52 protein-coding genes and 1 pseudogene (1 of these 53 only partly in view) are annotated in these 56,626 nt (G+C 62.8%); 17 read left to right on the top strand and 36 right to left on the bottom strand.

Features of this window, described 5'->3' with window-relative positions; genetic code table 11:
- The 5 genes and pseudogenes from gatA to BLR80_RS01615 all read right to left on the bottom strand — a co-directional run.
- Positions 1-150, bottom strand: partial view of an Asp-tRNA(Asn)/Glu-tRNA(Gln) amidotransferase subunit GatA gene (gatA, locus tag BLR80_RS01635; protein WP_092075582.1) — the 5' portion only. 1,308 nt of this gene lie to the left of the window's left edge; only the first 150 of its 1,458 coding nucleotides appear in the window; its start codon is at positions 148-150; its stop codon lies beyond the left edge, outside the window.
- A 51-nt stretch (positions 151-201) separates the two neighbouring features.
- Positions 202-489 carry an Asp-tRNA(Asn)/Glu-tRNA(Gln) amidotransferase subunit GatC gene (gene gatC / locus BLR80_RS01630; RefSeq protein ID WP_092075580.1) on the bottom strand — a complete coding sequence of 96 codons (288 nt, stop codon included), beginning with the start codon at positions 487-489 and terminating at the stop codon, positions 202-204.
- Positions 490-676: 187 nt separating this feature from the next.
- Entirely contained in the window at positions 677-1,372 is a 696-nt protein-coding gene (locus tag BLR80_RS01625; protein ID WP_092075578.1) for an anaerobic ribonucleoside-triphosphate reductase activating protein, read from the bottom strand.
- A gap of 8 nt (positions 1,373-1,380) precedes the next feature.
- A pseudogene (locus BLR80_RS01620) lies at positions 1,381-3,546 on the bottom strand (ribonucleoside triphosphate reductase).
- Positions 3,547-3,864: 318 nt separating this feature from the next.
- Entirely contained in the window at positions 3,865-4,080 is a 216-nt protein-coding gene (locus tag BLR80_RS01615; protein WP_092075576.1) for a hypothetical protein, read from the bottom strand.
- 556 nt (positions 4,081-4,636) lie between these two features.
- Here BLR80_RS01615 and BLR80_RS01610 point away from each other — a divergent pair.
- Positions 4,637-4,963: a hypothetical protein gene (locus BLR80_RS01610; RefSeq protein ID WP_092075574.1), complete on the top strand. Its 327-nt coding sequence runs from the start codon at positions 4,637-4,639 to the stop codon at positions 4,961-4,963.
- A gap of 99 nt (positions 4,964-5,062) precedes the next feature.
- Here the strand turns inward: BLR80_RS01610 and BLR80_RS01605 are convergent, their stop codons facing one another.
- The 4 genes from BLR80_RS01605 to BLR80_RS01590 form a co-directional block, all read right to left on the bottom strand.
- Complete coding sequence (locus tag BLR80_RS01605) at positions 5,063-5,626, bottom strand: hypothetical protein (protein WP_092075572.1); 564 nt, start codon at positions 5,624-5,626, stop codon at positions 5,063-5,065.
- A gap of 44 nt (positions 5,627-5,670) precedes the next feature.
- Positions 5,671-6,474, bottom strand: a complete 804-nt coding sequence (locus BLR80_RS01600; protein WP_092075570.1) for a PDC sensor domain-containing protein — start codon at positions 6,472-6,474, stop codon at positions 5,671-5,673.
- 186 nt (positions 6,475-6,660) lie between these two features.
- Positions 6,661-7,302, bottom strand: coding sequence for a cytochrome b/b6 domain-containing protein (locus BLR80_RS01595; RefSeq protein ID WP_092075568.1), 642 nt, complete (start codon positions 7,300-7,302; stop codon positions 6,661-6,663).
- A gap of 2 nt (positions 7,303-7,304) precedes the next feature.
- Positions 7,305-8,342, bottom strand: coding sequence for a cytochrome c3 family protein (locus tag BLR80_RS01590; protein WP_092075566.1), 1,038 nt, complete (start codon positions 8,340-8,342; stop codon positions 7,305-7,307).
- A 469-nt stretch (positions 8,343-8,811) separates the two neighbouring features.
- On the opposite strand from BLR80_RS01590, the gene BLR80_RS01585 reads away from it, so the two are divergent.
- Positions 8,812-10,212, top strand: a complete 1,401-nt coding sequence (locus BLR80_RS01585; RefSeq protein ID WP_092075564.1) for a sigma-54-dependent transcriptional regulator — start codon at positions 8,812-8,814, stop codon at positions 10,210-10,212.
- Between the two features lie 54 nt (positions 10,213-10,266).
- Here the strand turns inward: BLR80_RS01585 and BLR80_RS01580 are convergent, their stop codons facing one another.
- From BLR80_RS01580 to BLR80_RS01535, 10 genes are all read right to left on the bottom strand, one after another.
- Entirely contained in the window at positions 10,267-11,832 is a 1,566-nt protein-coding gene (locus BLR80_RS01580; protein ID WP_245691290.1) for a sensor histidine kinase, read from the bottom strand.
- Between the two features lie 3 nt (positions 11,833-11,835).
- Complete coding sequence (locus tag BLR80_RS01575; RefSeq protein WP_092075562.1) at positions 11,836-12,075, bottom strand: hypothetical protein; 240 nt, start codon at positions 12,073-12,075, stop codon at positions 11,836-11,838.
- Positions 12,076-12,193: 118 nt separating this feature from the next.
- Complete coding sequence (locus BLR80_RS01570; RefSeq protein WP_092075560.1) at positions 12,194-14,038, bottom strand: cytochrome C; 1,845 nt, start codon at positions 14,036-14,038, stop codon at positions 12,194-12,196.
- Between the two features lie 298 nt (positions 14,039-14,336).
- Positions 14,337-14,672 (bottom strand): PilZ domain-containing protein, encoded by a 336-nt coding sequence (locus BLR80_RS01565; RefSeq protein ID WP_092075558.1) that lies wholly within the window; start codon positions 14,670-14,672, stop codon positions 14,337-14,339.
- Between the two features lie 91 nt (positions 14,673-14,763).
- Entirely contained in the window at positions 14,764-15,987 is a 1,224-nt protein-coding gene (gene cbiE / locus BLR80_RS01560) for a precorrin-6y C5,15-methyltransferase (decarboxylating) subunit CbiE (protein WP_245691288.1), read from the bottom strand.
- An 80-nt stretch (positions 15,988-16,067) separates the two neighbouring features.
- Complete coding sequence (yihA, locus tag BLR80_RS01555) at positions 16,068-16,733, bottom strand: ribosome biogenesis GTP-binding protein YihA/YsxC (protein WP_092075554.1); 666 nt, start codon at positions 16,731-16,733, stop codon at positions 16,068-16,070.
- Positions 16,724-17,794 (bottom strand): GGDEF domain-containing protein, encoded by a 1,071-nt coding sequence (locus BLR80_RS01550; protein WP_092075552.1) that lies wholly within the window; start codon positions 17,792-17,794, stop codon positions 16,724-16,726. Before BLR80_RS01550 ends, yihA begins: the two co-directional genes overlap by 10 nt.
- A gap of 19 nt (positions 17,795-17,813) precedes the next feature.
- Positions 17,814-20,510, bottom strand: coding sequence for an aminopeptidase N (pepN, locus tag BLR80_RS01545; protein ID WP_092075550.1), 2,697 nt, complete (start codon positions 20,508-20,510; stop codon positions 17,814-17,816).
- Between the two features lie 96 nt (positions 20,511-20,606).
- Positions 20,607-21,419, bottom strand: a complete 813-nt coding sequence (locus BLR80_RS01540) for a hypothetical protein (RefSeq protein ID WP_092075548.1) — start codon at positions 21,417-21,419, stop codon at positions 20,607-20,609.
- 132 nt (positions 21,420-21,551) lie between these two features.
- Positions 21,552-22,832 (bottom strand): O-acetylhomoserine aminocarboxypropyltransferase/cysteine synthase family protein, encoded by a 1,281-nt coding sequence (locus tag BLR80_RS01535; protein WP_281241566.1) that lies wholly within the window; start codon positions 22,830-22,832, stop codon positions 21,552-21,554.
- 389 nt (positions 22,833-23,221) lie between these two features.
- On the opposite strand from BLR80_RS01535, the gene BLR80_RS01530 reads away from it, so the two are divergent.
- The 4 genes from BLR80_RS01530 (at position 23,222) to BLR80_RS01515 (ending at position 27,386) form a co-directional block, all read left to right on the top strand.
- A complete protein-coding gene (locus BLR80_RS01530; protein ID WP_092075546.1) occupies positions 23,222-24,004 on the top strand; it encodes a hypothetical protein in 783 nt (260 codons plus the stop codon).
- Positions 24,005-24,136: 132 nt separating this feature from the next.
- The gene (locus BLR80_RS01525) at positions 24,137-25,429 is read left to right on the top strand and encodes a cytochrome c3 family protein (RefSeq protein ID WP_092075544.1); all 1,293 of its coding nucleotides are present in this window, start codon (positions 24,137-24,139) and stop codon (positions 25,427-25,429) included.
- 29 nt (positions 25,430-25,458) lie between these two features.
- A complete protein-coding gene (locus tag BLR80_RS01520) occupies positions 25,459-26,277 on the top strand; it encodes a hypothetical protein (protein ID WP_092075542.1) in 819 nt (272 codons plus the stop codon).
- A 20-nt stretch (positions 26,278-26,297) separates the two neighbouring features.
- The gene (locus BLR80_RS01515; protein WP_092075540.1) at positions 26,298-27,386 is read left to right on the top strand and encodes a tetratricopeptide repeat protein; all 1,089 of its coding nucleotides are present in this window, start codon (positions 26,298-26,300) and stop codon (positions 27,384-27,386) included.
- Between the two features lie 339 nt (positions 27,387-27,725).
- Here BLR80_RS01515 and rsgA read toward each other — a convergent pair whose 3' ends face one another.
- The 5 genes from rsgA to sucC form a co-directional block, all read right to left on the bottom strand.
- The gene (rsgA, locus tag BLR80_RS01510) at positions 27,726-28,631 is read right to left on the bottom strand and encodes a ribosome small subunit-dependent GTPase A (RefSeq protein ID WP_092075538.1); all 906 of its coding nucleotides are present in this window, start codon (positions 28,629-28,631) and stop codon (positions 27,726-27,728) included.
- Entirely contained in the window at positions 28,628-30,430 is a 1,803-nt protein-coding gene (locus tag BLR80_RS01505; RefSeq protein ID WP_092075536.1) for an ABC transporter ATP-binding protein, read from the bottom strand. The genes rsgA and BLR80_RS01505 overlap by 4 nt, the downstream gene beginning before the upstream one ends.
- Positions 30,420-32,252, bottom strand: a complete 1,833-nt coding sequence (locus tag BLR80_RS01500; protein ID WP_092075534.1) for an ABC transporter ATP-binding protein — start codon at positions 32,250-32,252, stop codon at positions 30,420-30,422. The genes BLR80_RS01505 and BLR80_RS01500 overlap by 11 nt, the downstream gene beginning before the upstream one ends.
- Positions 32,253-32,387: 135 nt before the next feature.
- A complete protein-coding gene (gene sucD, locus BLR80_RS01495) occupies positions 32,388-33,263 on the bottom strand; it encodes a succinate--CoA ligase subunit alpha (protein ID WP_092075532.1) in 876 nt (291 codons plus the stop codon).
- 5 nt (positions 33,264-33,268) lie between these two features.
- Positions 33,269-34,465 (bottom strand): ADP-forming succinate--CoA ligase subunit beta, encoded by a 1,197-nt coding sequence (gene sucC / locus BLR80_RS01490; RefSeq protein ID WP_092075530.1) that lies wholly within the window; start codon positions 34,463-34,465, stop codon positions 33,269-33,271.
- 307 nt (positions 34,466-34,772) lie between these two features.
- Between sucC and BLR80_RS01485 the strand changes: the two genes are divergently transcribed.
- Positions 34,773-36,557 (top strand): DEAD/DEAH box helicase, encoded by a 1,785-nt coding sequence (locus tag BLR80_RS01485; RefSeq protein ID WP_092075528.1) that lies wholly within the window; start codon positions 34,773-34,775, stop codon positions 36,555-36,557.
- Positions 36,558-36,700: 143 nt separating this feature from the next.
- On the opposite strand, the gene BLR80_RS01480 is transcribed toward BLR80_RS01485, so the two are convergent.
- Both BLR80_RS01480 and BLR80_RS01475 read right to left on the bottom strand, forming a co-directional pair.
- Positions 36,701-38,296: an ABC1 kinase family protein gene (locus tag BLR80_RS01480; protein ID WP_245691286.1), complete on the bottom strand. Its 1,596-nt coding sequence runs from the start codon at positions 38,294-38,296 to the stop codon at positions 36,701-36,703.
- Positions 38,297-38,304: 8 nt separating this feature from the next.
- Positions 38,305-38,595, bottom strand: a complete 291-nt coding sequence (locus BLR80_RS01475; RefSeq protein WP_092075526.1) for a hypothetical protein — start codon at positions 38,593-38,595, stop codon at positions 38,305-38,307.
- Between the two features lie 98 nt (positions 38,596-38,693).
- Here BLR80_RS01475 and BLR80_RS01470 point away from each other — a divergent pair, with 98 nt between their 5' ends.
- Together BLR80_RS01470 and BLR80_RS01465 are read left to right on the top strand one after the other, a co-directional pair.
- Positions 38,694-39,662 (top strand): MerR family transcriptional regulator, encoded by a 969-nt coding sequence (locus BLR80_RS01470; RefSeq protein WP_143012061.1) that lies wholly within the window; start codon positions 38,694-38,696, stop codon positions 39,660-39,662.
- A complete protein-coding gene (locus tag BLR80_RS01465; RefSeq protein WP_092075522.1) occupies positions 39,643-40,131 on the top strand; it encodes an SRPBCC family protein in 489 nt (162 codons plus the stop codon). Before BLR80_RS01470 ends, BLR80_RS01465 begins: the two co-directional genes overlap by 20 nt.
- A gap of 10 nt (positions 40,132-40,141) precedes the next feature.
- Here the strand turns inward: BLR80_RS01465 and BLR80_RS01460 are convergent, their stop codons facing one another.
- From BLR80_RS01460 to BLR80_RS01435, 6 genes are read right to left on the bottom strand one after another with little or no spacing between them, the layout of a single operon-like run.
- Positions 40,142-41,239: a tetratricopeptide repeat protein gene (locus BLR80_RS01460; RefSeq protein WP_143012060.1), complete on the bottom strand. Its 1,098-nt coding sequence runs from the start codon at positions 41,237-41,239 to the stop codon at positions 40,142-40,144.
- On the bottom strand, positions 41,236-41,922 hold the full coding sequence (locus tag BLR80_RS01455) for an energy transducer TonB (RefSeq protein ID WP_092075518.1): 687 nt from the start codon (positions 41,920-41,922) through the stop codon (positions 41,236-41,238). The genes BLR80_RS01460 and BLR80_RS01455 overlap by 4 nt, the downstream gene beginning before the upstream one ends.
- The gene (locus tag BLR80_RS01450) at positions 41,922-42,338 is read right to left on the bottom strand and encodes an ExbD/TolR family protein (RefSeq protein ID WP_092075516.1); all 417 of its coding nucleotides are present in this window, start codon (positions 42,336-42,338) and stop codon (positions 41,922-41,924) included. The genes BLR80_RS01455 and BLR80_RS01450 overlap by 1 nt, the downstream gene beginning before the upstream one ends.
- Positions 42,335-42,946 (bottom strand): MotA/TolQ/ExbB proton channel family protein, encoded by a 612-nt coding sequence (locus tag BLR80_RS01445; protein ID WP_245691284.1) that lies wholly within the window; start codon positions 42,944-42,946, stop codon positions 42,335-42,337. Before BLR80_RS01445 ends, BLR80_RS01450 begins: the two co-directional genes overlap by 4 nt.
- Positions 42,943-44,385 (bottom strand): MotA/TolQ/ExbB proton channel family protein, encoded by a 1,443-nt coding sequence (locus BLR80_RS01440; RefSeq protein WP_092075514.1) that lies wholly within the window; start codon positions 44,383-44,385, stop codon positions 42,943-42,945. The genes BLR80_RS01445 and BLR80_RS01440 overlap by 4 nt, the downstream gene beginning before the upstream one ends.
- Entirely contained in the window at positions 44,382-45,137 is a 756-nt protein-coding gene (locus tag BLR80_RS01435; protein WP_092075512.1) for a DUF3450 family protein, read from the bottom strand. Before BLR80_RS01435 ends, BLR80_RS01440 begins: the two co-directional genes overlap by 4 nt.
- Positions 45,138-45,413: 276 nt before the next feature.
- On the opposite strand from BLR80_RS01435, the gene BLR80_RS01430 reads away from it, so the two are divergent.
- From BLR80_RS01430 to BLR80_RS01420, 3 genes are all read left to right on the top strand, one after another.
- The gene (locus tag BLR80_RS01430; protein WP_092075510.1) at positions 45,414-45,815 is read left to right on the top strand and encodes a pyridoxamine 5'-phosphate oxidase family protein; all 402 of its coding nucleotides are present in this window, start codon (positions 45,414-45,416) and stop codon (positions 45,813-45,815) included.
- Positions 45,802-46,272: an HAD family hydrolase gene (locus BLR80_RS01425; protein ID WP_092075508.1), complete on the top strand. Its 471-nt coding sequence runs from the start codon at positions 45,802-45,804 to the stop codon at positions 46,270-46,272. Before BLR80_RS01430 ends, BLR80_RS01425 begins: the two co-directional genes overlap by 14 nt.
- Before the next feature lie 151 nt (positions 46,273-46,423).
- Positions 46,424-47,197 (top strand): hypothetical protein, encoded by a 774-nt coding sequence (locus BLR80_RS01420; protein ID WP_092075506.1) that lies wholly within the window; start codon positions 46,424-46,426, stop codon positions 47,195-47,197.
- A gap of 67 nt (positions 47,198-47,264) precedes the next feature.
- Here BLR80_RS01420 and BLR80_RS01415 read toward each other — a convergent pair whose 3' ends face one another.
- Genes BLR80_RS01415 through uvrC form a run of 4 tightly spaced genes read right to left on the bottom strand, consistent with a single transcriptional unit; the run spans position 47,265 to position 50,742 of the window.
- Entirely contained in the window at positions 47,265-47,783 is a 519-nt protein-coding gene (locus BLR80_RS01415) for a PaaI family thioesterase (RefSeq protein WP_092075504.1), read from the bottom strand.
- Between the two features lie 52 nt (positions 47,784-47,835).
- A complete protein-coding gene (locus BLR80_RS01410; protein WP_092075502.1) occupies positions 47,836-48,549 on the bottom strand; it encodes an LrgB family protein in 714 nt (237 codons plus the stop codon).
- On the bottom strand, positions 48,546-48,893 hold the full coding sequence (locus BLR80_RS01405) for a CidA/LrgA family protein (RefSeq protein ID WP_092075500.1): 348 nt from the start codon (positions 48,891-48,893) through the stop codon (positions 48,546-48,548). The genes BLR80_RS01410 and BLR80_RS01405 overlap by 4 nt, the downstream gene beginning before the upstream one ends.
- A complete protein-coding gene (uvrC, locus tag BLR80_RS01400; RefSeq protein ID WP_092075498.1) occupies positions 48,847-50,742 on the bottom strand; it encodes an excinuclease ABC subunit UvrC in 1,896 nt (631 codons plus the stop codon). The genes BLR80_RS01405 and uvrC overlap by 47 nt, the downstream gene beginning before the upstream one ends.
- 201 nt (positions 50,743-50,943) lie before the next feature.
- Here uvrC and BLR80_RS01395 point away from each other — a divergent pair, with 201 nt between their 5' ends.
- The 5 genes from BLR80_RS01395 to BLR80_RS13180 form a co-directional block, all read left to right on the top strand.
- Positions 50,944-51,471 carry a cyclic nucleotide-binding domain-containing protein gene (locus tag BLR80_RS01395; protein WP_092075496.1) on the top strand — a complete coding sequence of 176 codons (528 nt, stop codon included), beginning with the start codon at positions 50,944-50,946 and terminating at the stop codon, positions 51,469-51,471.
- Positions 51,468-52,571, top strand: coding sequence for an AI-2E family transporter (locus BLR80_RS01390; RefSeq protein ID WP_092075494.1), 1,104 nt, complete (start codon positions 51,468-51,470; stop codon positions 52,569-52,571). The genes BLR80_RS01395 and BLR80_RS01390 overlap by 4 nt, the downstream gene beginning before the upstream one ends.
- Positions 52,572-52,580: 9 nt before the next feature.
- Positions 52,581-54,527 carry a sensor histidine kinase gene (locus BLR80_RS01385; RefSeq protein ID WP_092075492.1) on the top strand — a complete coding sequence of 649 codons (1,947 nt, stop codon included), beginning with the start codon at positions 52,581-52,583 and terminating at the stop codon, positions 54,525-54,527.
- A 3-nt stretch (positions 54,528-54,530) separates the two neighbouring features.
- Positions 54,531-55,943 (top strand): sigma-54-dependent transcriptional regulator, encoded by a 1,413-nt coding sequence (locus BLR80_RS01380; protein WP_092075490.1) that lies wholly within the window; start codon positions 54,531-54,533, stop codon positions 55,941-55,943.
- 348 nt (positions 55,944-56,291) lie between these two features.
- On the top strand, positions 56,292-56,626 hold a 335-nt coding region (locus BLR80_RS13180), incomplete at its 3' end, for a GPR1/FUN34/YaaH family transporter (RefSeq protein WP_245691281.1).

The raw sequence follows: 56,626 nt of genomic DNA, 5'->3' as shown, positions 1-56,626 counted from the left end.
CTGCTGCGGGCAGCGCGTGATAAACGCATTGATCCGCGCATCGGTCTGTTCGATGCGGTCAAGAAAAGCCTGGGTCAAATCGACAGAGCGCAGCGCGCCGCTGTCAAGCTGCTGTTGCATCTCCGTGATGGTCAGGTGGGTCAAATCCATTGGGGCTCTCTCCTGGGGCTGTAAACCCCTGCACGTCTGTGATTCCTGCTGTTATTCAATAACCTTGGGCACACCGAAGCAGCCCTCCAGCGCCTGGGGAGCATTGGCCAGGGCCTGCTCTAGCGACAGCGATGGCGTCACCGCATCCGGCCGAAAGGCATTTTCCATCTGCAGGGCATGAGCCATGGGCTCGACGACCCCGGTGTCCAGAGCATTAAGCTGTTCAACATGATCGAGAATACGCTCAAGCTGGTCCCGCAGGGTTTCCAGCTCCCCGCTATCGAACTCCAGCCGCGCCAAACGGGCCACAGCAGCAACATCAGTAGTGGTGATCTTCATAATTTACATTCCTCCAGAATCCGGCGTCGGTCACAAGCGGCGCACGCTGATAAAGCGCCCAAGGCTACCACAACCGCGCCAGCGGATTCAATTCCGCCGACCAAGAGGTCGACACAAAAAACCCGGCAGCCTGATCAGCTGCCGGGTTTCCATTCTTCTCTCCCGCCCGAACGGGCCATTGGCCAAATTACAGGCCGCGCACCTGCACCTGGCAGGCATAGGCCGCCGCCTGTACCGCCAACTCCTGCATCTGTTCCGGCAAGTACGGCACAGAGCTGCGCGCCGCCGGACTCAGGGCATGTTCGGCAACAAACTGCTGCAGAACCCAGAGCGGACAACCCTGCACCAGCGGTCCCAGGGCCGCAATGTCGGCAGCCCCAACCAGGGCCGGCATACAGGTGGTGCGGTATTCCAGCGCGACCGGAGCCTGTTGCAACAACGCCAGGGTCTGCTTGAGAGCCAAGGCCGCTGTCGGCCCGGCGCCAAGCTCCGGGTAGCGCTCCGGCGCCGTCTTGAGATCGACCGCCACCGCGTCGAGCAACCCCTGATCCAGCAACCGCTCCAAGACCGCCGGCGCCAACCCATTGGTATCCAGCTTGACCTGCAAACCCAGCCCCTTGAGCTCGGTCGCCAGTTCCACCAGCAATGGATCAAGCGTTGGCTCACCGCCTGAAATGACCACTCCGTCAATGAAACCACGCCGCTGGGCTACCAGCGCCACAACCTCGTCGAGTGCTATATCGGGATACTGCTCTGGTGTCTCGACCAGGCCGGGATTGTGGCAGTAGGGACAGCGCAGGTTGCAGCCGGCGAAAAACACCAGTGACGCAATCCGGCCGGGATAGTCAAGCAGACTGGTGCCCTGGAAACCCTTGATGGCCATGGAACGTCTCAGCGCTGGCCGCGCTCGCTGTCGAGCCGGTATTCACGCCGCTGCTGAAATTCCTCCTGTTTGCCACGATTCCACTGCTGTACCGGCCGGAAAAAGCCGCACACGCGGGAATAGACCTCGGTTTTCTGCTGGCATTTGTCGCTCATCGCTCAACTCCTTGTTGGTTTTGTCCGGCCGGATCAGGCCGCCTGTTCGGCGGCGCCATGCGGGCAGGTAAAATGTTCGCCGGCGATGTAGCCATGCACCGGGCAGATGGTAAAGGTCGGACTGATGGTAAAATATGGCAAATGAAAGTTTTCAGCAATACGGCGCACCAGCAATCGCGCGCTGCGCCAGTCCTCCAGTCGTTCACCAAGAAAGCCGTGGAACACGGTACCGCCGGTATAGCGGGTCTGCAGTCCATCCTGATGCTGCAGCGCCTGAAAGATGTCATCCGTCACACCCACCGGCAGCTGAGTGGAGTTGGTGTAATAGGGCTCACTGGTCCCGGAGGTGCGAATGTCCGGAAACTGGTCGCGATCCCCCCGCGCCAGACGGAAGCTGGTACCTTCGGCCGGGGTTGCTTCCAGGTTGTAGAGGTGACCGGTCTGTTCCTGAAAAGCCTCCAGCCGCTGACGCATGAATTCCAGTGTCTGTTGCGCCAGTTCACGACCTGCCGGGCTGTCAATACCGCAACCCAGCAGATTGAGCGCGGCCTCGTGCATACCGATCAGGCCAATGGTGGAGAAGTGGTTGTCCCAGTAACGACCGCGCTGCTGACGGATATCGGCCAGGTAGTGACGACTGTAGGGATAAAGCCCCTCCTCAGTGAACCGCTCCAGCTGCTTGCGTTTGATTTCCAGCGAATCGCTGGCCAGTTGCATCAGCTCGGCAAGACGCTGCCAGAACGCCTCGCGACTGCCGGCCAGATAGGCGGCCCGCGGCAGATTGAGGGTGACCACACCAACAGAACCGGTCAGCGGGTTGGAGCCGAACAACCCCCCACCACGACGGCGCAACTCGCGGTTGTCAAGCCGCAGGCGGCAGCACATGGAACGGGCATCCTCGGGATCCATGTCGGAATTGATGAAGTTACTGAAATAGGGCGTGCCATATTTGGCCGTCATCTCCCACACGGCCCGCAACCGCTCGCTGTCCCAGTCAAGATCGGCGGTGATGTTGTAGGTGGGAATGGGAAAGGTGAAAATCCGGCCAGAAGCATCGCCCGCCATCATCACCTCACAGAAAGCTCGGTTAAACAGGTCCATCTCGGCCTGGAAGTCGCCATAAACAGCGTCCTGCAGCCGCCCGCCGACGATCACCGCCTCGTGCGCCATGGTTCGAGGCACCCTCAGATCAAGGGTAATATTGGTGAATGGCGTCTGGAAGCCGACCCGGGTCGGCACATTCATGTTGAAGATGAACTCCTGCATGGCCTGTTTCACCTCGTTGTAACCCAGGCCATCAAAGCGGATAAAGGGCGCCAGCAGGGTATCGAAACTGGCAAAAGCCTGCGCGCCGGCCGCCTCGCCCTGCAGGGTATAGAAAAAATTCACCACCTGCCCCAGCGCCGTGCGGAAATGACAGGCTGGACCGCTCTGCACCTTGCCGTAGGCGCCGGTAAAGCCCTTGAGCAACAGATCCTTCAGGTCCCAACCGCAACAGTAAACCGACAGCATGCCAAGATCGTGCAAGTGAAAATCTCCTTGGCGATGCGCGTCGGAAACCGCCTGCGGGTAGATTTTGTTGAGCCAGTAATTACTGGTGATATTGGCCGCGATATGGTTGTTAAGACCCTGCAGCGAATAGCCCATGTTGGCATTCTCCTTGACCCGCCAGTCTTCCTGGGTCAGATAGGAGTCGATGGCCTCAATGGACTGCTGCATAAAGGTTCGAGTGGCGCGCAACTGCTCGTGCTGCTGCCGGTAGAGAATGTAGGCCTTGGCCGTGCGAGCATGGCCACTTTCAATCAGTTGTTTTTCAACCAGATCCTGCACGTTCTCCACCGTCGGGACCCGGCTGCCTTTGTAGATCACCTCGAGAATACCGACCACCTGCCGTGCGATCTGCTCAGCCTTGGCCATATCCTGGCCACCAACGGCCCGCACCGCTTTCTGGATGGCAGCAGTGATCTTGCTTTGCTCAAAGGGCACCAGACGCCCGTCACGCTTGCGAATATAGTGCACGACCTCGCTCCTTCCGTGAAAAAGAATCAACGGATCGCACTCTACCACAGCCTTCGACAAAGTAAAGGGCCTAAACACAACATCTAGTGACCACTAGCCAGCCGACATACAACATATTGTTAAAAAACCGTTGACAGCCGTGTGGACAAGCCTGCTAAACCCTCATGATTTCAGGTCAGTTCACCAACCCTGAACGAGGGTGAGCAAAAAACCCTCTCCTTGCAATCGTCGGGTGCCGGGCGCACCACAAAAAAAGCCGGCCCAAGGCCGGCTCCGCTCAGAGAACATTTATATGGATACCCGGCGCAACCCGCGCCGCTACACCAGTCGTTTCCCCTTGAATAAATTACGCAGCAACGCCAGACAATGCAAAAGGCCCGGAACAATCTGGGAAGCAATAAACATGGCGATAAAACCAACAAACAGCCAAACCAGCAAACTAACGCCGCGAGCCTTGAGCGTCATGGCTGCCAAAACCGGGCTGACCGACATCAGAAAGAAAACAGGAACCAAAAACCACTGCAACCTAGACATGTTTAACCTTCCTTTAAACCTTCAGCGGCAGGCCGGTTACGGAACGACCGAACCAGCAGCCCGTGAAAGCGAATGGTTTGGCGCCAACTCCAGCAGACGCCATTGTCGCAGCAGCGGCGACCTGAAGCACGTCAGCCGCTAGCTATCTCAGAGTGGTTTTGGCAGATGCAATGAAAATGCCGTGCAGTAAAAACAACCATCAACCTGTACCGTTGACCTGAAATCTGGCCAAGTTGACCTGCCGCTGCCTCCAGCGGTGGCAGCGGCAGGTCAACCGCCTGTATGCGCACATTATACAGTCAACAGCGCCGGCAGCGACCAAAGGGCACCGCCGGCAGAGCCAACAGCCCGATTCTCCGCGTCATTTCTTCTGCCCTGAAGAAATATACACCCCCCTTTTTTCACACAGGCGACCAGCTAAGGTCTTCACCTCCCACAGCTTTTGCACTACAGTAACTCAAACGGCTTTCTATCGAGCTCCGCCGGCGCGAACAGCAATCATTCGTCGCAGCCCGCTCACGCTCAAGCCAGCCCCTTTTTCATCGAAGGATCTGCCATGAACTCTGCGGAACGTACGGCTTTCGTCTCTCAACTGGCGGCTTTGCGCAAAAAGCGTCTGATTCTCTGGTCCGTCTTTATCAGCTATCTGCCCGCTATCAGCCTGGCATTGATTCTGGCCGAGGGGCAGGCCGCCGCCATCACTGTCGGCATTCTCTGGCTCTTGGCTGCCGGCGGCGCCGGTGTCGGTGTGAGTTTCAGCCGCTGTCCGCGCTGTGGCCAGTTCTTCCACATGCGCGGTCTGACGACTTCCTGGAGCAGACACTGTCAGCATTGCCGGTTACATCTCAACAGCACGCCGGAAGACGCCGAAGACGTCGCCTAGCTCGACCGCCAGCAATCGCTCAGTATACCAGCGACCCTGATAAATAACGGGCACACCCTGGTTAGTCATCGCGGCTAAACGCCAGGACAAATACCCGTCTTATTCGGTGGATGAAGGCGAAGAGAGATCGCCGTCTGGGGAGGATGACTGCTGCAACTTGCGCAGGATGGCCTTCTCGCGCCGGATGGCTTCCCGCGCATAGCTCCAGGTGCTGTAGTATTCCAGCCCCAAAATGGTGCTGCCGGCAATAATGACAGCCACGGCATTAACGCGCAGGGCCTGATCAAAGGCATAGAAGATATAGAAGACTGTCAGATAACCGACATGCGGCCAGCCACGATACCGCTCGGTCTGCTCCGACAGGCGGGCCAGTGCCAGAATCAGGGCGGAAAAACTGTAGACAGCCAAGGCAATATTGATCAGGCCGGCTGAAGGGGGCTTACCTAAAAGATCGCGGGTTTTGGGAGAAGCATAAGCCAGGATGTTGCTGTCCTGAAAATAGACAGCCACGAGACTGATCGCAAAGAAAACCGCCATGGCCAATAGCCCCTGCCGCGACAGGAAATGAAGGGCATCGATGTGCGCCTGTATCCGGGCCTGCCGCTGACGCGGCTGACGCAAGACATCCTGCCGATCCGACAGGTTCTTTTCTTCTGTCGCCATGGAGTCGCTCTCAAGGCTTGCAGGCAGTGTGGCTGAGGCGCTGGTCAGCGCGGCTCTTCATCCGACTTCCCCGGCCGGCTTAAATCGCGGATCAGCCGGGCTAGAAACTGAAACTCATGGCAGTCATCAGGTTCAGCCACGCTGAGCGGCGCGCCCCGACTGACGTCCTTACTGTAACGGATCAGGTTGGCAACAGGAACCAGAATATTTTTCTGGATAATGACCGACAGCAGTCCCACCGCCAACACCACCACCATCAGCCAAAACCCGAATAGCGCCTTGCCAATGCGGCCCATGTTGCGTTCAAGTGGCCGCTGCGACACGCCAACATCTACCGTCCCGAGCAAAGACAGTCCCTCACTGCCCGCATGACAGTTGGCAGTCACACACCCCTGCTGCCGTGGAATGGGAACCGTCACGCCAAGCACCCGCTCACCAGTGACGCCACTGAAATAGCGCACCCGCTCGGTCTGGCTGCCATCCAGCTGTATGTCCTCATTATGGCAGATGGTGCAGCTTTCTGCCCGCATGTCCACCAGTTGCCCGACCTCGCGCTCATCCCGGGCGAAACGCACCACGCCCTTCTTATCGAAAATTCGCAAATGGACCACATCGGGGTTGCTGCCGATATTCTCCACCATGTAGGCCAGAGCCGCATGATCGTTATGCAACATGTCGTAACTGGTTGAACGCGCCACCGTTTGCGCCATGCACAGCGTACGGCCGACGGCGGCATCAACCATAAGGCTGCGCACATAACTGTAAAGCAGAACAAAGCACAGGGTGACAAAGGCCGTCAGGATGATGGCCACCGGCAAAAGCGTTTTATGTGCAAGCGGCTTGGACATGACTGAATCCTCGACTTCGAGTGACAAGACAGCGAAGCGGAATCTCCGCTTCGCTGTCATTTCAGGAAATGATGCCGGCCGCTGTTAACGGATGCCGACGCGGCGGCAGCGCATCGGACCGCTGGAGCCCGGCCTCCGCCCGCCCCGCAATCAACCAGGAGCAGGCAAAGACCGTCCGAAAAACCGTTACTCGTGACCGTGCGGTTCTTCCCAGCCCGTCCACATGGGTTTGAAGTGAGCAAACGGGGTATGGCCCAGAGTCGCCAGATAAAAATGGGTCGGCAGGAAGGCTCCCAAGGCACAAGCCAACAGGAAATGAATACCGGCCACTACCCGCACACCGCCGAGCAGGTGCGCAAGAGAGCTGAGAGGCCCCAGATTCATCAGGATCAAACCCGTGATGATCACCAGTGGCACCAGCACCATCATGATAACCACATAGGCGCCCTTCTGCATCGGGTTGAACTTGTTGGTCGGCGATTCCTGATGCGGGTTGGGCTTGTCACCCCTGAAATAGTGGAAGAAGTAATACAGGGCCTGACGAAACGCGCCATACTTCAGGTCTTCGGCTGTCGGCACATAGAGACGCACCAGCATCTTGGCGATGACACCATAGTAAAACAGCCAGAGCAAAAAGGAAATGGCCACAACAATACCGGCGGTGTGATGCAAGCGCACCGCCGCGCGATAGGTGCCAAAGATGTTGATGTATTCGGGAAAGCGGATCTGGGCACCAGTGATGCACAGGGTGACAATGCCCAGGGCATTGAGCCAGTGCCAGATACGCACGGGGGTCGGGGTCAGGTAAATCCGTTCCTGCATAGCCATGATCAGTGATCCTTTCTACGGTTTTTACGGGTCAGGAAACGCAGGGTGCCATGACCGATCGGCATGGCCAGGCCACCCAGCAGAATCAGCAGACCGATAATGTTGAGCGTGGTGCTGCGGGTGGAACCTACCATGTAAAAATCAGGGGTACCGAACAGGGCGTCAAGTGTCGCGCCCGCTTCAACCGGTACCCGGCCATAGGTGCCATCGGGCTGCGGAAAGGCAATAAAGCTCTGCTGCATGGCCTCGGGACCGGCAGCATGGCAGTAGGTGCAGTCCCAGCGATCATCCATGGTGGTGAAATCGTGATCGACACTTTCCGGCGTCATCATGGCCCACAGCCGCAGCCCATGATTGTCGGTGCGCTGGTAGAAGGCATTGAGCTCCGTCAGCGACACCTGACCGTCGTTGTCCTGATCCAGCAGATCGGTTACGTCCTCCGAGCCCACGGCCTGCTGCAGATCGGTGTAGCTGATCAGTTCGTAATCAGCGTAGGCCCGGCCACCCTGACGCTGGGTAACATAGAGCGACACGACAAACTTTTTCGACGAGCTGTGACAGGTGACACAGGGCACCGCACGGATGTGAATATCGGCCTGTGGCAGCCAGCGGGCATGGGACCCCTCCACCTCGGCATGGTCATGACAATCCTGGCACGACTGGTTCATCTGCTCACCCGACAAACTCAGCGGCGCCAGAGCCTGATGGGCATTGTGACAATCACCACAGCTGGCGTTGTCGGCATGGCTGCTGGCCGCGTAGGTCGCCGCCAGGCCATCGTGGCAATCGCTGCACTGAGCGGTCAGAGAGACCTCTGACGCATCATAGGGATGCCCGTCGCCGGCACTGTGGCAACCGGAGCAACCCAGCTCGGCATGGGCCGTCCCCTGATAGATTGCAGCATCCACATGGTTCATTTCCCCGACCTCGTCGGCCAGGCTGTGACAGTCCAGACAGTCCTGATCCGTCAGCGCCCAAAGCCCCGCCGGCTGCAGGGCCAGAACCAGCCCGATGGCACTACACAACAGAAAATTCTTCATCTCGCTTCATTTCTCCTTCCTCGAACATGACAAAAAAACACCACAGACTCAGGCACCCGTTGGGCGGGTGCGACACCCCAGTGCGACGGGAGGAACCCGACCAGCTGATGCCAGCAGCCTCCCGCACGCTAAGCAATAAGCGAACCATAAAACCACAAACACAGGCTTTACAGGGAATACTACCCGGCAGACAAACATCCCCGCAACCCAGCAGGGGGACACGGGCCGGAAAGATTGTATACAATATACACAGCATCTGCGCCGGGACAAGAACTATCCGCCTTAAAGACAGGAAGTTGCGCAACATCAAGACTGTACAGGAAGCACCAAAGCCTGTATATTTTTCCTATACAAGTCTGTGCCGGGGACCGGCGCTTGACAAAAGTGACATTTTTAGGCTAGAAGTGCCGGGTTATCCCGCATACGGACACCACTCCGTCAGCAGGACGTCGGCCAAAGGGGTTATTCCATGTCGCAACCACGCATTCTCGTCGTCGACGATGAAGCTGTCATTCGTGAAGCTCTCCGCCGCATCCTGCAGAGCGATGGCTACCAGGTTGATCCCGTAGCCAGCGGTCACGCCGCTCTCGAACGCATTCAGCAGGAACAGTACAGCGTCGTCATCAGCGACCTGAAGATGCCTGGCATGAGTGGCATGGAAGTTCTCAAATCCATCCGCATCCTGCAACCCTATGTCCCCGTCATCATCATCACCGGCTACGCCACGGTGGAAACCGCCGTAGACGCCATCAAGAATGGTGCCTTCGATTATCTTTCCAAGCCCTTTACGCCAGATCAGGTCCGCGCCCTGATCCGCAAAGCGGTCGATCACCGACTGGCCAACACGGAAGGTGACGACAGCGGTAATGCCCAGGGTTTCGACCGCTTCATCGGTGCCAGCAAGGCCATGAAAAAGGTCTACAACCGCATCCTGCAGGTGGCACCAACCGACAGCACCGTGCTGATCACGGGTGAAAGTGGCACCGGCAAGGAACTGGTAGCCCGGGCCATCCACGACAACAGCCAGCGGCGCGACAAGCCCTTTGTTGCCATCGACTGTACTGCCCTGGCCGAAACCCTACTGGAAAGCGAGCTTTTTGGCCACGAAAAGGGCTCCTTCACTGGCGCCATGCGTACCAAGGTGGGCCTGTTCAAGATTGCCGATGGCGGCACCCTGTTTCTCGACGAGGTTTCCAACATCAGCCTCAGCTCCCAGGCCAAGCTCCTGCGCGTCATCCAGGAACGGGAGGTAACACCCATCGGCGGCACCAAGCCCCAGCCCATCAACATCCGCCTGATCTCGGCTACCAACAAAAGCTTGCGCGAACTGGCCGAAAAAGGAGAGTTCCGCGAAGACCTGTATTTCCGCCTCAACACCATTCCCATCGACATGCCACCACTGCGCGACCGCAAAGGTGACCTGCCGCTCCTGATTGGCCATTTCCTGCGGCGTTTCGCCAGTGAAATCGGCAAGGACATCAAAGGGGTCAGCCCGGCAGCGATGGCGCTGTTGGAACAGTATGAATTTCCGGGAAATGTGCGCGAGCTTGAACACATGATTGAACGGGCCGTGGTGCTGGCTGAAGAAGACCTGATCCAGCCGGCTGATTTCGGATTTCTCGATTCAGAGCTGGCGGAAACCCTCGGCAGCAGCGACTACACCCCCAAAACAGCCGACGAGCTCAAAGAAATCAAACGCCGCCTGCGTGAAGAAGCCGTCATTCCCATCGAAAAAAGTTTTGTGCTCGAAGCCTTGCAGCGCAACGACTGGAATATCACCCGGGCGGCCGAAGAAGTCGGCATGTTGCGGCCGAACTTCCAGGCCCTGATGAAGAAGCTGCAGATTTCCGCCCGCGACCGCAAGTTCTGATACTGGCAGCAGACAACCCACTGCTGCCAGCCGTCCCGTTATGGTCACCCCTCGCTACGACTGGTATTCCTTAGGCAGCGAGATGGTGAAGCAGGTCCCCTCCCCTTCGGTGCTGCGCACCTCGATCCGGCCACCGTGATTTTCCACGATGCCATAAGATACCGACAGTCCCAGCCCCGTGCCCTGGTCCTCTTTGGTGGTAAAAAACGGGTCGAAAATCCGTTCAAGGATATCCTGTGGTATGCCGCTGCCGCTGTCACAGATGCGGATCAGCACCTCGTCGGCCTCCTCCCAGGTATCGATGGTCAACGTGCCCCCTTGAGACATGGCCTGGGCAGCATTGATGAACATGTTGACAAAGACCTGCTCCAGCTGATTGGGGTCGACCTCCAGCTCCGGCAGCTCCTCACAGTAGTTTCGATAGATGACAATATCCTGAAACAGAGCCTGATGCTCGACCAGCGCCAGCGCCTTGTCTACCACGCCATTGATATTGCAGAAGTTCTTCTGCGGTATGGACTCGCGGCCAAAATCAAGCAGCCCCCTCACAATGCCGGCACAGCGCTGCGTTTCGCGGGTAATGGTCTGCAGGTCCTCCCTTACCTGCGGATCAAGTTCCGGCGTTTCCGCCGCCATCGAGGAAAACATCAAAATCCCCGTCAACGGATTATTGATTTCGTGGGCGATCCCCGCCACCAGTTTGCCCAGCGCCGCCAGCCTCTCGGAGCGCGCCAGCGACCCCTGCATTTCACGAATCTGGCGAGTCCGTTGCTCAACCTTGTTCTCCAGGGTCGCCGCCCAGCGCCGAATCTCTTCCTGCGACTGACGCAGGTGGCGCGTCATCTCGTTGGCTCCCTGGGCCAATTCCCCCAGTTCATCGGAAGCGCTGATCTGGGCCTGCGCGTCCAGATCCCCCAGAGAAAGACGGCGCTGATGTTCCAGTAGCGCCTGTACCGGCGTGATGATGAAACGCTTAGTCAACAGCAGCAGCGCCAGAAACAGCAGCACCAACAAGACACAGGTGAGCACGATGAAGTAATTGCGAAACACATCGACCTGATGCAGGCGACTCTGCAGCGACAGCTGCACATCCAGAATGCCATTGAGCTCCCGATCTGGTGGATGGTAATGGCAACTGCCCGTGTAGCAACTGGGCTCATTGTAGATCGGCTTGGTCACGCCGAGAAAGGTCTCTCCCCGGTCGTCGACAAAGGTACGCCCCCGGGCCGCGGTGGTCGCAAAGGACAAGGGTGGCCCGGTCTCCACATGGCAAAAGCTGCAGCCCTCGGCCGACAGCCCCAGCACCGTCCCCAATTCTGCTTTATCGGTAGAGAAGGTCACCACACCGTCCTTATTAAACAGGCGGATACGGCGGATACCATCCATGGCGCCGACTTCCTCGATCATCTTGTAAAGCATCTCACGATCGTCCGTCAGCATCTGGTAATAGGTCGAACGCAGGATCGCTTCGCTGAGATAATCGGCATCGTGCAGGGAATTCTCCAGCGTGATTTCACGCTGCAACCGCACGTTGACAATCACAAACACCAGCATGGTGACCAGCAGCACGGCCCCGATGACCGCCATGAAACGCACCAGCAACGACAAACGGATCTTCATGCACTACCCCTGAGACTCAGGCGTGTCGCGATGACGTGCCAAGCGGGTCAGCAACACGGCGCCGAACACCAGACAGAGGCCGACACAGACCAGCAGATAACCAAAGCTGCGACCGTCACCCAGTCCAGCCAGATCAACCCCGCCGCAAAACCCCACCAGAATCATGCCGGCCAGAGCCGCCAGGCCACCAATCAGATTGAGCAGCAGCGCCAACAGCGCTGTCAGCGAAATGCCATTCCCCATAATGTCTTACCTTTCCTGACCCAAGGCCAGAGCCGGCCATAAAAAAGAGGAGCCCTCCGGCTCCTCTTTTTTATAGCACAGTCATGTTCGAAAACGCGGTAAAAGCATCACTGCGGCATCAGTGACTACCGGTAAGCACCGAGAACAGGATCAGGACGAACAACACCACGCCGATGGCGACAGCGACAAAACCAAAGGTCCGCAAGATCAGGTTGTACAGGGGGCTCGACGACTTATCCTTGACAAACTGCTCGGTAATGCCCAGTTGCTCATAGCGCTTCCACTGGTCGCCACGTTCCTCGACAAACTCCTCCTTATGCATCTCGCCATTGAAGATGACGAAATCCATCGGGAACTTCTCCGGCCGCAGATGGGTATTGAAGAAGTGGACCGAAAAGATGAAGCCCGTTGCCAGCAAGGCCTCGTCCGAATGAACAATGGTTGCCACATTGAACACCCAACCCGGCAGAAACAGACCGAAGAACTCCGGGAACCACAGCATCAGACCGGAACCGCCAATGGCGAACATACCCCAGAAGACCGCGATGAAGTCAAATTTTTCCCAGTAATTCCAGCGTTCAAAGGTCGGTTTCGGCCCCTTCCAGAGGAACCAGCGCACCATAGCGGTGACGTCCTTGATGTCGCGGAAGTTGGGCATCAGGGAATCCGGTCCGAACAGGCGCTGCAGCCATATGCCGGGAATATCCTTGCGGATAAACAGGAAGTGAATGCTCAACACCAGCGCCATGCCAAAGTAGACAAAGGTGATCACGGCACCGATCCGGTGACCGAAGGCCGCATTGGCCGTACCGCCATACCAGTCCATCATCACCTTGGCCCAGTGCTGATCAGCAAACTTCAGCGGCAGGCCGGTAAGCGACAGAATCAGGAAGCTGATAATCACCAGCAGGTGCATGAAGATGTGATAGGGCTTGAAACGCTTGTAAACACGGTGGCCATCGGGAATGTGAATATGAGCCTCGCCCCGCGCCAACGCCGCCTTCTTCTCCTTGTTCTCGGCCAGGCCACGGATCATCCACAGAATCGAATGAAGCCAGAACACCGAGAAGGTACCAATCAGCAGCGTGGTCATGGCCCAGAAGGTGATCGCCAGCACCGGGTAGTTGTCGAAATCGCTGTGATCGCCGTGGGAATAGAAGTAGCTGAACAGGCGGGTCGAACCCTCGTGACATTTGCCACAGGTGGCAGCGCGATTGTCCTCGTGGATGGATGCCCGCGGATCGTGCTGACCAAAAACCGCATGACTCTCATGACAATCGGCGCAGGTCGCCGTCAGCTCCGGGTAACCGAGACGGTAACTCTTGCCATGATAGCTGGCCAGATAGGTATGGACCGCATGAGCATAAACGCCGTTGCGCTCCATCATTTCCTCATCCCCATGACAACGGATGCAGACATCGGCGCCGAACTGGCGCGCCGTCTTGGCGTCGGCCATCGACAGACTCTGCACGCCATGCACGCCGTGACAGTCACCACAGGAGGCACTGTCAGCATTGCCCTCAGCCACCGCCTGGCCATGCACCGATTCGGCATAGCCGTCCATTTCGTGACAGCTGGAACAGGTATTCACCAGGGACTGCTTGTTCCCCGCCGTAGCCGCCAACCGATGGATGCCGTCATGACATTCGACACAGCCAACGCCTGCCAGAGCATGTACGCTGCCGGCATGGTCGGCGCTGTGACTGTCGTGACAGGTGGCGCAATCCACCGCCGGCGGCAGCGCCTCACCTTCCATGTGAGCATCCAGATCAGCAACAACGTGGCAATCCTGACAGCCGATATCGCTGGCGCCATGCACCGAGGCGGCGAAGTCGTGCGCCGTCACGACGTCTTCGTGACACTCCAGACAGGTTTGCGTATCGGCCCACAGGGGCACGGCAGCCAGCAGCAGGGCCACGGCCAGTACAGACGATACCACCCAGCGGGATACGGTCTTCTCCATGTAACAGACTCCTTGCTTCAGCAAAAAAGGCGGTACCCGCACAGAGCGCGACACCGGTCGACAGGGGATGGAACGGGTATGGCAACAACAGAAGCGGCAATATCCGCCACACTGTATACAATTTTTATACAGACAGCGCACCGCTTACTACCACAGGCACCACACTAAAGTCAATCGGGAAAGCAGGCCACAGCCTTGCTGCTACGCAGGCAAAAAGAACACTGTGTACGGAAGAATGCAGGAGACGGGAAAGCGGCGGGGCCGCCGCGGCAAAGCGAGAAAAGACCGGCAGGGCCCTTCAGGCGGCGATAAAACCCTGCAGAAAACGCTGATACTGGGCCTGTTGATGTGCGTCAAGGTCATCGAGGCGAACACCACTGCGATAAAAACCGTCCTGCTCTGCGCCCACATGAATCACCGTCCCCCGCGCTTCGAGCAGTTCATCCGCCAGGGCCAGACTCAGCTGCAAGCGCAATCCCGCCACCAGCGGCTCATGGGTCTGGATCAGCAGGCCTTCCGCGCTGGCATCGAGGGTGCGCCCGATATCCTGCGTCAGGATACTGTCATTGTCCTGCAGCACATAGTAGACAAAATTGAGGGTATCAAAGCGTTCGTAACGCCGACGTTCATCCATGACTGCACCTCGTTGCTGTTGTCCGGCCACAGCCGGAAGGATCGCTCGTTTCGCCCGGCGGCGAGGCCGCGGCGGAGTCGGCGGGAGGGTATCAGGCCAGGGTGGCAGAAGCCGACTCCTTCAGGGCCACCACGACATATACCGGATTCAGGGCTTCGAACATCTTGTAATCGGTTTCGCTGCTGGTACGGGCGATATTGAGGGTGACCACCTCAATGACATAACCGTTGTTCTCGAAAAAATCGGTCGCCGCCACCAGGGTATCAAGGGTGCTGGCCGTCAGCACCACCCGACCGGAGGCGCTCAGGCGCTCGTCGATCACCTCCAGCAACTCCCACAGATTGCCACCCGACCCGCCGATGAACACCCGGTCGGGGTCAGGCAGATCCTCCAGACAGGCCGGTGCCTCACCCTCCACCAGACGCACATTGCGACTGTGAAAATTGTTAAGATTCTGCCGCAAAAAACGTAATGAATCGCTGTTGCGCTCGACCGCGAAGATCCGACCGAAGGGCAGCAGAGCATCGGCCTCAATGCTCACCGAACCGCTCCCGGCGCCGATATCCCACAGCACCATATCCTGTCGCAACCGCAGCTTGGCCAACACCACCACCCGTACCTCCTCAGGCGTGATCTGCTTCTTTACGGTCATGAAGGAACTGTCGGGAATGCCCAGGGTCGGCAGACTGTCGTCTATCTCGCTGTCGTAACACTTGATAAAAATCAACACATTGAGCGGAGCCGCTACCAGTTGCGGCAACTGGGCAACACTGGTCTGCTCGACGCGCTCCTCGGCAGTGCCGAGATTCTCACACAGATAAACCGTATAACCATCACGGCCGCGGCGCAGCAGCTCAGCCGCAATGGCCGCCGGGGTATGTCGCGCATCGGTGAGAACCGCTACCTTGTCGTTGGCGACAATGCGATCCACCAGATGGGTCATCGAACGCCCCTCCGCCGACACAAACAGGGCATCGTCCCAAGGCTGTTTGATCCGGGCGAAGGCGAACTGCACCGAGCTGACATTGGGAACAAATTCAAGCTCTTCACGCGGCAGATTGCGCAACAGCTCTCGCCCGAGACCAAAAAACAGCGGATCACCGGCGGTCAACACAACCTGGTTGCCCTCGGCCTCTTCCAGCAACGCGGTGAGATCGCTATCCGCCGACAGAGCCACCTGACGCGCCGGCAGCCTGGCGAACAGGGCCAGCAGATTGGGCGGCCCGTACAGCACATCAGCCTCGGCCACCAGCTGCAGCACCCGTTGACAGAAGCCTTCCTGGCCGGCGATGCCGGCGCCCACCACATAGATCATCGACCGTTCCCCCATTGATTGTTCAGCCGGCAACACAGTGCTGCCATGTCGGCACAGCCTAACCTCATCACCTGGCAGCGTCAAGCGCCATCGGGCATACCGCCGGGCTCGTTACCAGCGGCAATCGTCTCGTTTATCGGCAGGTTGACGGCCCTCTGCTGCCATTGCTCCAGTGCCACCTGCATGCGTTCCCACAGCTCATCACAACCCTGGCGGGTCTGCGCCGAAAACAGGGTAAAAGCATCGACGGGCAGACCGGCCGCCTCGGCAATGGCCTTGCGGCGAGCGATCCACTGGCTGCGACCAACCTTGTCGGCCTTGGTGATCACCGCGATGGTCGGCACCTGGTACTGTTCCAGCCAGTCAAGCAGCTGCAGGTCGTCGGGGCGCGGCTCGCGCCGGATATCGAACAGCAACACCAATGCCGCCAGGGTGGGACGCGACTGCAGATAGGTCTGCACCATCGGCCCCCACTGGTTTTTCACCGCCAGCGGCACCTTGGCAAAACCGTAGCCCGGCAGATCGACCAGCGACAGGGCCTCGTTAAGAATAAAAAAATTGATCAACTGGGTGCGCCCCGGCGTCGACGAGGTCCGCACCAGATTGCGCCGCTGCAGCAGCACATTGAGCAGCGAACTCTTGCCGACATTGCTGCGGCCGGCAAAGGCAATCTCCGGAAAATCCGCCGCCGGGTAATGGGCCGGCCGGGTGGCGCTCTTGACAAAACGGGCTGCTGTCACATGCATAAGGACGGTCCTTGGTCGGCAGAGGGAAGGGGTGCGCGGCCGTGATAGGCCTGCTTGCAGCGGTACTGGTCAGCGTCAGCCAGACGCACCAGATCGGCCGCTGTGGCAATGGCGGGGGACGGCCCGTCGGCCAGGCCGAAACTGAAAGAAACGGCCAGCTCGGTTCCAGCCAGACGGAGCGGCTGCTGGCGCAAGCGCGCCTCGGCACGCTGCATCAGGCCATAAGCCTGCGACCGGCTGGTCTGTGGCAGCAGCAGAAGGAATTCATCACCGGCATAACGCCCCACATAATCGGTCTGACGGCTGCAGTCGCGCAACACCTGCGCCACCCACTGCAACAGCGCATCACCGCAGGAATGGCCGTAACGGTCATTGACCTGTTTGAAATCATTCAGATCGACAAACACCAGGGTCAGCACGGTATGGTAGCGGCTGGCACGCTGGAACTCCTGTTCCAGCGCCATATCGAGAGCACGGCGATTGAGCAGCCCCGTCAACGGATCGCGGCGGGCCTGCTGACGCAATCGTTCATGAGCTGTGACATTCGACAGGCACAGGGAAATCTTCAACGCCAGACGATCAAGCAGCTGCGGATCAAGATCCGGTGCAAAGCGGGCCGGATCATTGTCGGCCAGAGCCAGCAAACCGACCAAAACTCCGTCCAGCCGAATCGGCGCCAGCGCCAGCGAACCCGGCAGGGGCACACCGGCCGGCAGCAGCGGCCGGTAGCGTTCCAGCCCCCGGTCGGCCAGCACGACCGCCGCCGCTGGCGGCAGCAACTGATCAAGCAGACAGCTGTCGGCCAAAACCAGCCGCTGAGCCCAGGCACTGCCTTCCGGCGGTGGCAATTCAGCCAGCAGCTGTTGAGGCGTCGAGTCCTGGCGCAAGACGCACCAGACCAGCGGAATCCCGAACACGCCCTCAATCTGCGCCAGCAGCGTGGCGAAAAAGGCATGAAAATCCAGCGTAGCCAAAATGCGTGTTTCCACCTGATCGAATTTCTCCAGCTGCTGGCGCTGTTCATCGAGCCGCTGCAGCAGCACCTGCCAGGTCATCGCCATCGTCCGTCCTCCGTCAGCCTCAGTCCACCGCTTCCTGCGCCAGGGCCCGCTGCACCATTTCATACAGATCGCGTGACAGCGGCTGACGTGCTGCCAGCCGCTGCAGCACCGCCAGCATCAAAACGCGCCGACCAGGCTCAAAACGCGGCCAGCGCAGCAGCGGCAACACCAGCCGGGCCGCTACCTGCGGATTGAAGCCATCAATCGCGCAGAGCTGCTGCTCCAGAAACCGGTAGCCACTGCCATCGGCGGCATGAAAATGGTACGGATTGGCCTGGCAGAAGGTGCCAATCAGCGCCCGCACCCGGTTCGGGTTGGTCAATGAAAAAGCCGGATCTTCCAGCAGCCGGCACAGCCGCGCCAGACAATCGGGGCGCTGCGAACGGGCCTGCCAGGCCAACCATTTGTCGATCACCAGCGGCTGGTGCCGCCAGCGCTGATAAAAGGTCTGCAACAGCTCATCGACTGCGACATCGGGCGTTTCAGCCAACAGGGCCATGGCGGCGGCGGTATCGGTCATGTTGTCACTGTGACGGGCCTGCTGCCACAGCAGGTCACGGGCTTCTTCGGCCGGACTGCGCGCCAGATAGGTCAGGCACAGATTCTTCAACCGGCGGCGGGCCAGGGCCGGACCGGAAAACACATAGGGACCGGCATCCTGTTGCTGGCGATAACAGATCAGCAACGCATCGTTCAGGCGGGTGGCCAGTTGACCACGCAGTTTCTCGCGCACCTGATGGACGCGGGCCGGATCGACCGCGCCCGGCAGCTGATCAGCGATATACCCCTCCGTCGGCAGGGTCAGGGCCAAAGCCAGCAACGCCGGATCGGCGGTCTGGTCGGTCAGGCTGTGATGAAACGCCTCCAGCAACAAAGAATCGGCCAACTCTCCGGCCCCACCCTCCGGCGCCTTGAGCCCGGCCAGCAGCGCCTGCAGCAGCAGGGCCTGGGCCGCTTGCCAACGATTAAAGGCATCGCTGTCGTGGGCCATCAGAAAAGCCTGCTGTTCCCGCGTCAGCGGAGCCTCCAGCCGCACCGGCGCCGAAAAGCCGCGCAGCAGCGACGGCGTCACCTCGCCGGGCAGATCAACAAAGGTAAACTCCTGCTCTGCCGCGGTCAGGCGCAATACCCGCTCCGGCGCGCCTGCCTCCGTCTCGCCCGCCAGCCGCAAACCGCAGGGCCGGCCCGACGCATCCAGCAGGGCCAGCCGCAGGGGAATCAGGACCGGCTGTTTATGCTCCTGCCCCGGCGTCGGTGGGCAGCTCTGACGACAGTGCAGCCGCCACTGTCCCGCCGCCGCATCCTGCTGCCAGGACAATCGCAACAGCGGGGTGCCCGCCTGGCTGTACCAACGCGAAAACAGCTCCCGGTCAATACCGGCCTGCGGATTGGCATCGAGCACAGCGGCAACAAAGTCGTCGGTGGTCACCGCCTGACCGTCGTGACGCTCAACATAGAGGCGCATGCCGCGGACAAAATCCTCCCAGCCCAGCAACGTCTGCAACAGCCGGACCAGCTCGGCGCCCTTGTGATACACCGTCATGGTATAGAAGTTATTGATCTCGACGTAGGAGTCCGGCCGCACCGGATGGGCTGTCGGACCGGCATCCTCGGCGAACTGCTGGGTCTGCAGCAGGCGCACCTCCTCAATGCGCTTGATGGCGGCCGAGTGCATGTCGGCGGAAAACTCCTGATCGCGAAAAACCGTCAGGCCCTCTTTGAGGCTGAGCTGAAACCAGTCGCGACAGGTAATGCGATTACCGGTCCAGTTGTGGAAATACTCGTGGGCGATGACTCCCTCGATATCCAGATAGTCATCATCGGTAGCGGTTGCCGGACAGGCCAGCACATATTTGGAATTGAAGACATTGAGGCCCTTGTTCTCCATGGCCCCCATGTTGAAATCATCCACCGCCACGACCATGTAACGTTCCAGATCGTATTCCAGGCCGAAGCGCTGTTCGTCCCAGCGCATGGCCCGCTCCAGCGAAGCCAGGGCATGATCGCACAGGGCGGCGTTGCGCGGCTCGACATAGATCTGCAACTGCACCGACCGGCCGGAAAGCGTCCGGTAGGGGCGCTCACGGCAGACCAGCTCTCCCGCCACCAGAGCGAACAGATACGACGGTTTGGGAAACGGGTCGTGCCAGCGGGCGAAATGACGCCCATCGGCCAGTGGTCCGCTGGCCACCAGGTTGCCATTCGCCAGCAGCACCGGCAGCCGCTCATCGGCAATCAGGGTAGTGGTGTAACGCGCCAGCACATCGGGCCGATCGGGAAAGAACAGGATACGGCGGAAGCCCTCGGCCTCACATTGGGTACAGAAGATACCGGCTGACAGGTAGAGCCCTTCAAGGGCCCGGTTGGCCTGTGGATCAAGTTCGGTTTCGATCTCCAGGGTGCAAGCGGCAGGCAGACCGAACAGCGTCAGGCCATCGCTATCGCGTTGCCAGGCGTGTGACGCCAGTTCAGCCCCATCGCAACACAACCGCACCAGCGGCTGATCGCCGCCATGCAGCCGCAGAGGCGCGGTACCGCCGGCATCCGCCCGGCGCAGCCGCAGCCGGCCCTGCACCCGTGTCGCCCGCGGGTCGAGCCAAAAGCACAGCTCCACCTCGTCGACCAGCCAGTCCGGTGGCCGGTAATCCAGCCGCCGCACCACCACCGGTTCCGCCTGCTGTCGTGCTGCCGTGCTGCTCCCCGCCACTTCCGTCATCCCCCGCCTCCGCCGGCAGCCGCCGCGCCAAATGCAAACGACCCCGCTCCCGTACAGACAGGAACGGGGTCGCATGACCTCGACGGCGACGCCGCCTTATTCCTCAATCAGAATCACGTCTTCATCATCGCGCCGTGTGCGTTCCGCCGCGTCACGACGGGTTTCCTGCGGCAGCAGCGGCACCTGCTCCTGACCCAGCAGCTTGCCCTGCTGATCCATCACCCGCTCGTCATCCAGGATGATCAGACCGGTCCGCTCGATGACCTCTTTGCGGTACTGATACTGGTATTCCATGCTCTTCTTGCGCAGGCTATAGCTCATGAACATCCAGATCAGCCCCATGATCAGGGCCGCGCCCAGCAGCACCGCCAAGGCAACAGACACATAGAAAGCCGTCTGCTCACCGACATGGCCAATCACCGCCAGAATCACATCAAGCTTGTAGACCACCGCCGAAAGCACCACCAAAAGCAGCAATCCCAGCAAAAAGGGCACTTGCCGGATGACATACATCACCGCGTGAAACTTGTGAATGCGGCTCTGCTGCTCTGTCGGTGTCAGCCCACCACGCCCGCTATCCGCGCCACCGGCCGGCGGATGACCATAAAGATAACGGTCAAAACCGATCACGATCACCCCAAGCAAAAAGGTGATGGTCAGCGGCACGATAAACGCGGCGAAGAAAAACGACTTCCACGGAAAGGGCACATTCTCCGGCCCGAGCTGACTTAAAAAACTGACAAAGAAAATAAAACCCTCGATCACGCCGATCAGGATCAGGTACTTGATAAACAGATCCTTGAGTTCGTCACGTTCGAACAGGGCGGCAATGCCCTTGAGGGCAGCGGATTCGCGCTTGCCGGCCGGCTCCGGCCGGTCAGGCTGCTGTTGCTCTTGCTCTTGCGACACAACCAGTCTCCCGCATCACATAAAGACACCACAGGGCGCGGCGCGCGGCTGTCGCGCCGCCCGTTTCACAAAGGCCGTACTATAGAGCATTCCGGCGCCGCTGTCTGTCGAAAAGCGCAGCGGCCAGCCGCTTCAACAGGCAGCCAGTGCCTGATCGATGTCGGCCAGAAGGTCGTCGACATGCTCGATGCCGACGGACAGACGAATCAGATCGGGCAGCACGCCGGAGGCCCGCTGCTGCTCCTCCGTCAGCTGACGGTGGGTGGTACTGGCCGGATGCAGCACACTGCTGCGCAGATCACCGACATGCACCACCAGCGCAATCAGACGGGTCGCCTCCATGAAGCGGCGGCCAGCCTCGGCCCCTCCCCTGATGCCAAAGGTCAGCACCCCGCTGCAGCCGCGCGGCAGGTATTTCTGCGCCAGCGCGTAGGTCGGATGGCTTTCCAGCCCTGGATAGTTGACCCAGCTGACCTGGGGATGCTGCTGCAGGTGACGTGCCACCGCCAGAGCGTTGCTGCTGTGACGCTCCATCCGCAAAGGCAGGGTTTCCAGCCCGTGATTGAACAGGAAGCTGTTGAGCGGTGCCGCGCACATGCCCAGATCACGCATGAACTGCACCCGCGCCTTGACGATGTAGGCCTGGGCACCAAACTTTTCACAGTAACGCAGGCCATGATAGCTGGCATCGGGTTCGGTCAGTTCAGCATACCGGCCACAGCGCCAGTCGAACCGGCCGCCATCCACCACCGCACCGCCCAGGCTGGTGGCATGGCCATCGATGTACTTGGTCGCCGAGTGCACCACGATATCAGCGCCCAACTCAAAGGGGCGACACAGATAGGGCGTGGCAAAGGTATTGTCGATAACCAGCGGCACCTGCTGCTGGCGCGCCACGGCGGCGAATTTATCAAAATCCAGCACATTAAGTCCCGGATTGCCGATGGTTTCGGCAAACAGCAGGCGCGTTTCCGGTCGAAACTGGGCAGCGATTTCCTCCGCGCTGGCGGCCGGATCGACAAAACTGACCGAGATGCCCAGCTTCGGCAGGGTGGTGTAGAACAGGGAATAGGTGCCGCCGTAGAGCGTCGAAGCGGCCACCAGATGCTGACCGGCCCGGCAGATATTGAGAATCGCCAGGCTGATGGCTGCCTGGCCCGAGGAGGTGGCCAGCGCACCAACCCCGCCTTCAAGCTGGGCCAGCTTTTGTTCGAAGGCCGCCGTTGTCGGATTGCTCAGCCGCGAATAAAAATGGTCCGCGCAATCCAGATCGAACAGCCGCGCCACATGATCGGCGCTGTCGTACTTAAAGGTGGTGCTCTGCACGATCGGCACAATGCGCGGCTCGGTTGCCTTGGGGCGATAGCCGCCCTGCACGGCCAGGGTTTCCGGTTTCCATGTCGGATCAATCATCGTCGCGATCTCCAGGGGCTATCCGGCGGCGTACGAAAACAAGACGGACCAGCCCGCCGGGGCTCGGTTCCGAAACCAGGAAATTACCGCGTTTCACAACAAAAGTCGACCGTCAAACACCGGTTCGCCACAGGGCCAGTCACCGCCAGCGGCGCTGACCATCCGCACATGGCCGAATCACGCAAAACAAAGTTCTATCACAGTCAAATCTTGACCTATCCCGCAGATTCTGCTTTGATGGCGGCCTGCGCAACTGTATACAATTTGCCTGACGCAACCTGCTTTTCTCTCGCGGCTGCGCCGTCTTTTCCGGCATCGCAGCGCAACGGCATCGGTCGCTCTGCCCTGCGATGGCCCATTCCATGATTTGTTGAAGGAGGTTTTTGCCCATGAATGCCTGTCTGCCCCTGATCGTGCTGCTATTGGCCCTGCTGAGCGCCCCGCTCGCCGCGCTGGCTGACGAGAACCTGACCGACGGCGACTGTATCAAGTGCCATTTGGACGCCGTAAAGCGGGTACAAGCCAAGGGTGCCGCCCACGGCGCCATGGGCTGTCAGGACTGTCACGCCGAGCATCCGCCCCTTGGCAGCGACATCATCCCGGCCTGCAGCCTCTGTCATGCCGCCAGTGAAAGCAGCCACTACGCCCTACAGGGCTGTAGCGGCTGCCACCATCCGCACAGCCCCCTTGAGATGGACTTCAGCGCCCTGGCCGAGGTCAAACCGGCCTGTCTGAGCTGTCACCCCGAGCAGGACAAAGAGATGACGGAACACCCCAGTCTACATGCCGAGCAGGATTGCAACGCCTGTCACAGCGCTCACGGCCTCAAGGAAGGTCAGTTCTCCAATTGCCTCGACTGCCATGACGGCCACGCCCCACAACAGACCAACACCGACTGCACCCTGTGTCACAAGCCGCACAGCCCGAAAGAGGTCACCTACAACGATGAGCTGCCATCGGCCCAGTGCGCGCCCTGCCACGAGGATGTCGCCACCATGCTGGCCAAGTCGAAGCGCAAGCACGCCGAGCTCAATTGTGCCACCTGCCACAGCGGCGAGCACATGGCCGTCACCAGCTGCGATGACTGCCATGGCCAGCCCCATGGCGTGATGCACCAGAAGTTCCCCAACTGCGTCGACTGCCATCTCAACCCGCACGCCCTGGCCGAATAAGCCCGGCCCACGGGAGCAACGCACTTTATGGCAACAGCGCCCGCCGCCAACCGGCGGCGGGCGGCATTTTCCCGCGGGCGCGACGCCCCTGCCAGCCGGGCGTCCGACCGGCAGCGTCATTGAGGTTCTCCGATGAGATTTCACCCTAGCCATCTGTTGACGGTGCTGCTCAGTGTTCTGCTGCTCAGCAGTGGTCAGACCCCCGCCCGGGCCGCCGCCGAACAAACTGTGCCCCCCCTGACCGATGCCGACTGCATCAAGTGCCACCGCCAGCCGGCCCGCGACATCGCCGAACACGGCGGCGCCCATAAAACCGCCATCGGCTGTTTCGACTGCCACCAGAGCCATCCACCGGCCGGCAAGGCGGTCATCCCGTCCTGCAGCGACTGTCACGGCCCCAAGGACGCGGCCCACTTCGCCCTGCAGGGCTGCCAGGATTGCCACGCGCCACACGCGCCTGGCATCAGCGATTTATCGGCTCTGCCCGACGCCACCGCGGCCTGCCTGACCTGTCACGAAGCCGTCGGCAAGGATTTCAAGCAACATCCCAGCCTGCACGCCGACCAGGCCTGCACCGATTGTCACAGCGGTCATGGTCTGGCATCCGGTCAGTTCAGCCCTTGTCTTGACTGCCACGAACCCCACCAGGACGGCATGCAGCAACAGGACTGCACCGGCTGCCATGCGCCACACCGGCCCACCGCTTACGCCTTCAGTCCCAGCACCCCGACCCGCTGGTGCGCGGCCTGCCATGAGGAAACCGTCGCCAGCCTCGACGCCCACGGCGGCGCCCACAAAACCGCCATTACCTGCAGCGATTGCCACCAGAATCACCCGCCGGCAGAATCCGGCGTCATTCCGGCCTGTGCCGACTGCCATGCCCCCGGCGCGGCAGAACACTACCGGGTGGACGGCTGTCTGCGTTGTCACAATCCGCACGAACCACTGCGAATCGACATGAGCGCAGTGTCACCAGTCAAACCCATCTGCCTGTCCTGCCATGCGGCGCCGGGCCGGGAGATGCACGACTGGCCCAGCGCCCACGCGGAGATGGACTGCAATGAATGCCACGCCGAGCACGGTCTGGCCAGCAGTTGTCTGGACTGTCACGATGGTCACAGCAGTGACATGGCCTACGCCGACTGTCTTAAATGCCACCAACCGCACAGCCCTACGGCTCTGCAGTTCGGCCAAAGCGGCATCGCGCCTCAACTGTGTGGCAGCTGTCACCGACAGCCCCTGAAAGAGCTTGGTGCCACCGATACCGAGCATGGCAACCTTGAGTGCGTCTTCTGTCATCGCCGTACCCACAAGGTGATCCTCAGCTGCGACAACTGCCACGGCCAGCCCCACGATGCGGGCATCCACCGGCAGTTCAGCGACTGCAACCACTGTCATCAGGGCCCGCACGCCCTGCGCAACTAGGCCCGCGCCGCTTTGAAACGAGGGAAACCATGAGCCACAGCTTGTTTGCCACCGCCCTGTTCGGCCTGACGCTGCTGGCCAGCGGGGCCACCACCGCAGTCGCGGAGGATTTCTACGACCAGGAGATTCCGCCGCTGACCGCCGTTGAATGTGCCCAGTGCCACGAAGGCGTCTTTCAGACTCTCAAAGCTGACGGCGGCGGCCATCGCCAGCCCTGCCGCGACTGCCATGAAAGCTTCCACAACTTCAGCCGCCAGCTCAGCTGGGCCGAACGGGTGCCGGCCTGTAGCGATTGCCATGGCCAGCCCCACGGCGAGGACGAGCCGATGCAGGACTGCCTGCACTGCCACCGCAACGCGCACGCACCTGTCGCCAGCCTGCCGCTGGCCACCCTTGAACCCCTGTGCGCCCGCTGCCACGCCGAACCGGCAGCCGAATTGGCTCGCCCCAGCGCCCACAGCGACATGGCCTGCAATGACTGCCATCAGCAGCGCCACGGTTACCGGCCGCTGTGTACCGAATGCCATGCCGAACCGCATAATCCCTTCGTCAGCAGCCAGACCTGCATGCTGTGCCATCCGGTGCACGACGTCAGCCGCCTCAACTACGGCAGCCACGTCCCCAACACCGAGTGTGGCGGCTGCCACGGTGACGCCGTCGCCGACCTGAGCGGCTCCCACCTGGCCCACAGCCAGTTGGACTGCACCTTCTGCCATGCCGGCGAGCACGGCATGGTGCCGGCCTGCAGCGACTGTCACGCCCAGCCCCACAGCCCTGCCATGCTCGAAGGCGCCTCCGGCTGCGGCGACTGCCACGGCAACCCGCACAATCTGACTCCCGCCGAATGAGCGAGGCTTAAGGACTTGTCATGACCGCCCGAAAACGTCTGCTGCTCAACAGCTTGTTCTTCTTTGTCTGCGTTGCTATCGCCACGGCCGCCATACTTTACAACTACAGCTACAAGGTCTGCTGGCGCTGCGACACCCAGGATTATTATCAGCGCGGCAAGGAATTCGTCTGCCGAGCCGAAACCGAACTGCAGGAAACCGGTATCGATTTTCTGCGACTGGCGGCCGAACGCGGCTGGCCTCAGGCCAAGATCCTGCTGGCGGAAAGCTACAGCAATCACCTGCCTGACGGCTATCAGCCCCTCGACCACCATGCCAGCCACTGCCTCAACGGCCAGCTGGGCGACAATGCCGTCGCCGCCCGCGCCCTGTTCAACGACGGCTACCAGGCCCTGCGGGCACAAAAAGCCAACGACAGCCAGCTGCTCTACAACATGGGCCTGCTGTACAATGCCACCATTCTCGCCGGCGACCAGCCCGACCAGCTGGCACTTCAATGTTTCGAGCAGGCCGCCGAAGCCGGCCATCAGGCCGCCCGACTGCATCTGGCACGGCATTTTCACCAGCGCAGCGATTACCCCCGCGCCAGCCACTGGCTGCTGCTGGCGGCCGAAGCCGGCAGCGACCCGGCACCGGCCCTGCAGCTGGGCGACTATCACTTCTACGGCCGCGGCCTGGAACAGGACTACAACAAGGCCGTCAACTGGTACCGTCAGGCGCTGAAGATCGCCAAACAGCAGGCGGCCCGCCAGCCACAGGCTGAACGTGCCGCCGTCGAGGATGAACCTCGCGCCCGCATCGACATGGCCCTGCGCAAGCTGCAGCAAAACCGTCATCTCACGCCCCTGACCCTGGGCTACCGCGTCGTCGGTGACGCCAACCGCTTCGAGGTGCTGTGCGATGGCCACGACGGCCCCATCGGCACCATCGAACGAGATCCGCAGGGACTGGTGGCCCGCCTCGCCAGCGATCTTGAGCTACCCGTCGGCGTCGCCACCGCACACAAAACCTTCGGCTCCCTCGACGCCGCTACCGACTGGCTGCTGCAGACCTACGGCCGCAGCCGCCACGGCAGCAGCAAGAAGTTTTATTTCCAGCTGCAGCGCTGACACGAACAGCCAGCAAAGGGCAACCGGAAAGCCCTGGCTCTCGGTTCAAGTCAACAATGCTGTCGGCTGAACCCCACTGATAAACAAAAGGCCGACGGGCCGGTTTCTCCTGCTGGAGACCGGCCCGTCGGCCTTTGCCATTTGCCAGGCTATTGACAAACAGCCTGTAGAGCCCATGGACGGGCGACCAAAATCAATCGTTGCTCCGTAATGGATTGATTTTGTAAGCAAGACGAAAAAGCGCATTTTCGGCTGGCGTCGTTGAAAAAGCCCCGGAGAGGACGTTTTCAACCTCCTGCTGATCGTTCGCGATAACAACCGGGATTCCCGGCGCATCCGTCACCAGCCGCGCTGGCGCTGCTCGGCGGCTTCGAGTTCATCAAGCAGCGCCAGATAGCGGCCATAGCGTTCAGCGGACAGGCTGCCGTCAGCCAGGGCTTGACGGATAACACAGCCGGGTTCCTGCCGATGGCGACAATCACGGAAGCGGCAGGCACGCTGGTGTAACAGCTCGGCGAAACCGGGGAACCAGCCGGGTAGTTCGGCACTGGCAATCTGCACCGGGGCAAAATCGCGAAAACCCGGCGTATCAATCAGGCTGCCGCCACTGGCCAGATCCACCAGAGTCGACACGCTGCTGGTATGACCGCCCTGGCCGCCTTCGGCCAGCTCACCAACCTGCAGATCAAGACCGGGACAAAGGGCGTTGAGCAGGGCGCTTTTACCAACACCCGATTGACCCGCCAGAGCGCAGCAGCCCAGTGTCGCCAGCAGGTCACGCAACGGCGTCAGCCCGGCGCCACTCAGAGCACTGACCAACAGCAGCGGCTGGGTATCGCCAAATTGCTGCCGTAGCTGCTGCGCCAGCACCGCGCTGCCAGCCAGATCGGCCTTGTTGACCAGCAAAAAGGGCGCGATGGCGGCGCTGCGGGCGGCAACCAGCACCCGTTCGATAAAGGCCACCGGCGTCGTCGGCTGGGGGGCCAGGACAATGCCCAGACCATCAAGATTGGCGGCCAGGGAGCGCACCTTGCCAAATGGATCCTGTCGCTGCAGCAGGGTGCGCCGTTCCAGCCGTTCCAGCCGGTCACCGTGCCAGCATACCCGGTCGCCCACCACATGACCGGAGTTGCGCTTCACCCGCACCGTCAAGAAATCGCCATCATCAAACGCCAACCGGACCTCGACACCGTAATGGCGCACAATCCGGCCATGGCGCCGGCCCGGCGGCACTGGCATGGTCATAGAGTCTCCTCGCCGGTCACGCGGCCGGCTGATCGGGTTTCCTGCGCCTGCTGTTGCAACTGCTGCAGATGCCACAAGCGGGCATAGCGCCCCGGCAATGCCAGCAGCTCGGCATGGGAGCCCTGCTCCACCAGCCGGCCCTGGTGCAACACCACAATCCGGTCAGCCACCTGGGCCGCCAGCCGCAGATGGTGCACAATCATCAGGGTGGTACGGCGCCGCGCCACCCGCGCCAGGGCACGGTAGATCAGCGCCTCGCTGTCGCCATCAAGATGGCTGGTGGCCTCATCCAGCACCAATACCTGAGGCTGAGGCAGCAGCGCCCGCGCCAGTGCCAGCAGCTGCCGTTCGCCGCTGGAAAGATTGCGACCGCGCGGGCCAATGGCCGGCGCATCAAGCCCACCCAGCCGCGTCACCAGGGCTTCGGCGCCAGCCTCGGCCAGCACCTGCGCCAGACGCTCTGCCGACGCAGCGCCAGCCGGATCGAGATTCTGCCGTACGCTGCCGCAAAACAGGAACGGCTCCTGCGCCACATAACCGATCTGCCGTCGCAGCGCCGTCTTGTCCATGGCGGCGATATCGCCACCATTGAGCAGAATACGGCCCTCATCGGGCGCATAGAAACCCAGCAGCAGTTGCGCCAGGGTGCTTTTGCCGCTGCCGGTATCGCCCACCAGCGCCACGCATTCACCCGCCGCCAGTTGCAGATCGAACTGACGCAGCACCGGCGTCTGCGGCTGGTAGGAAAAGCTCAGCGCCTCAAAGCCTAAAACGCCAGCGCCTGCCGGCGGCATTGTCCCGCCGACCGGTTCCAGCGGTTCATCCAGCAGCGCGAAGATACGCTCCAGCGCGGCATTGCTGGTCTGCAACACCGAGAACTTCGATGCCAGCTCGGTCAGTGGCTGAAAAAAACGCCGGGCATATTCGATAAAGGCCACCAGAAGACCAAAGCTCAGCTGCTCCTGTACCACCTGGCCGCCGCCGAAATAAACGATCGCCGCCAGGGTCAGGCTGCCGAACAGATGGACGCTGGCGTAAAACAGGGTCTCCCAGCGCACCCAGGCCAGCGCCGTGGTCAGATAGGGTTGCTGCAGCGCCTCGAACTCGGCCGCGCTGCGCTGCTGCTGGCCGAAGATCTGCACCTCGGCCATGCCGTTGACCCGTTCGGCGACAAAGGCCCCCAGACTGGCGGTCTGCGCCCGCAGCCGCCGCATCAACTGGCGCATGGGCCGACGAATCAGCAGCAATGCCAGCACCAGCAGTGGCACCAGGGCGAAGGTCAGCAGGGTCAGGGGGCCATGCAGGCGCAGCATCACCGCCAGGATCATGCCCAGGGTCATCAGGTCACCACAGGCCGACACGATGCCGGAACCAAACAGCTCACCGACCTGCTCGATATCCGAGGTCAGGCGGGTCACCACCCGACCCGACGGCTGCCAGTCGAACCAGCGCGGCGGCAGCCGTTGCAGGCGGGCAAAGCTGACGCGCCGCAAATCGGCCATGACCCGCTGCCCGACCAGTTGCACGCCGTAGTTCTGGCCGAACACCAAAGCGCCTTCCAGCACCACCAGCAGCAGCAGCAACAGAGCCAGCGGCGGCAGCGCGGCCAGATCCCCCGGCACGATGCTGCGGTCAATGGCCAGGCCCAGCAGCAGCGGTTGGCCGGCCCGGGTCAGTGAAATCAGCGGCAGCAGGGCAAAACCAAGCAGGGCCAGCCGGCGATAGGGCCGCAACAGCGGCACAAAACGGGCCAGCAGGCGGCCATCCAGCAGACGACCGCGCATCTCGTCATCGGCCATCAGCCACCACCTCCCCGCCCTGCCGCGACAGACTGCTGGCGTCGTTCGTCCCCAATTCCTCAGCCAGCTGTTCCTGCCGCAGCCGCCGGGCAAAATCACCGCCGCTGTGCTGCAGGGTCGCTGGCGTGCCCTGTTCACGGACACGCCCCTGCTCCAGACAGATCACCCAGTCGGCCTGACAGGCCAGCCGCACCCGACTTAACGCCAGGACAACCGTACAGCCGGCCAGTTGCGGCCGCAGCTGACGCCACAGGCGATCCGCCGTGGCGCCGTCGAGATGACTGAAGGGATCATCAAGCAGCCACAGATCGCCGCGCCGCAACAAGGCCCGCCCCAACGCCACCCGCTGGCGCTGACCGCCAGACAGGGTCAGGCCGCCCTCGCCCACCCGACTGGCCAGGCCGGCGGGCAGGCGGGCCAGATCCTCATCGAGACAGACCTGCCGCACCAGCTCGTCAATCTGTTCCGCAGGGGTCGCCGGCGCGGCAAAGGTCAGATTCTGTGCCAGAGAGCCACTGAACAACTGCCCCTCCTGCAGCACCACCGACAACCGCCGGCGGTAATCCTCCAGATCGAGAGAGCCAATATCGCGGCCGTCGATGAACAGCATGCCCGGCGGCAGCGGATAGCGGCCAGTCAACAGCCGTAGCAGGCTGGTCTTGCCACAGGCCACCGGGCCAACCAGGGCCACACACTGACCGCTGGCGATGGTCAGATCCAGCGGCCCGAGCACCGCCGTGCGCTGCGATTCGTAGGCAAAACGCAGCCCTTGCAGGCGGAGAGTCGGACCGGACCGCGGCCCCAGGGCTTCCGCTGCGGGTGCGCCGCAGGGCGGAACCGGCGCTGGCGGCGCTGGCGGATGGGCCGCCACAGCCGGCAGCTGCAGCACCAGATCAAGACGCTCGAAGGCTGTCGCCGCCCGCTGAAACAGGGTCAGAATCCAGCCCAGCATCAGCGTGGGCATGGCCAGCTGCACCAGAAAAGCATTGAACGCCACCAGATCGCCCAGTTGCAGACTACCGGCGATAACCTGGCGCCCGCCCACGAACAGCACCAGCAACAGGCCCACCGGCGTCACCAGACTCATCAGGGGCACCAGCAGGGAGCGGGACCGCGCCAACGCCTCGGCATCGGCCAGATAGGCCGCGTTGGCCGCGTCGAACTGGCGTTGCACCAGAGGCTCAAAGCCCGCGCTGCGCAGACTGCGCTGGCCATTGAAGGCCTCGTCGACGCGGTCGCTCAATCCACCCAGCTGCTCCTGGGTGCGGGCGCTGTAGTGCAGCACCTGGCGGCTGATGCGTTTCACCGCCCACAGCAACAACACAAAGGGCAGCAACGCCAGCAGACTCAACAGCGGCGCCAGCCACAGCATGGCCGTCAGGGTCAGACTGTAAACCACCAGTGCGTTGATCAGCGACACCAGGCCAAAGCCAGCCACCATGCGCACCTGGGTCAAATCGTTGGTCAGGCGCGAGATCAGATCACCGGTACCCAGACGATCGAAAAAGGGCGCCGGCGCGTCCAGCAGGCGGCCAAACAGCTGCCGGCGCAGATCGACCTCGACCCGCCGGCCGCAGCCGAGAATCTGCAGGCGCGACTGCACCCGGCTCAGGGCACCCAGCAGGGTGGCCAGCACCATCAGAGCGGCACAGAAACGCACCTGATTCCAGTCGTGCTGTTCGATGGCGGCGATGGCCTGGCGCAACAGCAAGGGCAGGCTCAGCAGCAGCAGATTGCTCAGCAGAATCCACAGACTGCCGCTAAGCAGCACAACGCGATGGGGCTGCAGCCAGGGCCACAGACAGCGGAGGGTCAATAGCATGGGGGAACAGGAGCTTTCCGGTTACAACGGTTGGCGTCCGCCGCGCTCATGAGCGCGGCGGACGAAAGACCCCGGCAGCGCCACTGCCGCGCCAGCGGCGGCAGCGGGGGCAACCGGAAAGCCCGACCTGAGCCATCAGGCCCGGCCAAGGGCTTCAAGCATGGCCACACCCATGCGGGTCGGGCTGCTGGCAACACAGACACCGCACTGGGTCAGGGCAGCGATCTTGTCTTCGGCACGGCCCTTACCACCACTGATGATGGCGCCGGCATGGCCCATGCGCTTGCCCGGCGGCGCCGTCACCCCGGCAATAAACGCCGCGACGGGTTTTTTCATGTTCTGCTGAATCCAGGCGGCCGCCTCTTCCTCGGCACTGCCGCCGATCTCGCCGATCATCAATACCCCTTCGGTGTCCGGATCGGCGTTGAAGCGCTCCAGCACATCGATGAACTTCATGCCAATGATGGGGTCACCGCCAATGCCAACGCAGGTCGACTGGCCCAGACCGGCATCGGTCAGCTGTTTGACCGCTTCGTAGGTCAGGGTGCCGCTGCGCGACACCACCCCGATCTTGCCCGGCTTATGGATATAGCCCGGCATGATGCCGATCTTGCACTGTCCCGGCGTGATCAGGCCGGGGCAGTTCGGCCCGATCAGCAGGGTTTTGCTGTCAGCCACCACCTGGCGCGCCAGCACCATGTCCTTCACCGGCACCCCCTCGGTGATGCAGACCACCAACTCAACCCCGGCGTCGCAGGCTTCGAGCACCGCGTCGGCCGCGCCCGGCGGTGGCACGAAGATCATCGACACCGTGCCTCCGGTGACGCGCACCGCTTCTTCCATGGTATCGAAAACCGGAATCCCCTCGACATGGATGCCGCCCTTGCCCGGTGTGACCCCGCCGACAATGCGGGTGCCGTAGGCGCGGCACTCGCGGGTGTGAAACAGGCCCGTCTTGCCGGTGATGCCCTGCACGATAACGCGGGTTTCCTGATTGATCAGAATCGCCATGAGTCCTACCCCCTTTCCTGGCCCTGGGCCGCATCGGTCGCTGCCTGCTGCAGCATGGTCACAATCTTCTCCGCGCCATCGCCGAGGAAATCGGCACACTGGACATTAAGACCCGATTGCTCCAGCAACGCCTTGCCCTCGGCCACCTGCGAACCGTCCATGCGCACCACGATGGGCAGGTCACAATGGCTGTCGCTGGCCGCCTCGATGATGCCCTGGGCAATCACATCACAACGCATGATGCCACCGAAAATATTGACGAATACCGCCTTGACATCGCTGTCCTGCAGAATAATGCGGAAGGCCTCGGCCACCTTTTCGCGGGTCGCGCCACCGCCGACATCGAGAAAGTTGGCCGGTTCGCCGCCCTTCTCCTTCAGCACGTCGAGGGTGGCCATGGCCAGGCCGGCTCCGTTGACCATGCAGCCGATATTGCCGTCGAGCTTGATGTAGGCCAGATCGAACTTGGCGGCACTGATTTCCAGCGGCTCCATCTGCGAATAGTCCTGCATCTCGTGGTATTCCCAGTGGCGGAACAGGGCGTTGTCATCGAAGTTGATCTTGGCGTCCAGCGCCAGCAGCCAGCCGGCCTTGGTCACCACCAGCGGGTTGATCTCGATCAGCGAGCAGTCCTTGTCCAGGCAGCAGCGGTAGAGATTGAGAATCAGCTGCACGCAGTCCTCGGCCACGCCGCCTTCGAGCCCCAGGGCATGGGCCAGCTTGCGCGCCTGGTAGGAACGCAGGCCGGTATAGGGGTCGATCAGCAGCTTGTGAATCTTCTCCGGCGAACTCGCTGCCACCTCCTCGATGTTGACGCCACCGGCGGCCGAGCCGATCAGGCAGTAGCGCGAACTCTGGCGATCAAGCGCAATGGACAGGTAGTATTCACGCCCGACCTCGACGGTTTCCTCCACCAGAATACGCCGTACCTTCAGGCCCTCCGGGCCAGTCTGCGGTGTCACCAGCCGCTTGCCGAACATTTCCTTGGCAATCTCGTGGGCCTGTTCGGGATGATAGGCCACCTGCACACCGCCGGCCTTGCCGCGGCCACCGGCGTAGATCTGCGCCTTGACGACGCAGCGGCCCCCCAGCATCTTGGCCTTGCGCTCGACCTGGTCGGCCGTCACCGCCACCCGGCCGCGCGGCACGGGGACATCGTAGCCGTTGAGGATTTCCTTCGCCTGGTACTCGTGAATGTTCATAACTCTCTCCTGCCTTGGCATCAAATGAGGGCCCCGCTGGCGGGACCACGGGCGTCTGACAGAGAAACGCCGCCAGCTTACACCAATCGGAGGCGGGCGCCAATGGCGCGGCCATTTTACCCGGCAGCGCATTTTACGCGCTGCCTGAGTGCTGACGGCCACTTTCGGCCTCGGTCGCCAGCGCGGCAGAATCCGGGCGTATTTTTGCCCGGCCGGCAAAAAACACTGGCTTTTTTACGCCTGATCGGCCAGACTACGGAACTTTTACCCTGCCCTCCTTCTTCCAATACACGGTAAGGCTCCCCTGATGTTTTCCCCCGAATTTGCCGCTTTGGGCCTCAACGCAGCCCTGCTGCAGGCCCTCTACGATCTCGATTATCAGCATCCCTCGGCCATTCAGCAGCACAGCATTCCGCTGTTGCTCGAAGGCCGCAACCTGTTGGGCACGGCCCAGACCGGCACCGGCAAGACCGCCGCCTACGCCCTGCCTTTGCTGCAGCGACTGGAAAGCGCCAGCGATTCCCGCTGTCCCCGCATTCTGGTGCTGACGCCAACGCGCGAGCTGGCCATTCAGGTGGCCCAGGCCATCGAAGGCTTCGCCCGCCACCTGCCGCGCACCCGCACTGTGGCCCTTTATGGCGGCAGCGCCATGGGCCTGCAGCTCAAGCAGCTGCACAGCGGCATCGAGGTGGTGGTCGGCACCCCCGGTCGCCTGCTCGACCACTTGCAGCGCGGCAGCCTCGATCTCAGCCAGCTGCAGGCGGTGGTGCTCGACGAGGCCGACGAAATGCTGCGCATGGGCTTTATCGATGATGTCGAAACCCTGCTGGCCGCCTCTCCGCCCGACTGCCAGCGCGCCCTGTTCTCGGCCACCATGCCACCGGCCATCCGCCGGGTGGCGCAGCGCTATCTGGGCGATGCCGAACAGGTCCAGATTGCTTCGCCCACCAGCACCGTGACACTGATCGAGCAGAGCTTCGTGCTGCTGCGGCCCAACCAGAAATTCGCCGTTCTCTGCCGTCTGCTGGAAAGCGAGGACAGTGACGGCATCATCGTCTTCGTTCGCACCAAGAATGCCACCACCGAACTGGCCGAACAGCTCGAACAGGCCGGTTACCGCGCCGCCCCCCTCAGCGGCGACCTGAGCCAGTCTCAGCGCGAGTACACCATCGAGCGGCTCAAAAAGGGCCGGCTTGACATTGTCGTCGCCACCGATGTCGCCGCCCGTGGCCTGGATGTCGAGCGCATCAGCCATGTGTTCAACTACGACATCCCCTTCGACACCGAAGCTTATATCCACCGCATCGGCCGGACCGGCCGCGCCGGCCGCAGTGGCCGCGCCATCCTGTTCGTGACACCGGCGGAACAACGCCTGCTGCGCGCCATCGAACAGGCCACCGGCCGGCGCATCGCCGCCCTCGACATCCCCGACAGCGACCGCATCAGCGCCTGCCGCATCGAACGGCTACGCCGCCAGCTGCAGCAGACCCTGGCCGAGCAGGATCTGACCGCGCTGCGCCGGCTGATGGACGCCCTGGCCCAAAGCGAACAGATCGCACCGGCCGAACTGGCCGCCGCCCTGGTCTGGCAGCTGCAACGCGACAAACCGCTGTTTCCCGACCTGCCCGAGCTGGAACCGGCCAGCCGCCGGCCAGAGCGGGAACGGCCGCAACGGGACGGCGCAGCCGCCACCACGGGACGGCCACGCGCCAGCCGTGCCAGCAGCCCCATGCAGACCTACCGCATCGCCCTCGGTCGGCAGCAGCGCATCGGTCCGGCCGATATCGTCGGTGCCTTCAGCAACGAAGGCCGGCTGCAACGTGAGCAGATCGGCCAGATTCGTATCGGCGATGCCAGCAGTGAAATCGATCTGGCGGCGGACCTGTCGCCAGCGGCGCTCAAACGCCTGCACAGCATCAAAATCCACCAGCAAACCATCGATCTGCAACCGGTGGGCGCCGCCTCTCAACCTGCCGCCAGCCGCGGCGGCAAGGCCAGGCCGGCGGAAAAAGCCAGCCGCCCCCGCAAGGGTGCCGACAACAAACCCGCAGGGCCAGGCAACCGCAGCAAACCAAAACCGCGCAAGGGCTGATCGCCACAACCACGGCCGAACTGGCGGGGACCACTCCGGCGGTCAGCTGCCGGGGCAACCGCCAGAGACGGCCCCGCAACAGCAGCGGAATTCGCCCAACGAAGGGACGCACTGCGGCCGACCAAGCGCTGCTAAGCCAATGGTCAGTCGCGCGCGCCACGCCAGGCCAGCAACAGGGCCAGACTGAAACAACCCAGCGACAGGGGCGCGGCCCAGGGCTGCGGCCAGCCGCGCAGATAAAAGGCCGCCAGCACCAATGCCAGCCAGCGGCTCTGGCGTGTCAGCAGGCGGGCCAGTCCCGCCAGCAGGGCACGGCGGTCGTCGGCCGCCAGGTGCACCACCAGCTCACCCTGCTCCAGACTGTCGATCACCTGCCGCGTCTTCACCAGTGTCAGCGGCAGCTGTTTGGCTTCAATGGCCAACAGATCGAGCAGGCCCTCGCCCTCCCCCAGCGCCCGTCCCAGATTGGCCTTCAGCAGCGGCAAGACATCTTTGATCCCGTTGAAGTTTTCGATATAGCGGGTACCCAGCCCCTCAATGATGGAACTCGCCCGCATGACATAGACAACCTCCTGCGGCAGCTTGAACGGCGTGCCCTTGAGGCTGTCGAGCACCCCAAAGGCCAGTTGCTGCATGCTGGCGGCACTGAGCGCTTCGCTGCTGAAGATGCGAAAGATATCCTCGGCCAGCAGGCTGAGCTGTTCGGGCGCGGCGGCCTCGGTGATGATGCCGAGGCGGCGGGTGGCACGCACCAGCAGGGCGTAATCGCGTTCGTAGGCCGCCTTGACGGCGTAGATCATCGCCTTGCGGGTTTCCTGCGGAATGCGGCTGACCATGCCGAAATCGAGCAACACCAGCTGGCCGTCGGGCCGCACCAGCAGATTGCCGGGATGGGGATCGGCATGAAAAAAACCCTTCACCAGCATCTGCTCGGTGTAGAACCGCACCAGGGTTTCCATCACGGCCGGAAAAGAAACGCCCAGCCGCGCCAGGGCAGCGCTGTCGTCGCAGCGCACGCCGTCCTCGAAATCCATCACCAGGGCATGACAAGAACAGAGTGGCGGGTGGGGCACGGGAAACCGCAGGCCACTGGCACCGTAGAGCTGGCGGAACTGCTGCAGATGGGCCAGCTCCTGCGCCATGTCGACCTCTTCGACAATGGTGCGGCCAAAAGCGCTCAGCACGGCCTCGACGGAATGGCGGGTATCGGAGGAAAACAACGGTTGCAGCAGCCACTGGCACAGCCGCAGCAGACGGACATCGGCCCGCACCACCTGCTCGATACCGAAACGGCGCAGTTTGACCGCCACCAGGCGGCCATCGGCCAGCGTGGCACGGTGGACCTGACCAATGGAGGCACAGGCCAGCGGTTGGCGATCAAAATCGACAAAGGGCCAGGCGGCGGGAAAAGCCAGCGCCAGGCAGCGGTCACGATCGCCAGCGCTCATGGCCGGCAGACGATCCTGCAACTGGCGTAGACCGGCCAGGTACGCTTCGTCAAAAAAATCGGCCCGGGTCGCCAGCACCTGGGCCAGCTTGATAAAGCTGGCGCCCAGCTGTTCGATGGCCGCCACCAGTGCCACCGGGGGCAGGGGCGTCAGCCCCAGCCAGCGCGACCGACGCCGCAACAGCAGAAACAGCGTCACCAGCACCCGCAGCAGCAGATACAGCCGGCGGGGCCGATACAGTGGCGCAAGCAACCGGCCACGGCGCCACAGCTGAAGCCAGGCCGCCCCCAACCGGCTGCTCAGGCGTCCCTCCGCGCCGCCAGCAGACGTTCCTCCAGCCGTTGCAGATCCTCCCGCGTGGCCAGCCCCAACTCATCCACCAGCTCAGCCACCAGTTGCCGCAAGGAACCCTTCAGCGCGTCGCGCTCGGCACTGCCACGTTCCAACGCCTGCGCAAAAAAAGCCTCGCCCCGCTGCTGCGCCTCGCGTTGCCAATCCTGCAGCTGGCCTCCGGTCTGCTCCAGCTTTTCCCGCGCCAGCAGGGCCGCGCCCAAGGCGCCAAAAACCAACTGTTCCAGCGATCGCTCCATGGCAACCTCCTGTGTTTTTTGTTCTGGACAAAAATATCTTTTCCGATAAATATGACGTAAAAAGCAACTTTGTCCAGGACAAAATAACGGAGGCCCTCATGCCCCAGCACGGCCCCGTCGCCACGACCGACAAGCCGCCGGCCGAAAGCGCGGGCGATTTTTTCAGCCTGCCGGAGGTGGAGCGCGAAACCGGCATCAGCAAGGATTGTCTGCGGGTGTGGGAACGACGCTATGCGCTGGCACCCGCCGACCGCGACAGCCATGGCCGCCGCCGCTACAGTGCCGCTGCCGTAGCCGAATTGCGCCAGGTCCGCCAGTTGCTCGACCTGGGCTTCCGGCCCAGGGAGCTGTTCCGCCTCGACAGGGCCGGTCGTCAGCAGCTGCTGCAGCAACACCAGCCAGCCGCATCACCGCTGGCGGCCGATCAGCAGCAGCTCATCTCGCTGCTGCTGGCCAACCGTCCCCTGGAGCTGCAGCGCGCCCTGCAACAGCAGCATCAGCAACGGGGCAACCGGGCCTTCATCTGCCAGTTTGTGCCGCCACTGCTGCAGGCGGTCGGGGATGCCTGGCTTTGCGGCCGGCTCAGCATCCGCCAGGAGGCTCTGTTCAGCGCCCTGCTGCAAGAGGTGCTGCAACAGAACATGCCGAGCCTTGATCGTTGCCACCAGCAGCCCCTGCTGCTGCTGGCCACCCTGCCGGGCGAACATCATCGCCTCGGCCTGCTGCTGGTGGCGACCCTGGCCCGCGCCCGCGGCCAGCGCGCCCTGGTGCTTGGCAGCGAGGTGCCGGCAGCCCAGCTGCAGTCCCTGGCGGCGGAGCTGAGCGTTGACATCGTTGGCCTGTCCTTCAGCGGTCACCAGCCCAATCATCAGGTGCGTAGCCAGCTGGGCCACCTGCGGGCCGGCCTGGCTCCGGCCATCGCCCTGTGGGCCGGCGGCCGGGGAGTCAGTCGGCTGCGCCCCTTGGCCGGCATCCGTCATTTTGTCAGCCTGACCGCCACTGACCAGGCCCTCGCCGCCTGGCCAGCCATTCCCGCGGAGGGTACCGATGAAACTCTACCGTCTTGAGCGCCAGACCCTGCTGGCCACCGACCTGACCAGCGCCTGGCGGTTCTTTTCCGATCCGCGCAATCTGGCCGCCATCACGCCGCCCTGGCTCGACTTCCGCATTCACTCGGCGGTGCCCGAGCGCATGTACGCCGGCATGCTGGTGGAATACCGCGTCCATCCGCTGGCCGGCATCCCCCTGCGCTGGATCACCGAAATCACCCAGGTGCGCGAGCCGCACTTCTTTATCGACGAACAGCGCTTCGGTCCCTACCGCTTCTGGCACCATCAGCACCGCTTCGAAGCCTGCGCCGGCGGCACCGCAATGACCGATGTGGTCCACTATGGGCTGCCCGGCGACCCCTTCAGCCGGCCACTGCAGCGCTGGCTGGTGGCGCCCCGGCTGGCAGCCATCTTCGCCTACCGCCACGAACAGCTTAGCCAGCGCCTTGGCCTGCTGGACACCGCCGGTCCAGACCCGAACCACTGAGCGCCAGCCGTCAGGGCATCGCACGAAGCAGCGGCTGCAGCTGTGCCAGCAGGCTCTCGGCCTCGGCCAGCTGCGGCGGGTAGCGACAGGCGCGCCGCAGGGCGGCTTCGGCCTGCGGCCACAGGCGCGCATTCCAGGCGGCGCGCCCAGCCTGCAGCCAGCAAAAACCCGCGTCGGCGTCCACTGCGCCAGCCTCGCCGGCCTCGACGGCCTCGGCCAGCTGACGATAACGGCGCGCCGCCTCGGCCGGCAGACCCAGCTGCAAGCACAGATCCGCCATCAGCTGCCGCTCGTGGCCAGTACCGGGCTCAAGCCAGTGCGCCAGTTGCAGGCTGACCAACGCACCGCGGTAATCGTTCTGGCGCAACTGCAGCTGGCCCTGCAGCCGCCACCAGCGGGCATCGCTGAAATCCTGCCGCAGCCAGCGCCGCAGATGTTCGCGCGCCGGCTGCAGCCGGTTCAGCGCCAGTTCCTGCTGCAGCAACAGCTCGCGCCAGCGCCGCTGTTCATCGGCTGGCGCCTGTTCGGCCAGCAGGCGCAACGGTTCAATGGCGGCAGCCGGCCGCTGCAATTCCAGCAGCGCCCGCGCCAGCGCCGCATGCCACTCCAGCGGTGCCGGCACGCTACGGGCCTCCAGCAGCCCTGTCAGCAGGCGGACGGCCTGCCGTGGCTGACCGGCCTGCAAATAACAGAGCGCGGCATTATAACGCCAGCGCGGTGCGTCCGGCTGCAAGCGAAAACTCTGCTCGAAGGCCTCGGCCGCCGCCACAAACTGTTCGAGCTGATAGTGGGCCTGGGCACGATTGAGCCAAGCGGCGACATGGTCGGGATCGTCGCGCAATCCCACCTCCAGCCAGCGCAGCGCCTCGCCCGGCTGCTGCTGCAGCAATGCCAGCTGAGCCCGGCTGAAAGCCACCAGCGGGTGCGGCTTGGCCGTCAGCAGCGGTCGCAGGCGGGCTTCGGCGGCCGCCAGCTGCCCGGCCGCCAGCTGTTGCTGGACCTGCACCAGCGCCTGCTGCAGCGACGGCGCCAGCGGTACGGAAGAGGCTTCGGCTACCGGGACCAGCAGCAGCCCAGCCAGCAGCAACAACCACCAACACCGCCTCATTCCTGCAACTCAAACCGCACGGTCTGCTCCACCCGGCTTGCCACCGGTTCGCCCTGACGTGTGCCGGGTCGGAAACGCCACTGACGCGCGCCGCGCAAAACCGTCTCATCGAACACGCCCGGCGGTTCAGCCGCCAGAATCTCGATCCGCTCGACGCGGCCGTCACGATCGATCCACAGCCCCAGCCGCACCCAGCCCTCGATACCCTGACGCTTGGCCCGCAACGGATAAAGAAATGGTAGCTGTGCCAGCGGCTGCACCGGCTGATCGAGCTCGCCCACCTCGAAATACTGCGGCAGCGCCGCCAGCGGCGGCAGCTGCACCCCTGGCAGCTGCGGCGCTGGCCAGTCGTGCGCTGGCTGGACCGCACTTGTCAGGGGCAGGTTCAGCGCCAGGCTCGGCGGCGCCAGCGCCAGACGGGGCAGTTCAGGCAGCGGCGCAGCCGGCAAAGGTGCAGCCACTGCCGCTGCCGGCGTGGCTGCCGGCAGTGGTGGCGTCAGGGTGCGACTCGGCAGCAGCGGCGCTGCCAGCAGACGCACCGGCTGAGTGGTGGCAGGCGCCACCGCCGGACCAGGCTCCTGCACCAGGTGCGGCAGCAGGCCGAACAGCAGCGCATTGCCCGCCAGCGTCAGCAGCAGCGCACCCAGCCAGCTGTGGCGCTGAAAAACCCGTCTCAGGGTCATCAGGGCCGGGCCTCGGCGGCAGCCAGCGCCACATCCTCGGCGCCGGCCAGGCGGCAGGCATCCAACACCTCCAGTGCCAGGCCGGTGGGGCTGTCACGGTCGGCCACAATCACCACCGCCGCCTGCGGATTCTCCAGCAGCAGGCGTTCAACGGCCGTGCGCACCCGCGCCAGATCGATGGTTTCGCCCTCCAGCACCAACCGGCGTTCACGGGTTACGCCGATCAGCAGACTGACGCGCTCGCGCGGGCTGGCCGTGGCGGCCGTCGGCCGCGTGATCTCTACGCCGGTTTCCCGCACGAAATGGGTCGTGACCAGAAAGAAAATCAGCAGGATGAACACCATGTCGATAAGCGGCGCGATGTTGAGCTCCAGCCCCTGCCGCTGGGCCCGCCGCTGGGCGGTGATACGAATCATCGGACCTCTCCTGCGCCGCGCAGCTGCCGCTGCAGAAACAACACCAGCGAACCCAGCTGCTGCTGCAGCGACTGCACCCGTCGGTGTAGAAAATTACGCATGTACAAACCAAAGATAGCGATGATCAGCCCGGTCTGGGTGGTGATCAGCGCCTCGGAAATACCCTGTGCCAAGGGTCGCGGATTGCCGCTGCCAACCAAGGCAATGCCATCGAACACCCCGATCATGCCCAGCACGGTACCGAGCAGGCCCAGCAGCGGCGCACTGGCGGCCAGCGCACCAATCAGGCCCAGGCCGGCCGTCAGGCGCTGGTGCAAAACCCGGCGGGTTTCCTCCAGCACCAGCTGATCCAGCGCACCGTCACCACTGCGTCGAACGGCAAATTCGCGCAACAGCCAGGCGGCCAGACCAACCCCGGCGGGCGCGTCGGGCCGCCCCAGCCAGGCTGCCGCCTCGGCGCGGCTGAGCCCGGCGGCAAACAGCGGCCGCAGCACCAGCAACCGCTGACTGACCAGCCATCCCAGCACCAGCGACAGCAACACCAGCGGCACCATGATCAGGCCACCACGGTCAAGATAGTCAAAAACGGCGGGGAACAGGTCGGTCACGGTTGGTCCCCGGCGCCACTCCACCGCAACCGGGCCAGGCGATTGACAAAGGCAATGGCCTTTTCCTCCAGTTCGGCAATGCGGTTTTCCACCCGGCGCGACAGCAGGCTGTGAACCAGCAGAATGGGAATGGCCACCGCCAGACCAAGCATGGTGGTCACCAGCGCCTCGGAAATCCCCGCCGACAGCAGACGCGGATCGCCAGTGCCGTGCAGGGTGATGATCTGGAAGGTCTGGATCATGCCGGTGACGGTACCCAGCAATCCCAGCAGCGGCGCGATGGCGGCCAGCACCGCCAGGGTCGAGAGAAAACGCTCCAGGGCCGGGATTTCACCCAGAATGGCTTCTTGCAACACATTCTCCTGTTCCTCACGCGACTGCCAACGGGCAGCCAGCCCCGCCGCCAGTACCCGCTTGAGGGCGGTATCGGCAGTGCCGCAAAGCTGTTCGCAGGTGGCCCAGTCGTGCTGTTCGAGGCAGGGCTGCAGCCGGGCCAGCAGGGTATCGCCGCCGCGCGGCTGGCGCCACAGAAACCACAGCCGCTCGGTCACCAGCACGGCAGCAACCAGTCCAATCAGCAGAATCGGCCAAACAATCAGCCCGCCATCGGCGATCTGCTGACCGAGGCCACGGCGCTGGCCCAGCTGGCGCAGGGCGTCGCCCAGTCCCGGATCAACCGGCGCCGCCTCGGACTCGCCGGCAAAATAGGCCGCCAGTGCCCGCTGATGAGTGCCGTCAGGAGGTTGTGTCAGCGCCAGCAACCGACGGCTGGCCGGCGAATAGAGCGCGAAACCAACGGTGCCGGCCGGTGTGCGGTAGGCCTGGGTAAAGGGCCCCAGAAACAACAGCTCGGCTGGCTGGGCCTGGCCCTGGCCGTCGAGAACCTGGCCCGCTACCCGCTGCACCTCGCCACTGTGGCGCAGTTCGGCCAGCAACAGATCGCGCAGGGTTTCCAGCTGGGCGAAGGTCGGCAGCGTGTCTCCGCCCAGCAGCGGCTGCAAGGCGGCATCACGGTCAGGCTGCAGCGCGGTGAAGGGACTGGCGCTCACCAGCGCCTGGGTTTCCTCGGCGGCCTGGCGCAACACGGCGGTCAGGGTCTGCAAACTCTGCTGAACCTCAGCAACCTGCTGCACCAAAGGATCGCGCTCGCGCCGCAGCCGGGTCAATTCCTTGTCCAGGTCGGCCTGCTGGCGCCGCTCTTCCTCCACCTGCCGGCGCAGGCGGGTCAGCCGCTCCTGCAGAGCGGCGCGATCTTTGGCCAGGCGCTGGCGCTCGGCAGCCACCTCGGCCTCAATCCGCTGGCGCTCGGCCTCGGCCTGGGCAATCAGCCGCTGCTGGCGTTGCTGCTGATCCAGCCGGGCATCGGCCGCCGGCACGGCGGACGGTACGGCCGCCAACAGCCCCAGCAACAGCACGCCACACCACAGCAGCGCCCTCATGGCTGCACCAGCCGGCCCAAGGGCAGCTGCACCAGTTCCAGCGGCCGGCGCCGTTGCGCCATGGCGATGATCTGACCCAGTGGCCGGTGCCAGCGCGACTCCAAAGACTGCCAGCGACCGGCCAGACTGTCATAGCGCAGGCTTTCCCGGCCATCGGGGCTCTGTGCCAACAGCAGCAGACGCCCCAGCCGCACCTGTTGCAGCAGGCGCCTTTCACCAGCGACCTCGACCGGCTGCAGGGCCGTTACCACCTGCCGGCCGGCGGCCACCTCCTGCTGCAAATAGGTCAGTAACGCCTGCAAGGCCTCGGCTGCAGGAACCTCCCGATCCGTCAACAGACGGCCAAGATCCTCCAGCCGCTGGCGGCGCAGTTCCAGGTCGAAGGGCAGATCCACCGCCTGCTGCTGCCGCAGCAGCTGCAGGCTGTCGGACAAAAAGGGCTGCAACTCGGCCCGGAAACGACCGCCCTCGACCAGCGCCTGACGGGCATTGGCAATCTGCTCACGACCGGCTTCGCACTGCTGTTGCAATTCGGCGCTGCGCTGCCGCAACTCAGCGGACTGCTGCTGCAGCCGGTCGTATTCGGCCAGCAGGCGCTGCTGCTGCACCTGCCAGTCGTCGCTGTGCTGCTGACTGTGCTGCTGCAGGGCGATGGCCGCCTGCAACGGTTCCTCCGCCGCTTCGGGGCCCGCCTGGGCGGCGACTGCGTCAACGCACAGAAACAGAACCATAAAAAGGGCATACACCTTCACGCGCTTCTCCTGTAGGATGCCTGAACTGAGTCGATGGAGCCGATTAGAATAGAAAGAATGTTGAGAGAGCCCCCTCCGGGGCTTTTTAAACGACGCAAGCGGAAACTGCGCTTTCACGTCTTGCTCACAAAATCAATCGATTACGGAGCAATGATGGATTCTGGTCGCCCAGCCATGGACTCTACAGGCTGTTTTCATCAGCCTGTTAGTGCCACTCCACGGCGATTCCATGAACCGTCCGCTGCGCACGCTAACAAACCACCCAGGGAGTTTCAAATGGTTTCATCCGACCTCAAAGCTTACTTCGACGCCACCGAAGGCGTCGGTGTGCTGTCCACCGTCGGAGCCGATGGCTCTGTCAACAGCGCGCTCTATGCCCGGCCACGCTGCTTTGGTGACGAACTGGCCTTCATCATGCTGCATCGCCAGAGCTACGACAATCTGCAACAGCATCCGCAGGCGGCCTACCTGTTTCTGGAAAAATCGCCCGGCTATCGCGGTCTGCGGCTGCAGTTGAGCCTGTTGCGGCAGGAACAGGATCCGGCCCGCATCGCCGCCCTGCTGGCCCAGCGTGGCCGGCAGCTGCGCACCGACGAGCCCCGCTCCCTGGTGTACTTCCGTGTCGATGCGGTTCAGCCGCTGCTCGGCGCCAACCGCAACCCCCATGCTGAGGATTGAGATTCCCGGCGCCGCGCCGCTGCAGCTGGAACACCTGATCTGCGACTACAACGGCACCCTGGCCTGTGATGGCCAGCTGCTGGCGGGGGTGGCCGAGCGCTTTGCCGCCCTTTCCGGCCAGCTGCAGCTGCATGTGCTGACGGCCGATACCCATGGCACCGTCGCAGCACAAATCGCCGGCCTGCCCTGCCAGCTGGCCGTCATTCCACCAACGGACCAGCAAGCCGCCAAGCAGCGTTACCTGCACCAGCTCGGTGCCGACCGCTGCGCCGCCCTCGGCAACGGCCGCAACGACAGCCTGCTGTTGCGCGATGCCGCCCTCGGCATCGCCCTGCTGCAGCAGGAGGGGCTGGCGGTCATGGCCCTGCAGGCAGCCGATCTGCTGTGCACCAGCTGTCTCGACGCTTTTGACCTGCTGTTGCAGCCCGCCCGGCTGCAGGCCAGTCTGCGCTGCTGAGGTTTCCGCTGGCCGGAAGCCGGTTGACAGGATTGCTCAACTATTGAATGATCGGAGCAGACGGCCGCTGACCCGCCGAAGCGTTCGTGGCGACCGCAGCAGAGGCCGTCTCTCCTTGCCCGTCCCCATTTCAACGAGAGGATGACCAACCGTGAAGACACTGCTCTATCCCCTGATGCTCTGTGCCGCCCTGGGTCTGGCGGCCTGTAAGAAAGACCAGTCAACCACTGCCACCACACCAGCCGCGCCTCAGGAACTCAACGCCGCCCAGCAGGCGGCCACTCCGGCGCCGCAGATCTCCGGCAAGGTACTCGAAACCATGAATACCGCCGGCTATACCTATGTGCTGGTGGAAACCGCCACCGACAAGGTCTGGGTGGCGGCGCCCGAGTTCGCCGTCAAGGTGGGCGATCCGGTGATTGTCGGTGAAGTCATGGCGATGCCCAACTATCACAGCAAAACCCTCAATCGCGATTTCGAGCTGGTCTATTTCGCCTCCGGCGTGGCGGTGGCTGGCGCCGACATGCCCCTCGACGAGGCCCATGCCGGCATGGCAGCCATGGCCGAAAACCACGGCAAACCGCAACCCGTTCGGGTTGAGATGGATTTCACCGGTCTGACCCCGCCGGAAGGTGGCCTGCGCGTTGGCGACATCTACGCCCAGCAGGATCAGCTGGCCGGCACGGAGGTGGTGCTGCGCGCCAAGGTGGTCAAGTTCAGCCCCAACATCATGAAAACCAACTGGCTGCACCTGCAGGACGGCAGCGGCGAAGAGGGCAGCAACGATCTGACCGTCACCAGCGCCACCGAGGCCAAGCCCGGCGACACCGTTCTGGTGCGCGGGCTGCTGGAGCAGAATCAGGATTTCGGCTACGGCTACAAGTACGATCTGATCATCCAGAACGCCAGCGTCACCGTCGAGTAAGCGATCAAAACACAACAACCTTGCAACACGGGGCCGGCTCTTTCACGAGGGCCGGCCCCGTGTGTTGTCAGCGTGCGTCCTGCCTGGACGCCGGCGACTGGTCCGGCAGCGTGATACACAGGCACTGGGCCTCGACATACACCGTATCACCCTGGCGAATACGGCCCTCCACCAGCACCTTGCGCCCCTGGGCCGATACCACCGCGCTCTCCACCGTCACCACCGTTTCCAGCGGCAGCAGGGTACGGAAGCTGACGTTGAGATTGCCGACCACGATGGCATGACCAGCCGCCCAGGCCGCCAGCCCCAGCACCTCGTCCATCACCGCCGCCATGCTGCCGCCATGGGCATGCCCCGGCGGCCCCTCGGTTTCCGGCCCGAACCAGACCCGCGCCTGCAATTGCTGATGGGCATCACGGTAGTAACGCACCCGGTAACGGTTACCGTCGGGCTCGCCCGAAACAAAACGCAGCGATGCGCCCACCAATGCCGGCGCATCGAACGGCTGCCAGTCGGGCTCGCCCACCAGATCAATCGGCGGACACAGCGACTCGGCGCCGTCACGCGCTTCTCCAACCTGCTTCATCTCTTCATTCTCCTCAGCCAGAGCGGGGCAGTGCCCGCCCGCGGGTTGACATTCAGCCCACCAGAACCCCCAACCACTCCAGCAGCCACAGCAGCAGCGGAATCAGCAGGGCGGTCAGCAGACCGTTGAGTCCGATGGCCAGACCGGCCAGGGCGCCGCCACCGCGATGAATCTCCAGCATCCGGCCGGTACCCAGGCCGTGGGCCGCGGTACCCAGCGCCAGCCCCATGGCCAGAGGATCGCGCAGACCAATCAGGCGGCAGAAGCCCGGGCCGATGAGCGCACCGAGGCAGCCGGTCAGCACCACCACCGCTGCCGTCAGCGGCGTGATGGCGCCAATGGTGTCGGCGATACCAATAGCGATGGGCGTGGTCACCGACTTGGGCGCCAGGGTCAGCGCCAGCAGCCGGTCACCGCCACAGAGCAACACCAGGCCACAGGCACTGAGGACAGAACCCAGGGCGCCAGCCAGCACTGCCAGCACAATGGCCCGCAGCTGCCGCACAATTTCAGCGCGGCGCTGGTAGAGCGGCAGACCCAGCGCCACCACCGCCGGTCCGAGCAGAAACAGCAGCAGATCACCGCCGTGACGATAATGGTCGTAGGGAATCTGCGCCAGCTGCAGCAGGGCAATCAGCGCGGCGATGGTAAGGACAACCGGATTGAGCAGCGCCAGCGGCCAGCGCCGCTGCACCCGGCAGGCCAGCTCATACAGCACCAGCGTCGCCACCAGGCCGAACAGCGGCGTTTCGCTCCAGGGCGTCATGAGCCCTCCCCCGGCCGCGCCAGCAGGCGATAGGTCCAGCCGGTCAGGGCCAACACCACCAGCGTGCTGCCCAGGGTAGCCAGCACCAGCGGCCAGAAATGCAAGCGGATCAAATCGAAATAAAGCAGCACGCCGACACCGGCCGGCACGAACAGCAGCGACAGATGGGTCAGCAGCAGCTCGGCGGCCGGCCGCACGGCCTCCTCGCGCACCAGACCGCACCGCAGGGCCGCCAGCAGCAGCACCATGCCGAGTACACTGCCCGGCAACGGCAGATGGCACAGGCGAACCCCAAGCTCACCGAGGGCCTGCAGCCCCAGCAGAATCGTCCAGCTGCGCAGCATGATCGGGGGATTCCTTTTCCTGGTGGAAGAAATGCCAGACCGCCGCGGCCACCGCCGGCGGCAGCCCCTCCGCCGCCTGCAGCTGCGCCAGCGAAGCCCGCCGGATGGCGGCGACACTGCCGAACTGGCGCAGCAGCAGCTTGCGCCGTGCCGGCCCGACACCGTCAATCTGGTCGAGGATCGTGGTCAGGGCGGCCTGCTGACGCAGGCGGCGGTGATGGCTGATGGCGAAGCGGTGGGCCTCATCGCGCAACCGCTCCAACAAAAACAATGCCGCACTGCCCTGCCGCAGCACCAACGGATTCTTGCGGCCGGGCCGGAAGAAACGCTCCTCGCTGCGTTCCAGCACCCGGCCCCGCGCATTGTGCCTGACCCGGCTTTTGGCAATGGACACCAGTTCCACCTGCCCGGTCAGCTGCAGATCTTCAAGAATGGCCGCCACCGCCGCCAACTGACCCTTGCCGCCATCGATCAGCAGCAAATCGGGCAGATCATCCTCGCGCAGGCCACGCTGCAGCCGGCGCTGCAGCACCTCGGCCAGACTGGCAAAATCATCGCTGCCGCTGACCGTTTTGATGCGGTAATGACGATAGGCGGCCCGGTCGGGCTCGCCGTCATACACCGCCACCTTGCTGGCAACGCTGTGCTGTCCCTGGGTGTTGGAGATATCGTAGCATTCGATCCGCCGTGGCAGACGCTTGAGCCCCAACGCCTGTTGAATCTGTTCCAGCACCGACTGGCGCGCCTGGCCCTGGTCGGCCCGCTGGCGCGCCAGCTCGGCGGCATTGCCGGCAGCCAGCTCGACCAGTTCCAGCCGCTGGCCACGCTGCGGCACCCGCAACTCCACCCGCTGGCCGCGCCGCTCCTGCAGCCACAACTGCAGGGCCTCGTGCCCCGCCGGCCACAGCGGCAGCAGCAGCGTCGGCGGAATGAGGGTGTCGCCACCGTAATACTGCTGCACAAACGCGGCCAGCAGTTCATCCTGATCCTGTAGCCAGGGCAGGCTGAACCCGCGCCGGCCAATGAGCCGGCCACCGCGCACAAACAGCAGACACAGGCTCAGCTCGCCCTCACTCGGCTGCAGGCCAATGACATCGAGATCAGCGCCATCGCCACTGACCATTTTCTGCTGCTCCAGGGTCTGTTCCATGGCCCGCAGCTGGTCACGCAGCGCGGCCGCCGCCTCATAGTGTAATTGCTGCGCCGCTGTCGCCATGCGCTGACGCAGCAGCTGCAGCACGGGTTCACCCCGACCGGAGAGAAAAGCGATGATGGCCTGCACCATGCGCTGGTAGCTGGCACTGTCGATATGGCCGTGGCAGGGGCCGCTGCACTGGCCGATCTGATAGAACAGGCAGGGCCGCTCGCGCTTGCGGCACTGGCTCCACGGATGGCGGCGCAATGGAAACAGGCGGTAGAGTTCACGCAGGGTCTGGCGCAGGGCGCCGGCGCTGGCATAGGGGCCGAAATACTGGGCGCCGTCGCGCCGCACCCGCCGGACAATCTCAATGGCCGGAAAGGGCTCGCGGGTATCGATGCGCAGCGATACATAGGTCTTGTCATCGCGCAGATTGATATTGTAGCGCGGCCGATGCTTCTTGATCAGGGTGTTCTCAAGAATCAGCGCTTCCTTTTCCGTGTCCGTCACCAGGGTTTCCACCTGCGCCACCCGCCGCAGCAGATAACGGATCTGCGGCCGGCTGTCGTCGCCGCGCAGGTACTGGCGCAGCCGTGCCCGCAGGTTACGTGCCTTGCCGACATAGAGCACCTGCTGCTGGCTGTCGCACATCAGATAGACGCCGGGGCCGGTGCTGATCCGGCTGAGATCAAGGGCGTTGAGTCCTGTCATGCCAAGGATATGAAATCACGCAAAGGGGGAGAAAAGCCGCGGGCAGCCCGCCGGAGCAAAGGCTGGCGCGACCCTAGCAAGGGGGCTGATGCCTGTCAACGAAATGGTTTTTACTGGTCTTGCCTCAGCAGCTTGCTATAATCACCCGTCCTGACCCAGGCCGGCTTTTAAGCCTTCCGCAGCCCGCAGGTGGAGACGTTCATGCGACCTCAGTGGAGTGCCCTGTTCCGCACCAAGCCCGAAGAAGAGAGTCTGGCGCTGTTTCTGGCGCGCGTACCGGTATTTTCGGCGCTTAAAAAACGCGACCTGCCCTATCTTGAACGCCTGATTCACCTGCGCCGTTACCAGAGCGAGGAAACCGTTTATGAGCAGGGTGATCCCGGTTCAGGCATGTACATCATCCGCAGCGGCCGAGTCAGTCTGTTCACCCGCGACGCCCGCAACCGCAAGGAGGAGCTGACGGTGCTGGGGCCGGGCGACTTTTTCGGCGAAACCACTCTGGCAGCGCCAGCGGCGCGGATGGTCTCGGCTGCCACCCTGGAGAATGCCGAGCTCATCGGCCTGTTCCGCAGTGACCTGCTGGCCACCGCCGACACCCATCCCGACATCGCCAACCGCATCCTGCTCGGCCTGACCATGGTGATCAGCGAACGGCTGCAGGCCGCCACCCTGGAGCTGCGCCGTCTCAACAGCCTGACCGCTCCGGCCACCAGCGAGGCCCCGGCATGAATCTGAGCAAGGCCCATGTCCTGCTGCTCTATCTGGTACTGACCGCCGCCATTGCCAGCGGCCTGGCGCTGTTTTCCTCCGCTTCAACCATCACCGGCCTGCTGCAATCGGCCTCCAGTGGCCTGTTCCTGCCGCTGCTGCTGGCGCTGACCAGCGCCTTTGTGCTCGATCCGCTGGTCAGCCTGCTGGAAAAATACCGTGTGCCGCGCGGCCGCGCCATTTTGCTGCTGTTCTTTGCCATCAGCCTGGTGCTGTGGCAGACCGGCAGTTGGCTGATCAGTTACAGCCAGCAGATGTGGGAATCGCTGCTGCGTGATTTTCCGCGTTACAGTTCCGGCCTGATCACCTACCTGCAGGAGGCCCAGCAGTCCTGGCAGAAGAGCCTGCCCTTTCTCGCCCAGTACGATCTGACCGGCTGGGTGCGCGGCCTGACCGAACGCTTCTTTGCCTTTTTGCTGGTGGCCACGCCCAAATCGGCCCTGCGCCTGGGCAGCCTGCTGCTGCTGGTGCCGCTGTTCTCGTTTTTCTTTTTGCGCGATGGCGACAGCATCCGCCGCACCCTGGTGGGCCTGGCGCCCAATCGCTATTTTGAAATCATCCACGATCTGTCGTACCGCATCAGCCGCCAGACCGCCCAGTTCGTCCGTGGCCGCATTCTCGAAGCCGCCATCGTCGGACTCGTTGTCACCTTTGGCCTGAGTTTCACCGACATCCGCTACGCTCCCCTGCTGGGCCTGTTTGCCGGGGTCACCAACCTGGTGCCCTATATCGGCCCGCTGGTCGGCATGGTGCCGGGCATCCTCATCGCCCTGGTCGACCTGGGCCTGGGCGGCCAGTTCTGGTGGATTGTTTTCATCTATTTCATCATCGCCCAGGTCATCGTCGACAATTTCATTCTGGTGCCCATCCTGATTTCGCGCTTTGCCAACCTGCATCCGCTGCTGGTGATTCTGGCCATCGTCATGGGCGGCAAACTCTCCGGCGTTATCGGCATGATCGTCGGCGTGCCCATCGCCAGCGCCTGCAAGATCGCCCTGGTTGAAATCCGTCTCTACCGCCGTGCCTTTGCCCTGCCGGATACCGGCGACGGCACCAGCTAGGAGCAGCCGATGATCTTTTTCAGTCGCCTGAAACTGCGCTGGAAGCTGCTGGTAGTGGTACTGCCGCTGGTCCTGCTTCCTCTGCTGCTGGTCGGCAGCGTGGTCAGCTACCGCTCCGTCGAACTGGCGCGCCAGGCCATCAACCAGGTCAGTCGCGATGACCTGGAACACATGGCCAGCTTCACCCGCCACCTGCTGGAGGCTCACCATCAGCAGTTTCAGGTCTACCAGCAACAGCGCCGCGACGACTTCATCACCGAGCTTAAAACCCTGCTGCAGTTCGCCCGCGACCTGATCGCCGACGAACAGCAGCGCGTCAGCCGTGGCGAAACAACCCTGGCCGCTGCTCAGCAGCGGGTGCGCACCCTGCTCAAGCAGATCAGCATCGGCGAAAGCGGCTATCTCTACAGCCTCACCAGCGATGGCGTGCTGCAGGTCCACGTCAGCCGCGAACAGCAGAACATCAGCAACGAGCAGGACGGCGAGGGCCACTACTTCATCCGGCAGATGTGTGACACCGCCCGCACCAGCGCCCCCGGCAGCCTGCACCAGCTGCGCTATCCCTGGCGCAACGAGGCTCTGGGCGAAACCGAGTTGCGCGACAAGCTGGCGCTGTATGTCTACGAACCGGCCTGGGACTGGATCATCGTCGCCGCCGGCTATATCGATGAGAGCCTGGCCGATCTGCGCTTTGAACAGCTGGCCCTGGAAGAGCTCAAAGCCAAGATCAAGGAAAAACGGGTCGGCCAGACCGGCTACATCTACTGCATGGACAGCAGCGGCACCTTCCGGCTGCATCCGCAGCAGGAGGGGCAGAACTTCATCGACGCGCGTGACAGCGACGGCAACCCGTTCATTCGCCAGATGTGCGACACCAAACAGGGCTGGATTCGCTATCCCTGGCAGGCCGAAGGCGAAAAGCGGCCGCGCTTTAAGATCGTGCGCTACGACTACTTCGCCCCCTGGGACTGGATCGTCGCCGTCGGCTGCTACGAGGACGAGTTCTACCAGACCGCCAACCGCATCAGCGCCAACACCGCCAAGATCACCCTGCTGGTGATGCTGGCGGCCTGCCTGGGTTCGCTGCTGCTGGTCAGCCTGGCATCAAAGATTCTGACCAATCCGATCCACCACATGATTCAGGTCATCCGCCGGGTCAAGGCCGGCCATCTGGGTGAGCAGATGCACATCGGCAGCCAGGACGAACTGGGCGAGCTGGCCGCCACCTTCAACCGCATGACCGAGATTATCCAGAAAAACAAGGAAATGGAGGCCAGCCTGGCCCAGCACGGCAAGATGGCGTCCCTTGGCGTGCTGTCCTCCGGCGTCGCTCACGAGATCAACAATCCCCTCGGCGTCATCCTCGGCTACGCCGGCTATCTGGAAAGCAAGGTAGCGCCGGATGACCCCAACTACACCTATATCCATGAGATCAAGCGCGAGAGCAAACGCTGCAAGAAGATCGTCCAGGATCTACTGAGCTACGCCCGCACGCCAAAATCGGTGCTGGCGCCAACGGATCTGAACAATCTGCTCGACCAGATCGTCAACTTCGCCGCCAACCACACCGACATGCACCATGTGCGCATCCGCAAGCAGTTTGCCGCCGATCTGCCACCGGTGCCCTGCGATGGGGATCAGATCCGCCAGGTGGCCATCAACCTGATCCTCAACGCCGGCGGCGCCATTGTGGGCAGCGGCGAACTGCTGGTGCGCACGGCGCTGGCGGACGGCGGCGTGCTGATCGAATTCCGCGACAGCGGCTGCGGCATGGACGAACAGACCCAGGAAAAAATCTTTGAACCCTTCTATACCACCAAGGACAAGGGCACCGGCCTGGGACTGGCCATCTCACGCCAGATCATTGAACAGCACCAGGGCCGCATCACGCTCAAGAGCGCGCCCGGCCGGGGCACCAGTGTCCGCGTGTGGCTGCCCCTGCAGCCGGAGGAATAAGCCATGGAGGCTGCCCGCCACATTCTGTTGATCGACAATGAAGAGGGTCTGTGCCGCATGATGGAGGCGGTGCTGCGCGACAACGGCTATCAGGTGACGGCCTACACCCGCTCCTTCGAGGCGGTCGACGCCTTCAGCGCCGGCGCGTTTGATCTGGTCATCAGCGACATCAAAATGCCCGGCCTCGACGGGCTGGAGGTGCTGCAACGCATCCGCGCCAAGGATGCCACCGTTCCGGTCATCATGATCACCGCCTATGCCACGGTGGAAACCTCGATCCAGGCGCTGCGCAAGGGCGCCTACGACATGCTGACCAAACCCTTCGAACCGGAAGAGCTGCTCTACCGTGTCAAGAACGCCCTGCAGGCCACGGCGCTGGCGACAGAAAACCGCGAACTCAAGCGCCAGTTGGCCGATTCCTTTCAGGGCGATGACATCATCGGCGCCAACGGTGGCCTCAAGGAGGTTCTTGAGCGGGTGCGGCGGGTAGCGGCACGCGACACCTCGGTGCTGATTACCGGCGAGTCGGGCACCGGCAAGGAACTGATCGCCCAGGCCATCCACCACAACTCGCCGCGTCGCGACAAGCGCTTCATGGCCATCAACTGCGGCGCCCTGCCCGAGTCGGTGCTGGAAAGCGAGCTGTTCGGCTACAAAAAAGGCGCCTTCACGGGTGCCACGGCCGATCGCAAAGGCTTACTGGAAGCTGCCGACGGCGGCACCCTGTTTCTCGACGAGGTTGGCAATTTGCCGCTAACCGTGCAAAAGACCCTGTTGCGCTTTCTGCAGGAGCACGAGTTTCTGCGCCTCGGCGATACCCGCCCGATCCGCGTCGATGTCCGCGTCATTTCCGCCACCAACGCCGATTTGCAGCAGCAGATGGAGGATGGCAGCTACCGCGACGATCTGTACTACCGTCTCAACGTCGTCAACATTCACCTGCCGCCTCTGCGCCAGCGCCGCCAGGACATCCCGTTGCTGGCGGCCCACTTCATCCGCCGCACCAATCAACGCTTCGGCACCGCCGTACAGGGCTTTACCCCCGAAGCCCTTCAACGCCTGTGCGCCTGGAACTGGCCTGGCAACATCCGCCAGTTGGAAAATGTTGTCGAAGGCTGCATGGCCCTGGAAAGTGGCAACTTCATCAGTTCAACCATCCTCGACCAGTTCCTGCCCGCCAGCGCCGCGCCCAGTGGCGCGCTGCCGAACAACCCGGTCGACACAGCGGCACAGCAAGAGGATTATGCCCAGGCACTGGCCGACTTTGAATCGGCCTATCTGGTGCAACTCCTGAAAAAAACCGGTGGCCATGTCGAGGAGGCCGCCCGCCTAGCCGGCATGAACATGGCCACCATCTACCGCAAGCTGAAAAAATACGCCATCCGCAAGGACGATTTCACTCCTCCGGCCGGCTGATGGCAGCGCCGCCCGCTACCACGATGTTTTTTTTGCGAAAACATCAGTCTTCGCATCAGTGCAAAAACGCCGCTGCGCCCCGACCAGAAGCGGTCGGGGCCTCCCCCTCCCCTAGCAAAAACCAACCGATACAACAGGTTAGACAGCCACTGACCGCTTCCGGGCTCCCCTCTGGCCAAAGACCCGTCCAACCAGCCGCTTTCGCAGTGCTGCGAGAACGGGTACAACCTCAGTCACAACCAAACAGATCACAACTAATTGAAATTTTTAGCCAAAAATCTCCGTCGGCATTCCTGGCACGGCCATTGCTAAAGACAACAGCAAACCCGCACCAAGGATACCCCGACCATGCGCGACAAAATCATCTGTCCCTTCTTCGGCAAAAATGAAGACCATTGCGATGTCGGTTGCGGCTACATCAGCAACCACGACGTCAACATGATCATTCATTTTTGCGCTGATGACTTTGGCGAGTGCATGAAATACCGGGAACTGGCCGCACGGTTTCCCCGACTGGCCGAACTGCAGCCAACGGCAACCGGCGATATTTCATGGCATGACTGGACAAAGGAGAGAGAACCCATGAACAACGAACTGCAGAACCTGACCCTCAAGGACACCACCGCCAACCCCGCGCCGCTGGGCCTGCTCGGCTTCGGCATGACCACCGTGCTGCTCAACCT

Origin of the sequence: Desulfuromonas thiophila (genome assembly GCF_900101955.1) — a bacterium.
Taxonomy (GTDB): Bacteria; Desulfobacterota; Desulfuromonadia; order Desulfuromonadales; family Desulfuromonadaceae; genus Pseudodesulfuromonas; species Pseudodesulfuromonas thiophila.
This window is presented reverse-complemented; position numbering and strand designations above follow the sequence as displayed.

Excerpts from the sequence above, each read along its gene's own strand:
- gatC (WP_092075580.1), bottom strand. The coding sequence starts at position 489 with ATGAAGATCACCACTACTGATGTTGCTGCTGTGGCCCGTTTGGCGCGG.
- BLR80_RS01625 (WP_092075578.1), bottom strand. The coding sequence starts at position 1,372 with ATGGCCATCAAGGGTTTCCAGGGCACCAGTCTGCTTGACTATCCCGGC.
- BLR80_RS01615 (WP_092075576.1), bottom strand. The coding sequence starts at position 4,080 with ATGTCTAGGTTGCAGTGGTTTTTGGTTCCTGTTTTCTTTCTGATGTCG.
- BLR80_RS01610 (WP_092075574.1), top strand. The coding sequence starts at position 4,637 with ATGAACTCTGCGGAACGTACGGCTTTCGTCTCTCAACTGGCGGCTTTG.
- BLR80_RS01605 (WP_092075572.1), bottom strand. The coding sequence starts at position 5,626 with ATGGCGACAGAAGAAAAGAACCTGTCGGATCGGCAGGATGTCTTGCGT.
- BLR80_RS01600 (WP_092075570.1), bottom strand. The coding sequence starts at position 6,474 with ATGTCCAAGCCGCTTGCACATAAAACGCTTTTGCCGGTGGCCATCATC.
- BLR80_RS01595 (WP_092075568.1), bottom strand. The coding sequence starts at position 7,302 with ATGGCTATGCAGGAACGGATTTACCTGACCCCGACCCCCGTGCGTATC.
- BLR80_RS01590 (WP_092075566.1), bottom strand. The coding sequence starts at position 8,342 with ATGAAGAATTTTCTGTTGTGTAGTGCCATCGGGCTGGTTCTGGCCCTG.
- BLR80_RS01585 (WP_092075564.1), top strand. The coding sequence starts at position 8,812 with ATGTCGCAACCACGCATTCTCGTCGTCGACGATGAAGCTGTCATTCGT.
- BLR80_RS01580 (WP_245691290.1), bottom strand. The coding sequence starts at position 11,832 with ATGAAGATCCGTTTGTCGTTGCTGGTGCGTTTCATGGCGGTCATCGGG.
- BLR80_RS01575 (WP_092075562.1), bottom strand. The coding sequence starts at position 12,075 with ATGGGGAATGGCATTTCGCTGACAGCGCTGTTGGCGCTGCTGCTCAAT.
- BLR80_RS01570 (WP_092075560.1), bottom strand. The coding sequence starts at position 14,038 with ATGGAGAAGACCGTATCCCGCTGGGTGGTATCGTCTGTACTGGCCGTG.
- BLR80_RS01565 (WP_092075558.1), bottom strand. The coding sequence starts at position 14,672 with ATGGATGAACGTCGGCGTTACGAACGCTTTGATACCCTCAATTTTGTC.
- cbiE (WP_245691288.1), bottom strand. The coding sequence starts at position 15,987 with ATGATCTATGTGGTGGGCGCCGGCATCGCCGGCCAGGAAGGCTTCTGT.
- yihA (WP_092075554.1), bottom strand. The coding sequence starts at position 16,733 with ATGCATGTGACAGCAGCCCGTTTTGTCAAGAGCGCCACCCGGCCGGCC.
- BLR80_RS01550 (WP_092075552.1), bottom strand. The coding sequence starts at position 17,794 with ATGGCGATGACCTGGCAGGTGCTGCTGCAGCGGCTCGATGAACAGCGC.
- pepN (WP_092075550.1), bottom strand. The coding sequence starts at position 20,510 with ATGACGGAAGTGGCGGGGAGCAGCACGGCAGCACGACAGCAGGCGGAA.
- BLR80_RS01535 (WP_281241566.1), bottom strand. The coding sequence starts at position 22,832 with ATGATTGATCCGACATGGAAACCGGAAACCCTGGCCGTGCAGGGCGGC.
- BLR80_RS01530 (WP_092075546.1), top strand. The coding sequence starts at position 23,222 with ATGAATGCCTGTCTGCCCCTGATCGTGCTGCTATTGGCCCTGCTGAGC.
- BLR80_RS01525 (WP_092075544.1), top strand. The coding sequence starts at position 24,137 with ATGAGATTTCACCCTAGCCATCTGTTGACGGTGCTGCTCAGTGTTCTG.
- BLR80_RS01520 (WP_092075542.1), top strand. The coding sequence starts at position 25,459 with ATGAGCCACAGCTTGTTTGCCACCGCCCTGTTCGGCCTGACGCTGCTG.
- BLR80_RS01515 (WP_092075540.1), top strand. The coding sequence starts at position 26,298 with ATGACCGCCCGAAAACGTCTGCTGCTCAACAGCTTGTTCTTCTTTGTC.
- rsgA (WP_092075538.1), bottom strand. The coding sequence starts at position 28,631 with ATGACCATGCCAGTGCCGCCGGGCCGGCGCCATGGCCGGATTGTGCGC.
- BLR80_RS01505 (WP_092075536.1), bottom strand. The coding sequence starts at position 30,430 with ATGGCCGATGACGAGATGCGCGGTCGTCTGCTGGATGGCCGCCTGCTG.
- BLR80_RS01500 (WP_092075534.1), bottom strand. The coding sequence starts at position 32,252 with ATGCTATTGACCCTCCGCTGTCTGTGGCCCTGGCTGCAGCCCCATCGC.
- sucD (WP_092075532.1), bottom strand. The coding sequence starts at position 33,263 with ATGGCGATTCTGATCAATCAGGAAACCCGCGTTATCGTGCAGGGCATC.
- sucC (WP_092075530.1), bottom strand. The coding sequence starts at position 34,465 with ATGAACATTCACGAGTACCAGGCGAAGGAAATCCTCAACGGCTACGAT.
- BLR80_RS01485 (WP_092075528.1), top strand. The coding sequence starts at position 34,773 with ATGTTTTCCCCCGAATTTGCCGCTTTGGGCCTCAACGCAGCCCTGCTG.
- BLR80_RS01475 (WP_092075526.1), bottom strand. The coding sequence starts at position 38,595 with ATGGAGCGATCGCTGGAACAGTTGGTTTTTGGCGCCTTGGGCGCGGCC.
- BLR80_RS01470 (WP_143012061.1), top strand. The coding sequence starts at position 38,694 with ATGCCCCAGCACGGCCCCGTCGCCACGACCGACAAGCCGCCGGCCGAA.
- BLR80_RS01465 (WP_092075522.1), top strand. The coding sequence starts at position 39,643 with ATGAAACTCTACCGTCTTGAGCGCCAGACCCTGCTGGCCACCGACCTG.
- BLR80_RS01460 (WP_143012060.1), bottom strand. The coding sequence starts at position 41,239 with ATGAGGCGGTGTTGGTGGTTGTTGCTGCTGGCTGGGCTGCTGCTGGTC.
- BLR80_RS01455 (WP_092075518.1), bottom strand. The coding sequence starts at position 41,922 with ATGACCCTGAGACGGGTTTTTCAGCGCCACAGCTGGCTGGGTGCGCTG.
- BLR80_RS01450 (WP_092075516.1), bottom strand. The coding sequence starts at position 42,338 with ATGATTCGTATCACCGCCCAGCGGCGGGCCCAGCGGCAGGGGCTGGAG.
- BLR80_RS01440 (WP_092075514.1), bottom strand. The coding sequence starts at position 44,385 with ATGAGGGCGCTGCTGTGGTGTGGCGTGCTGTTGCTGGGGCTGTTGGCG.
- BLR80_RS01430 (WP_092075510.1), top strand. The coding sequence starts at position 45,414 with ATGGTTTCATCCGACCTCAAAGCTTACTTCGACGCCACCGAAGGCGTC.
- BLR80_RS01425 (WP_092075508.1), top strand. The coding sequence starts at position 45,802 with ATGCTGAGGATTGAGATTCCCGGCGCCGCGCCGCTGCAGCTGGAACAC.
- BLR80_RS01415 (WP_092075504.1), bottom strand. The coding sequence starts at position 47,783 with ATGAAGCAGGTTGGAGAAGCGCGTGACGGCGCCGAGTCGCTGTGTCCG.
- BLR80_RS01410 (WP_092075502.1), bottom strand. The coding sequence starts at position 48,549 with ATGACGCCCTGGAGCGAAACGCCGCTGTTCGGCCTGGTGGCGACGCTG.
- BLR80_RS01405 (WP_092075500.1), bottom strand. The coding sequence starts at position 48,893 with ATGCTGCGCAGCTGGACGATTCTGCTGGGGCTGCAGGCCCTCGGTGAG.
- uvrC (WP_092075498.1), bottom strand. The coding sequence starts at position 50,742 with ATGACAGGACTCAACGCCCTTGATCTCAGCCGGATCAGCACCGGCCCC.
- BLR80_RS01395 (WP_092075496.1), top strand. The coding sequence starts at position 50,944 with ATGCGACCTCAGTGGAGTGCCCTGTTCCGCACCAAGCCCGAAGAAGAG.
- BLR80_RS01390 (WP_092075494.1), top strand. The coding sequence starts at position 51,468 with ATGAATCTGAGCAAGGCCCATGTCCTGCTGCTCTATCTGGTACTGACC.
- BLR80_RS01385 (WP_092075492.1), top strand. The coding sequence starts at position 52,581 with ATGATCTTTTTCAGTCGCCTGAAACTGCGCTGGAAGCTGCTGGTAGTG.
- BLR80_RS01380 (WP_092075490.1), top strand. The coding sequence starts at position 54,531 with ATGGAGGCTGCCCGCCACATTCTGTTGATCGACAATGAAGAGGGTCTG.